This is a genomic window from Erythrobacter sp. Alg231-14 (assembly GCF_900149685.1).
Taxonomy (GTDB): Bacteria; Pseudomonadota; Alphaproteobacteria; order Sphingomonadales; family Sphingomonadaceae; genus Erythrobacter.
In genome coordinates this window covers 3044703-3101643 of sequence record NZ_LT702999.1, presented here as the reverse complement: position 1 = coordinate 3101643, position 56941 = coordinate 3044703, and the positions used below count along the sequence as shown (strand labels likewise).

Annotated in this window: 55 protein-coding genes and 3 tRNA genes (2 of these 58 only partly in view); 25 read left to right on the top strand and 33 right to left on the bottom strand. The window is 56.7% G+C overall.

Features of this window, described 5'->3' with window-relative positions:
* From BQ8290_RS14810 to BQ8290_RS14790, 6 genes are all read left to right on the top strand, one after another.
* Window positions 1-681 carry the 3' portion of an alpha/beta fold hydrolase gene (locus tag BQ8290_RS14810; RefSeq protein ID WP_108791573.1) on the top strand. It extends 183 nt beyond the left edge of the window, so only the last 681 of its 864 coding nucleotides appear in the window; its start codon lies off the left edge, out of view; it ends in the stop codon at window positions 679-681.
* Complete coding sequence (locus BQ8290_RS14805; RefSeq protein WP_108791571.1) at window positions 674-1804, top strand: glycosyltransferase; 1131 nt, start codon at window positions 674-676, stop codon at window positions 1802-1804. Before BQ8290_RS14810 ends, BQ8290_RS14805 begins: the two co-directional genes overlap by 8 nt.
* 103 nt (window positions 1805-1907) lie before the next feature.
* Complete coding sequence (locus BQ8290_RS15255) at window positions 1908-2078, top strand: hypothetical protein (protein WP_337661464.1); 171 nt, start codon at window positions 1908-1910, stop codon at window positions 2076-2078.
* A gap of 17 nt (window positions 2079-2095) precedes the next feature.
* Window positions 2096-2899: a tetratricopeptide repeat protein gene (locus BQ8290_RS14800; protein ID WP_337661463.1), complete on the top strand. Its 804-nt coding sequence runs from the start codon at window positions 2096-2098 to the stop codon at window positions 2897-2899.
* 5 nt (window positions 2900-2904) lie between these two features.
* Entirely contained in the window at window positions 2905-4269 is a 1365-nt protein-coding gene (locus BQ8290_RS14795) for a PQQ-binding-like beta-propeller repeat protein (protein WP_337661462.1), read from the top strand.
* Window positions 4270-4450: 181 nt separating this feature from the next.
* Window positions 4451-5887: a DUF1295 domain-containing protein gene (locus BQ8290_RS14790; RefSeq protein WP_108792489.1), complete on the top strand. Its 1437-nt coding sequence runs from the start codon at window positions 4451-4453 to the stop codon at window positions 5885-5887.
* A gap of 55 nt (window positions 5888-5942) precedes the next feature.
* Here the strand turns inward: BQ8290_RS14790 and BQ8290_RS14785 are convergent, their stop codons facing one another.
* The 5 genes from BQ8290_RS14785 to BQ8290_RS14765 form a co-directional block, all read right to left on the bottom strand.
* Window positions 5943-7055, bottom strand: coding sequence for a cytochrome-c peroxidase (locus tag BQ8290_RS14785; RefSeq protein WP_337661461.1), 1113 nt, complete (start codon window positions 7053-7055; stop codon window positions 5943-5945).
* Between the two features lie 233 nt (window positions 7056-7288).
* Window positions 7289-7591 (bottom strand): antibiotic biosynthesis monooxygenase, encoded by a 303-nt coding sequence (locus BQ8290_RS14780; RefSeq protein ID WP_108791567.1) that lies wholly within the window; start codon window positions 7589-7591, stop codon window positions 7289-7291.
* A 47-nt stretch (window positions 7592-7638) separates the two neighbouring features.
* Window positions 7639-7941, bottom strand: coding sequence for an antibiotic biosynthesis monooxygenase (locus BQ8290_RS14775; RefSeq protein ID WP_108791565.1), 303 nt, complete (start codon window positions 7939-7941; stop codon window positions 7639-7641).
* Between the two features lie 16 nt (window positions 7942-7957).
* Entirely contained in the window at window positions 7958-9328 is a 1371-nt protein-coding gene (locus tag BQ8290_RS14770) for a glutamate--cysteine ligase (RefSeq protein ID WP_108791563.1), read from the bottom strand.
* 90 nt (window positions 9329-9418) lie between these two features.
* The gene (locus BQ8290_RS14765; RefSeq protein ID WP_108791561.1) at window positions 9419-10210 is read right to left on the bottom strand and encodes a 16S rRNA (uracil(1498)-N(3))-methyltransferase; all 792 of its coding nucleotides are present in this window, start codon (window positions 10208-10210) and stop codon (window positions 9419-9421) included.
* Between the two features lie 39 nt (window positions 10211-10249).
* On the opposite strand from BQ8290_RS14765, the gene BQ8290_RS14760 reads away from it, so the two are divergent.
* From BQ8290_RS14760 to BQ8290_RS14750, 3 genes are read left to right on the top strand one after another with little or no spacing between them, the layout of a single operon-like run.
* Window positions 10250-10633: a hypothetical protein gene (locus BQ8290_RS14760; RefSeq protein ID WP_108791559.1), complete on the top strand. Its 384-nt coding sequence runs from the start codon at window positions 10250-10252 to the stop codon at window positions 10631-10633.
* Window positions 10630-11556 (top strand): 4-hydroxybenzoate octaprenyltransferase, encoded by a 927-nt coding sequence (gene ubiA / locus BQ8290_RS14755; protein ID WP_108792487.1) that lies wholly within the window; start codon window positions 10630-10632, stop codon window positions 11554-11556. The genes BQ8290_RS14760 and ubiA overlap by 4 nt, the downstream gene beginning before the upstream one ends.
* 18 nt (window positions 11557-11574) lie before the next feature.
* Window positions 11575-12267: an SOS response-associated peptidase family protein gene (locus BQ8290_RS14750; protein ID WP_108791557.1), complete on the top strand. Its 693-nt coding sequence runs from the start codon at window positions 11575-11577 to the stop codon at window positions 12265-12267.
* An 82-nt stretch (window positions 12268-12349) separates the two neighbouring features.
* Here BQ8290_RS14750 and BQ8290_RS14745 read toward each other — a convergent pair whose 3' ends face one another.
* Entirely contained in the window at window positions 12350-12763 is a 414-nt protein-coding gene (locus BQ8290_RS14745) for a VOC family protein (RefSeq protein WP_108791555.1), read from the bottom strand.
* Between the two features lie 122 nt (window positions 12764-12885).
* Here BQ8290_RS14745 and soxR point away from each other — a divergent pair, with 122 nt between their 5' ends.
* Window positions 12886-13341 carry a redox-sensitive transcriptional activator SoxR gene (gene soxR / locus BQ8290_RS14740; RefSeq protein WP_108791553.1) on the top strand — a complete coding sequence of 152 codons (456 nt, stop codon included), beginning with the start codon at window positions 12886-12888 and terminating at the stop codon, window positions 13339-13341.
* 27 nt (window positions 13342-13368) lie between these two features.
* On the opposite strand, the gene BQ8290_RS14735 is transcribed toward soxR, so the two are convergent.
* From BQ8290_RS14735 to BQ8290_RS14720, 4 genes are all read right to left on the bottom strand, one after another.
* Window positions 13369-13914, bottom strand: a complete 546-nt coding sequence (locus tag BQ8290_RS14735; RefSeq protein WP_108791551.1) for a histidine phosphatase family protein — start codon at window positions 13912-13914, stop codon at window positions 13369-13371.
* Window positions 13915-14157: 243 nt separating this feature from the next.
* Window positions 14158-15096: a sterol desaturase family protein gene (locus BQ8290_RS14730; protein ID WP_108791549.1), complete on the bottom strand. Its 939-nt coding sequence runs from the start codon at window positions 15094-15096 to the stop codon at window positions 14158-14160.
* A 109-nt stretch (window positions 15097-15205) separates the two neighbouring features.
* Window positions 15206-16294, bottom strand: coding sequence for a helix-turn-helix domain-containing protein (locus tag BQ8290_RS14725; protein WP_108791547.1), 1089 nt, complete (start codon window positions 16292-16294; stop codon window positions 15206-15208).
* The gene (locus tag BQ8290_RS14720) at window positions 16291-18945 is read right to left on the bottom strand and encodes an ATP-dependent DNA helicase (protein WP_337661460.1); all 2655 of its coding nucleotides are present in this window, start codon (window positions 18943-18945) and stop codon (window positions 16291-16293) included. The genes BQ8290_RS14725 and BQ8290_RS14720 overlap by 4 nt, the downstream gene beginning before the upstream one ends.
* Between BQ8290_RS14720 and BQ8290_RS15250 the strand changes: the two genes are divergently transcribed.
* From BQ8290_RS15250 to BQ8290_RS14695, 5 genes are all read left to right on the top strand, one after another.
* Window positions 18911-19207, top strand: a complete 297-nt coding sequence (locus BQ8290_RS15250; RefSeq protein WP_337661459.1) for a hypothetical protein — start codon at window positions 18911-18913, stop codon at window positions 19205-19207. The genes BQ8290_RS14720 and BQ8290_RS15250 overlap by 35 nt on opposite strands.
* Window positions 19208-19449: 242 nt before the next feature.
* Window positions 19450-20313, top strand: coding sequence for an NINE protein (locus tag BQ8290_RS14710; protein ID WP_108791543.1), 864 nt, complete (start codon window positions 19450-19452; stop codon window positions 20311-20313).
* 283 nt (window positions 20314-20596) lie between these two features.
* Window positions 20597-21742 (top strand): Acg family FMN-binding oxidoreductase, encoded by a 1146-nt coding sequence (locus BQ8290_RS14705; RefSeq protein WP_108791541.1) that lies wholly within the window; start codon window positions 20597-20599, stop codon window positions 21740-21742.
* Window positions 21735-22214 carry a MarR family winged helix-turn-helix transcriptional regulator gene (locus BQ8290_RS14700; protein WP_337661458.1) on the top strand — a complete coding sequence of 160 codons (480 nt, stop codon included), beginning with the start codon at window positions 21735-21737 and terminating at the stop codon, window positions 22212-22214. Before BQ8290_RS14705 ends, BQ8290_RS14700 begins: the two co-directional genes overlap by 8 nt.
* 201 nt (window positions 22215-22415) lie before the next feature.
* Entirely contained in the window at window positions 22416-24020 is a 1605-nt protein-coding gene (locus tag BQ8290_RS14695; protein ID WP_108791537.1) for a lysine--tRNA ligase, read from the top strand.
* 19 nt (window positions 24021-24039) lie between these two features.
* On the opposite strand, the gene BQ8290_RS14690 is transcribed toward BQ8290_RS14695, so the two are convergent.
* Both BQ8290_RS14690 and BQ8290_RS14685 read right to left on the bottom strand, forming a co-directional pair.
* Entirely contained in the window at window positions 24040-24708 is a 669-nt protein-coding gene (locus tag BQ8290_RS14690) for a 2OG-Fe(II) oxygenase (protein WP_108791535.1), read from the bottom strand.
* 178 nt (window positions 24709-24886) lie between these two features.
* Window positions 24887-25945, bottom strand: a complete 1059-nt coding sequence (locus tag BQ8290_RS14685) for an RcnB family protein (RefSeq protein WP_337661457.1) — start codon at window positions 25943-25945, stop codon at window positions 24887-24889.
* A 201-nt stretch (window positions 25946-26146) separates the two neighbouring features.
* Here BQ8290_RS14685 and BQ8290_RS14680 point away from each other — a divergent pair, with 201 nt between their 5' ends.
* Entirely contained in the window at window positions 26147-26734 is a 588-nt protein-coding gene (locus BQ8290_RS14680; protein ID WP_108791531.1) for a pyridoxamine 5'-phosphate oxidase family protein, read from the top strand.
* Here BQ8290_RS14680 and BQ8290_RS14675 read toward each other — a convergent pair.
* The 4 genes from BQ8290_RS14675 to ettA all read right to left on the bottom strand — a co-directional run bounded on the left by BQ8290_RS14675 (window position 26731) and on the right by ettA (window position 31616).
* A complete protein-coding gene (locus tag BQ8290_RS14675) occupies window positions 26731-27519 on the bottom strand; it encodes a diguanylate cyclase domain-containing protein (protein WP_108791529.1) in 789 nt (262 codons plus the stop codon). The two genes, BQ8290_RS14680 and BQ8290_RS14675, sit on opposite strands and share 4 nt — an antisense overlap.
* Window positions 27520-27607: 88 nt before the next feature.
* Window positions 27608-28852 carry a GGDEF domain-containing protein gene (locus BQ8290_RS14670; protein ID WP_337661456.1) on the bottom strand — a complete coding sequence of 415 codons (1245 nt, stop codon included), beginning with the start codon at window positions 28850-28852 and terminating at the stop codon, window positions 27608-27610.
* Window positions 28853-28921: 69 nt separating this feature from the next.
* On the bottom strand, window positions 28922-29938 hold the full coding sequence (locus BQ8290_RS14665) for a M20/M25/M40 family metallo-hydrolase (protein ID WP_108791525.1): 1017 nt from the start codon (window positions 29936-29938) through the stop codon (window positions 28922-28924).
* Between the two features lie 4 nt (window positions 29939-29942).
* A complete protein-coding gene (gene ettA, locus BQ8290_RS14660) occupies window positions 29943-31616 on the bottom strand; it encodes an energy-dependent translational throttle protein EttA (protein WP_108791523.1) in 1674 nt (557 codons plus the stop codon).
* Between the two features lie 200 nt (window positions 31617-31816).
* Between ettA and BQ8290_RS14655 the strand changes: the two genes are divergently transcribed.
* Window positions 31817-33031 carry a diguanylate cyclase gene (locus BQ8290_RS14655; RefSeq protein ID WP_108791521.1) on the top strand — a complete coding sequence of 405 codons (1215 nt, stop codon included), beginning with the start codon at window positions 31817-31819 and terminating at the stop codon, window positions 33029-33031.
* A gap of 59 nt (window positions 33032-33090) precedes the next feature.
* Complete coding sequence (locus BQ8290_RS14650; RefSeq protein WP_108791519.1) at window positions 33091-34527, top strand: M28 family peptidase; 1437 nt, start codon at window positions 33091-33093, stop codon at window positions 34525-34527.
* Between the two features lie 21 nt (window positions 34528-34548).
* Here the strand turns inward: BQ8290_RS14650 and BQ8290_RS14645 are convergent, their stop codons facing one another.
* From BQ8290_RS14645 to BQ8290_RS14620, 6 genes are all read right to left on the bottom strand, one after another.
* Window positions 34549-35757 (bottom strand): DUF1501 domain-containing protein, encoded by a 1209-nt coding sequence (locus BQ8290_RS14645; RefSeq protein ID WP_337661455.1) that lies wholly within the window; start codon window positions 35755-35757, stop codon window positions 34549-34551.
* A gap of 6 nt (window positions 35758-35763) precedes the next feature.
* On the bottom strand, window positions 35764-37275 hold the full coding sequence (locus BQ8290_RS14640; RefSeq protein WP_108791517.1) for a DUF1800 family protein: 1512 nt from the start codon (window positions 37273-37275) through the stop codon (window positions 35764-35766).
* Between the two features lie 351 nt (window positions 37276-37626).
* Window positions 37627-37703, bottom strand: a tRNA-Pro gene (locus tag BQ8290_RS14635).
* A 78-nt stretch (window positions 37704-37781) separates the two neighbouring features.
* Window positions 37782-37857: transfer RNA gene (locus BQ8290_RS14630), tRNA-Ile, on the bottom strand.
* Window positions 37858-37983: 126 nt separating this feature from the next.
* On the bottom strand, window positions 37984-38979 hold the full coding sequence (locus tag BQ8290_RS14625; RefSeq protein WP_108792481.1) for a polysaccharide deacetylase family protein: 996 nt from the start codon (window positions 38977-38979) through the stop codon (window positions 37984-37986).
* Between the two features lie 180 nt (window positions 38980-39159).
* Window positions 39160-41106, bottom strand: a complete 1947-nt coding sequence (locus BQ8290_RS14620; RefSeq protein ID WP_108791515.1) for a histidine kinase dimerization/phospho-acceptor domain-containing protein — start codon at window positions 41104-41106, stop codon at window positions 39160-39162.
* Window positions 41107-41456: 350 nt separating this feature from the next.
* Here BQ8290_RS14620 and BQ8290_RS14615 point away from each other — a divergent pair, with 350 nt between their 5' ends.
* The 3 genes from BQ8290_RS14615 to BQ8290_RS14605 all read left to right on the top strand — a co-directional run bounded on the left by BQ8290_RS14615 (window position 41457) and on the right by BQ8290_RS14605 (window position 43947).
* On the top strand, window positions 41457-41918 hold the full coding sequence (locus tag BQ8290_RS14615; protein WP_108792479.1) for an Lrp/AsnC ligand binding domain-containing protein: 462 nt from the start codon (window positions 41457-41459) through the stop codon (window positions 41916-41918).
* Between the two features lie 15 nt (window positions 41919-41933).
* Complete coding sequence (locus tag BQ8290_RS14610) at window positions 41934-42404, top strand: GFA family protein (protein ID WP_108791513.1); 471 nt, start codon at window positions 41934-41936, stop codon at window positions 42402-42404.
* 322 nt (window positions 42405-42726) lie between these two features.
* Window positions 42727-43947: an HWE histidine kinase domain-containing protein gene (locus BQ8290_RS14605; RefSeq protein ID WP_108791511.1), complete on the top strand. Its 1221-nt coding sequence runs from the start codon at window positions 42727-42729 to the stop codon at window positions 43945-43947.
* A gap of 34 nt (window positions 43948-43981) precedes the next feature.
* On the opposite strand, the gene accC is transcribed toward BQ8290_RS14605, so the two are convergent.
* The 8 genes from accC to BQ8290_RS14565 form a co-directional block, all read right to left on the bottom strand.
* Window positions 43982-45331: an acetyl-CoA carboxylase biotin carboxylase subunit gene (gene accC, locus BQ8290_RS14600; RefSeq protein ID WP_108791509.1), complete on the bottom strand. Its 1350-nt coding sequence runs from the start codon at window positions 45329-45331 to the stop codon at window positions 43982-43984.
* Between the two features lie 6 nt (window positions 45332-45337).
* Window positions 45338-45823: an acetyl-CoA carboxylase biotin carboxyl carrier protein gene (accB, locus tag BQ8290_RS14595; protein WP_108791507.1), complete on the bottom strand. Its 486-nt coding sequence runs from the start codon at window positions 45821-45823 to the stop codon at window positions 45338-45340.
* A gap of 124 nt (window positions 45824-45947) precedes the next feature.
* Window positions 45948-46388 (bottom strand): type II 3-dehydroquinate dehydratase, encoded by a 441-nt coding sequence (locus tag BQ8290_RS14590; protein WP_108791505.1) that lies wholly within the window; start codon window positions 46386-46388, stop codon window positions 45948-45950.
* A gap of 48 nt (window positions 46389-46436) precedes the next feature.
* A complete protein-coding gene (locus BQ8290_RS14585; protein WP_337661453.1) occupies window positions 46437-46742 on the bottom strand; it encodes a hypothetical protein in 306 nt (101 codons plus the stop codon).
* Window positions 46743-46942: 200 nt separating this feature from the next.
* Window positions 46943-47356: a 3TM-type holin gene (locus tag BQ8290_RS14580; RefSeq protein WP_108791501.1), complete on the bottom strand. Its 414-nt coding sequence runs from the start codon at window positions 47354-47356 to the stop codon at window positions 46943-46945.
* A 78-nt stretch (window positions 47357-47434) separates the two neighbouring features.
* Window positions 47435-48325 (bottom strand): HpcH/HpaI aldolase/citrate lyase family protein, encoded by an 891-nt coding sequence (locus tag BQ8290_RS14575; RefSeq protein WP_443112328.1) that lies wholly within the window; start codon window positions 48323-48325, stop codon window positions 47435-47437.
* A 67-nt stretch (window positions 48326-48392) separates the two neighbouring features.
* A complete protein-coding gene (locus BQ8290_RS14570; protein WP_108791499.1) occupies window positions 48393-50597 on the bottom strand; it encodes a TonB-dependent receptor plug domain-containing protein in 2205 nt (734 codons plus the stop codon).
* 124 nt (window positions 50598-50721) lie between these two features.
* Window positions 50722-50798 (bottom strand) — tRNA-Pro (locus BQ8290_RS14565).
* A 375-nt stretch (window positions 50799-51173) separates the two neighbouring features.
* Between BQ8290_RS14565 and yajC the strand changes: the two genes are divergently transcribed.
* The 3 genes from yajC (at window position 51174) to secF (ending at window position 54176) form a co-directional block, all read left to right on the top strand.
* Entirely contained in the window at window positions 51174-51500 is a 327-nt protein-coding gene (gene yajC / locus BQ8290_RS14560; protein ID WP_108791497.1) for a preprotein translocase subunit YajC, read from the top strand.
* Between the two features lie 89 nt (window positions 51501-51589).
* Complete coding sequence (gene secD / locus BQ8290_RS14555; protein WP_108791495.1) at window positions 51590-53182, top strand: protein translocase subunit SecD; 1593 nt, start codon at window positions 51590-51592, stop codon at window positions 53180-53182.
* 16 nt (window positions 53183-53198) lie between these two features.
* The gene (gene secF, locus BQ8290_RS14550) at window positions 53199-54176 is read left to right on the top strand and encodes a protein translocase subunit SecF (protein WP_108791493.1); all 978 of its coding nucleotides are present in this window, start codon (window positions 53199-53201) and stop codon (window positions 54174-54176) included.
* Between the two features lie 46 nt (window positions 54177-54222).
* Here secF and BQ8290_RS14545 read toward each other — a convergent pair whose 3' ends face one another.
* Both BQ8290_RS14545 and BQ8290_RS14540 read right to left on the bottom strand, forming a co-directional pair.
* Window positions 54223-55404, bottom strand: coding sequence for a glycosyltransferase (locus BQ8290_RS14545; protein WP_108791491.1), 1182 nt, complete (start codon window positions 55402-55404; stop codon window positions 54223-54225).
* 130 nt (window positions 55405-55534) lie between these two features.
* Window positions 55535-56116, bottom strand: a complete 582-nt coding sequence (locus tag BQ8290_RS14540) for a helix-turn-helix domain-containing protein (protein ID WP_108791489.1) — start codon at window positions 56114-56116, stop codon at window positions 55535-55537.
* Between the two features lie 120 nt (window positions 56117-56236).
* Between BQ8290_RS14540 and BQ8290_RS14535 the strand changes: the two genes are divergently transcribed.
* Window positions 56237-56710, top strand: a complete 474-nt coding sequence (locus BQ8290_RS14535; RefSeq protein WP_108791487.1) for a DUF6456 domain-containing protein — start codon at window positions 56237-56239, stop codon at window positions 56708-56710.
* A gap of 21 nt (window positions 56711-56731) precedes the next feature.
* Here BQ8290_RS14535 and BQ8290_RS14530 read toward each other — a convergent pair whose 3' ends face one another.
* A protein-coding gene (locus BQ8290_RS14530; protein WP_108791485.1) for a SnoaL-like domain-containing protein crosses the window boundary here: on the bottom strand, window positions 56732-56941 show its 3' portion. 150 nt of this gene lie beyond the right edge of the window; 210 of the gene's 360 nt are visible here — the last part of the coding sequence; its start codon lies off the right edge, out of view; its stop codon occupies window positions 56732-56734.

The window sequence follows — 56941 nt, the reverse complement described above, 5'->3', positions numbered from 1 at the left end:
GTCCCCGAAATGAGAGGGCGGGGGCAAAGCGATTATGCGCCCGATTCGTCCACCTACAACCCCATGCAATATGTCGCCGATGTCGAGGTGTTGTTGACCGAGCAAGGGATTGATCGCTTCATCTGTGTCGGCACATCCATGGGTGGTTTGATGACAATGTTGATGGCGGCGGCAAAACCAGGCCGGATCGCGGCCGTGGTGATGAACGATATTGGTCCGGAGATTAATCCGGCCGGGGTTGAACGCATCGCTGGCTACGTTGGTCAGGGGCGCAGTTATCCGACATGGATCCACGCCGCTCGTTCGATGAAGGGCGTTCATGAAAGCTCATTTCCCGATTATTCGCTCGAAGATTGGTTGGAGATGGCCAAACGGACTTTGGTGATCAGCCAAAATGGTCGGATCGGCTATGATTACGACATGGCCATCGCCGAACCTTTTAAAGAACCGGGTAACGCCGCGCCGCCCAATCTATGGCCCGCTTACGAAGCGCTGCGCGATGTTCCAATGGTTTTGGTGCGGGGGGAATTGTCCGATTTGTTGACGCCGGAAACAGTTGCCAAAATGGCTGAACGCAATCCGGCCATGTCGCTGGTGACGGTGCCGCGGGTTGGGCATGCGCCAACCTTGGACGAACCAGAGGCGCGCACCGCAATCGACGGACTGATTGCCAATGTCTAAGGGCGCAATTCCCAAGGTTCTGCATTGTCATTCGACCTTCGCAGCCGGGGGTAAGGAGTTGCGCGCGGTTCAATTGATGAACGCGTTTGGCGCTGAGCTTGATCACACGGTCATTTCGGGTTTGCCCGATCAAATGGGCGCGCAGGCGCATATTGCGCGCGGCATTCGCGCCCATTTTCCCGACGATTTCCCATCTCTGACCGGTTGGCCGACACCGGGACGATTGGTGGCAATCGCCAAGGCGATGAAACCGTATGATCTTGTGCTGACCTACAATTGGGGGGCGATGGATGTGGTCATGGCGCACCGGGTGTTTGGAGAGACATTTGGCCTGCCGCCGCTGATCCATCATGAGGACGGATTTAACGAAGACGAAGCCGGCGAACTCAAATCCAGCCGCAACTGGTTCCGACGCGTCGCATTGGAAAGCGCCCATGCTCTTGTCGTGCCCAGCCGGACTTTGGAAAATATCGGTCGCAATGTCTGGAAACAGCCGCCTGCTAAGGTGCAGCGCATTTCCAACGGAATAGACACGGCGAAATTTTCTGGGCCGCCCAAACCGGGATCGTTTCGAGTGGTGAAGCGCGACGGCGAACATTGGATCGGAACTTTGGCAGGGCTTCGCGCGGTCAAACAACTACCGATGCTGGTAAAGGCCTGTGCAGAATTGCCGAACAATTGGCATTTGGTGATCTTGGGTGACGGCCCGGAAAAAGACGCGATCCACACCGCGGCGGATGCGCTCGATATTAATGACCGGGTGCATTTGCCCGGCGCGGTGACCGATCCTGCCAGTCTGATCGGTTTGTTTGATATTTTCGCACTGTCTTCGAAAAGCGAACAGTTCCCGCTTTCCGTGGTAGAGGCGATGGCGGCTGGATTGCCAATTGCGGCACCCGATGTCGGGGATGTTAGAGCGATAGTGTCGGAACCCAATCGGCCGTTCATCGCCGTGCCCAACGATGCCGATGCCCTTGGCGTGATGTTGGCGGAATTGGTGGAAAACGCGCCCCTTCGAAAGCAATTGGGCGAAGCCAATCGGGAACGCGCACGCGCCCATTTTGATGAGGCGGATATGGTGAAGGCCTATCGCGCGCTCTATTGGGGCGCGATCGGGGGTTAGCCGCGCGCCCTTAATTGGGCGTTCAAGTTGGTGTCGTCATGTATATCTGTAACAGGGGCGGTCGTAGTCAAACAAAGGCATCTTATGCGTTGTGCGCCGTTCCATGATGGCTCAATTTCAGACCAATTACACCGCGATATTCGTGTCCGCTACGATGGCGCAAAACGCCATCACGCGCCCGCCCGTAAAGGACGGCAGTGGCCAACTGGGTTCAGCGCCATTGCGCGCAGCCCCCGCTCTGCTTAAAGAACCGGCCAAAGCTAACACATTGTAACGAGGAAAACCGGCCCCGTGGCGCGCAATCCAACTCAAACTCCTGGTCAAAATCCGCAAGACGATGCACCCACCGGCGGTCCTTCGCGCGAAGACGAAATTCTCATGCGCGAAATTGATGAGGCGGTGCGTCAGGATGATGCGACCCAATTCTTCAAAAATTACGGCGCACAATTGGCTGGCGCGTTCGCGCTCTTGGTCGTCGGCATGTTCGGATATTGGGCATGGGACAGCAGCAACGAGGCTGAGCTGGAATCGCAATCTGAGGCGATCATCAGCGCGCTTGATTCTGTCGATGCGCCCGATTTTGCCGGGGCCGAAGAGAAAGTCTCGGGCTTGATTGACGATGGATCGTCTGGCGCGAAAACGGTGGCTCAATTCATGCAAGCGTACAGCGCGATTGAATTGGAAGAACCGGACCGCGCGGTTGAATTATATGCCGCCATTGCGGCCGATCCCGAAGCGCCGCAACCGTTGCGCGATTTGGCATTGATCCGCGAGGTTTCGACCAATTTTGATGACCGCGAACCCGCCGATATCATCGCCAAATTGGAAGGTTTGGCTGTACCGGGAAATGACTTTTTCGGCAGCGCAGGTGAATTGGTGGCAATCGCGCATCTCGAAGCGGGCAACCGCGACGAAGCCGGCGTGATGTTCGCCGAAATCGCCAAAGACGAAGAATTGCCCGACACATTGCGCGAACGCGCGCGCCAGATGGCTGGTTTGTTGGGTGTCGACGTGATCGACGACGTGAACCAATTGCTTGCAGATCAAGGTGTTGGTCAGCCGGATGCGGACGCCGCCGGCGCACTGGGACAATAAATACAATGTTGAACGGACCAAAGATTATGCGATTGACGGGATTGAAAGGCGCGCTGACAGCGGGCTTGCTGGCTGCGACTTTGACGGGTTGCGGAGGCGGCGGCTTGTTCGGCGGTGGTGAGAAAACCACGCCAACCGTGGGCAACCGCACAGCCATTCTCACCATCATCGAAAGCGGTGCAAATGTTGATCCAACATTGGCGGGCGTTTCGGTCGTTCTGCCCCCGGCTGTTTCCAACCCGGAATGGGCGCAAGTCGGTGGTTCGGCGAGCAAGTCCTACGGTCATCTCGCCTTGCCACAATCTTTGACCAAATCGTGGACAGCGCGAGTTGAAGGATCGAGCGATCGCGCGCGTTTGGCGGCGGCCCCTGTTGTCGGCGGCGAAATGCTGTTCGCGTTGGGCACCGATGGCGTCATCCACGCTTTCAATAAAGAAACCGGAGCGCGTATTTGGTCGCTCGACGATTCCGATATGACCGACGACATGCGCCCATCGGCGTTTGGCGGCGGTGTTAGCTACGATGCCGGTCGCCTTTACGCGACCAACGGCGCGGGCGAAGCCAAAGCAATCGACGCGATGACGGGCGACATCATCTGGAATGTCAAACCCGCAGGCCCCCTGCGCGGATCACCCACCGTGGCCTTTGGCCAGGTGTATGTGATGTCACAAGACAACCAGATCATCGCGCTGGATACAGCGGACGGTTCGCTGTTGTGGAACGAATCTGGATCAAGCACCCAATCGGGCGTCTTTGGCGTTGCGGCCCCGGCTGCGGGCAACGGCACCGTCATTGCCGGTTATTCCAGTGGTGAATTGAACGCCTATCGCTATGAAAACGGTCGGACTTTGTGGGCTGATGCCTTGGCTCGGACCAACATTTCAACGCGTGTTAGCTCGCTAACCGATATTGATGCGGACCCGATCATCGATTCAGGCCGTGTCTATGCCTTGGGGCAAGGTGGCCGGATGGCCGCTTATGAGCTGACCACTGGCCAACGGATCTGGGAATTGAACCTCGCTGGAATTTCGACCCCTGCGATTGCGGGCGAGTGGATCTTTACCTTGACCGATGATGCGCGTTTGTTGGCTATTGCGCGGTCCACCGGGCGGGTCCGTTGGATCTCACAATTGCAACAATTCCGCGACGAAGAAGATCGCAAAGGTCCAATTTTCTGGACCGGACCTGTTCTTGCCGGCGGTCATTTGTGGGTGGCGAGTTCACGCGGTGAAGTTTGGAAAATTAGCACGGGTGAGGGATCATCGGAGATGTTTGCCGACATCGATCAACCGGTGAGTTTGCCTCCCATTGTTGCGGACAATCACCTCTATATTCTGGACGATAGCGGGATGGTTCACGCTTGGCGTTGATTGGACGTTGATAGGGCCGCTCTTTGACAATGTAGAGCGTTTCTATGATCGCCGCAGGCCAATGTCGCATCAGAACGCGGCGCTAACCACGTTAACCTTTACCGCGCCGGCGTCTCGCGTCGGAACGTGCCCGTTCATCTGAGCGGAGAATTAACCCTTTCACGCTATGCGGTTGTTCGTAATGAACGAGCAATCACCTTCCAACGCGGCGGCACAACCCGCCGACACCGTTTCCAGCCGACCATTGACGTTGCCGAAAAGCGACGTGTCATCGGGCGTAGGCCTTGCCGGATTGCTTGGCCTTTTCGTTTGGATCTTGTTCTGTCGGACCTTTCCTCTGGTCGCCGAAACTATCGGGTTGGAAGGGGAGTATGGGGTTTTATCGGGACCTTACGCCGCGTTGACCGCGATGGTATTTACCGCCGGACCTATGGCGGTATGGTCATTGTTGGTGGATCGTGTGCATCTGCGCCCTTCAACGGGCCTGAATTGGAACCTACGTCGCACCGTCAATGATGCTATGCCGACCGCAACCGTCAAGATTGCCGGATTGTGGGCCACATGGGCCATCATCGCGGCGTTGTATGCTTTGTGCCGGTGGTATTGGGACGGCCAATATCTGTTTGCGATGGAAGTTTTGGGCTTTGCGATTGTTCCGATGATCGTGCTGTCGGTGCCTTACATCATATGGCTTGATCGGTTCATGACCGAACCCAAGGACGCCACTTGGCATTTTGGCGCCTTGTTGCTGCGGCGCGGCGGATCGGACGCTGAGCTGGTCAAGAAACATTGGCGCGCATGGATCATCAAGGCGTTCTTTGGCGCCTTTATGATTTCAATTCTGCCGCCCGGATTCGCCATGATAGTCGAAGCCACACCGGGGGCGATTATCTCCAACCCGGTCGAATTTGGCATGTTGCTGATCACATTGCTGTTTGTGATTGACGTTCAAATTGGAACCGTCGGTTACCTGTTTACGTTGCGCCCGCTGGATGCGCATATCCGATCGGGCAATCCGTTTATCGCCGGCTGGTTGGCCGCCTTGTTGTGTTATCCGCCCTTCGTTTGGGGGATCATCGGTAACAACGGCCAAATCCTAAGCTATGAGGCAAGCACGGCGGGCTGGGGCTACTGGTTCGGCGGTAATACGGCGTTGTTGTGGGGCTGGGCCGTGTGGCTGATATTCCTGACGGCGATATACGCGTGGGCGACCGTCGTGTTCGGCATCCGCTTTTCCAACCTGACCTATCGCGGCGTTTTGACCAACGGTCCGTATCGTTTCACCCGTCATCCCGCCTATGTGTCGAAAAACCTGTTTTGGTGGTCGTCGGTCATGCCGTTCTTCGTGATGAATGGATCAACGGTCGAAGGCATTCGCAACACGTTCTTCTTGGCTGTGGTCAGCGGTATTTACTACTGGCGCGCGCGGACGGAGGAAAAGCACCTCTTGTCCGAAGACCCCAAATATCGCGAATATTACGATTGGATGGAGCACAACGGCGTTATCACCGCGCCGCTTGCATGGCTTAAGCGGGGGATCATCGGATGGTTCACCAAAGGGCCGACCGATCCTCAGGATACGCGCACAGCACACACAGCGCAGGAACCGGCGGAATAATAACACCGCCAATTCCATTGCTGTTGTGCTCAACGGCGCTGAGCGCATTCTTAGATCATGGTAGGAATGGGTCCGAGAATTTGGGATCATTCTCCAAGGTTTCATCCGTCAATGTCAGCATGAAATCGACCAATGCCTCTCGATCCGTTTCCGAAAGAGCGAGTTGTTGAGGCGCATTGCCTTGACGCAGTCGGTTGTCCAACGCCGGGCCGATCTGCACGCCATCAGAATAATGATCGACCACCTGACGCAAGGAGGTGAAGCGACCATCATGCATGAAGAACGTCGAACGCCCGACATTCTTGAGCGATGGTGATTTAAAGACCGTCCCTTCGCCTGCGTCCAACCCGTTCGACCGGCTGTTTGCATTCAGAGCAAAGGTGGGCGGGACGTGGCAAGCCAGACACCCAGCACCGCCATTGTTTTGTCCGGTCATAAACAATTCGCGACCGCGATTTTCGCTGACAGTGAAACCGGGCAGAGCAAGGTTCAGTGCGCGATTGGGGGCGCCTGGTCCAAACACCTGTGAATAGGCCTGATCCCAGCGGCTATCGGTGGACACCATGGCCCGCTGGAATTGGGCCAAGGCGCGCTCCATCCGATCTTCGGTGATGGCAGGATCACCATACACAAATTCGAACAAGGCAGGGTAGTAGGCCAACCCTTCCATTTTGGTCGTAAGCGCGGCAATTCCGCCATTGTTGACCCAACCCATTTCGGTTTCATCAAGAATAGGTTGAAGCGCCTGATCCTCAACATCGTCGGCGCGGCGGTTCCAGAACATCTCGCCCGGCTCGTAATATCGAATATTGCCAAGACGCATGGCGTGTTGGGTCGTTTGCCCACCATTCAATCCCGTCGACAATTGTTCATCGTCATCAAATCCGATGCTTTGTTGGTGACAGGTTGAACACGATGTCGTGTCGTTGAAACTCAATGCAGGGTCATAAAACAAGACCCGGCCCAACGTGGCGATGGCATCATTGACCGGATCGTTGCCCGGCGTGTTGTCGATCGCATCGACGGTGTTGTCATAATATGCCGGAAAAGTCGGATTGGCATAATTGTCGAGGGTTGCCAGATCGAGCGACAAAAATTGTTGCACAACCTGATTGGCGGCTGTTGCCGGGTCGGTCGGTGTTGGTGTTGGGGTAGGAGTGACCGACACGTCGGGTGCAGTGGGCGCCTCGTCGCCTCCCCCACAGCCGGTCAAAAGAGCGATGATTGCGGTCGCTGCAGTTATCTGCAGTCGTTTGTTGTTAAATGGTTTTTTAGGTGCCTGATGTGTCAAAAACTGTCCCGATCAATTTTGCTTGCGGCAGAGGCTGTCGCGAATGCGAACCCCTCGCAATTGACCGGGCGTTGTTCTGAGAAATCGGCTGTATGGAAGTTGAACGGCTCTTAAATGTAAAAGCCATCATCGGTTGTTTCAAACGCCGTCAACTCTCGCTCTGAAACGGCTAATGCGGAAACTTGTGCACGCCATTCAGCAATGTGGGTGGTGCGAAAATGCGTTTCCAACGCGGCGCGATCGCGCCAAACCTCGCTGACGCGGACCAATCCTTTGTCGAGCACATCAAGAGCATAGGCGTATTCAACGCAGCCTTGTTCGGCGCGGCTGGCGGCGATCATGGTCTCCATCGGACCACGCACCACCTCAATCATGCTGGGTGGAATTCTAAAACTCCCAACGACCACTATCATGTTCGACACTCCTCCCGAAGAATGCTTGGCATCGATCGGCGCTCACCTCACATCATTGGAGAGCCGTCATCCGCCTGATACTTTGCCAGCTCGGTGATTTTTACATCCACGCTGGCCAATGCGCCTTGAAAAGCGGCCATATGCGGTGTTTGAAAATGAAACGCGAGCGCGGCCTCATCCACCCATTTTTCCACGATATGCAGCTTTGATGGGTCAAGCACATCGATCGCATAGGCATAGCTGACGCAGCCTTCTTCGGCGCGCGATGCCTCTAGCATTGTCGCCATTGCGGCGCGCGTTTTATCCAGAGCGCCTTCGCCCATGGTCGCTTCGGCTAACACAATCAGCATTTCATCTCTCTCCGAATTAGAACGAGTATTTATACACTTTTGACACGTCTTCGCCCCATTCACCGGCATACGCATCCAACAATCGTTGTGCGGGGACTTTGCCGCTTTTTACGATCTCGTCCAGTGTTTCGAGATATCCGGTTTCATTGTCACCGCTTGCATTGAGGCGCGCACGCGATGCCAAACCTTGATGGGCAATGGCCAACGCTTCTTTGCCAAGGTCCTGCATGGTTCCGCCGCCGGGAAGCGGAGCGTTTAGGCCAAGGCGCGGCGCATCGTTGCGCAATTGTTCGCGTTCTTCCATCGACCAATCTTTGACCAAATCCCATGCAGCATCCAACGCTTGTTGATCGTACAAGAGACCAACCCACAAGGCGGGAAGGGCGCAGATACGGCTCCACGGGCCACCATCGGCGCCACGCATTTCCAAAAAGCTCTTGAGGCGGACTTCGGGGAACGCGGTCGAAAGGTGGTCCCACCAATCGCTTGCCGTCGGACGTTCGCCGGGCAGGACGGACAATTTGCCATCTAGAAAATCGCGGAACGATAGGCCGGCCGCATCGATATATTTGCCGTCGCGGAACACGAAATACATCGGCACGTCGAGCATATATTGCGCCCAACGTTCATACCCAAAACCGTCTTCGAACACGAAAGGCAGCATGCCGGTCCGTTGCGGATCGGTGTCTGACCAGATGTGACTGCGATAGGAAAGATAGCCGTTCGGTTTGCCTTCGGTGAAGGGTGAATTGGCAAACAATGCGGTGGCCAAGGGTTGCAGAGCAAGGCCGACGCGGAATTTCTGCGCCATGTCCGCTTCGGTTTGGTAATCCAGATTGACCTGAATGGTGCACGTGCGCAGCATCATGTCCAACCCAAGATCGCCGACGCGCGGCATATGGCGCATCATTATCTCGTAACGACCTTTCGGCATCACGGGCAATTCGGCGCGGGTTTTATCCGGCCACATGCCAAGGCCAAGATACCCGACTCCGCGGCGTTCACCGATGGTTTTAACCTGTTCCAAATGCCGCCCGGTTTCGGCGCAAGTTTCATGCAGGGTTTCAAGCGGTGCGCCCGACAATTCCAATTGACCGGCGGGTTCCAAGCTGACCGTACCATCGGCACCGCGCATTGCGATAACGTGGCCGTTTTCCTCCACTGGCTCCCACCCAAATTCCCTGAGATCCATCAGGATATCGCGAATGCCAGCCTCTTCGTTATAGGACGGGGCGTGTCGGTCGCTCTTATGATACACGAACTTTTCGTGCTCGGTCCCGATGCGCCAATCGGCCTTTGGTTTTTCACCGCCGCGCATGGGTTCAATAAGCTGGTCGAGCGTTTCGATAATTGGCTCGTCCGCGGCGGACGCTTCTCTGGTGCTCATGCTGCTTCCTTTGGCGGAGCCTTGTTGGTCCGTTGCCCTATAAAACCGATTCCATCGTGGGAAGCGCAAAATGGCTTTGCATCCACGAAATCATTCTTGTTTGGAGGCTGTGTCGCCCCAATCGCCGGCCTGACCCATCCACACAGAAAGCGCCGCAATCGCCGCCGTTTCACCGCGCAATATGCGGGGGCCCAATGAAATCGGACGAGCATTGGGATGCGCGCGAATGGCGGCGCGTTCGGCTTTGTCAAAACCGCCCTCTGGCCCAATTACAATTGCAGTAGGGCCAGTGTGATGGCCAAACGCAACGGAGGCGGGCTGTGCCGGTGATCCGTCGCCCAAATCGCTGCTTTCCTCGTCCGCAAAGAACAAGATGCGGGTTTCGGGCCAATCGTTCAATAATGTATCGAGCGATGTGGGAGCTACAACTTGAGGCAAAGCGGTGCGCGCGCATTGTTCTGCGGCTTCGGTCGTGATGGTCGTTGCGCGGTCGATATTCAATTTGTCCGCAACGCATCGCCTTGTGATGATGGGTTGAATGCGCGCCACGCCCAATTCGGTGGCCTTTTCCAGCACCAGATCAAATCGGTCTTTCTTCAAAAGAGCGGGGCACAACCAAATGTCCGGAACCGCTTCGCGTGTGCGCAAATGATCGACAACAGTCACCTCTATTCGGCGTTTGTCTACCGTATCGACGCGCGCCGCCCATTCGCCGGTAACATTATCGCACAAGATGACGGCATCACCTGCGCGCACTCGCATGACTTTACCCAGATAATGGGCCTGCGTTCCGTCTAGCGTGATGATTGCATTGAGGTTGATCGTATCGCCTACAAAGAGGCGCGGTGCGCTTTTCGGCGGCCAAGATGGAGTGGACGGCATGTCTTCCCCCTAGGCGTGCGGGGCGCTAAGGAGCAAGGGATGAACCCAAGAATCCCTCAATCCCTGATTGCATTTGTGTTCTTAGCACTGGGTGGATGGGCCTTGTTCGCCCCGGGCAATGTGATCGATCTTGCGGTGAGCGAGGCGTATCGGGAAAACACGTTCTTAACCCGATTTATCATGGCCTGTTTCGGGTCTCAGGCGGTTCTTTTCGGGATCATGGCTCTGATCGTTCCATGGTCATCGAGGGCGTTTGCGGTTTTCGCTGTACTCTTGATCCCGTTTTTCGTGTTCAATTACTATTTTCATTACGAAATCCCCGTTCTTACCACGATCGGAATGCTCGATTTTGCGGGCAACGCGTTCATGTTTGCGCTCGCCATCTCGGGGTGGCGCGCAGCGCGATCGATCGAAGCGGCATGACCAATTCCCCTGCGCCAGACGATGGCATTGTCCCTGACACTGAGCATCGTGGATTGATCGAGCGTTTGCCGCAATTCCCGCGTGATTTGGCCCAATTGGCACGATTTGATCGACCCATTGGATGGTGGCTGTTGTTTTGGCCGTGTGTTTTTGGCGTTTGGCTGGCCGGGGCCGGTGTTCAATGGCAATTGCTCGTTTGGCTGTTGGTGGGCGCGATTGCGATGCGCGGAGCCGGCTGCGTTTACAACGATATTGTTGACGCCAATCTGGATAAGAAAGTGGCCCGCACCGCCGCGCGTCCGGTCGCCAGCGGCCGGATCAGCAAAAAAGCCGCATGGATATGGTTGTTATCGCTCTGCATGGTCGGCTTGATCGTCCTGTTGCAATTGCGGTTTGAGGCGCAATTGGTGGCTTTGGGCAGTCTGGCGTTGGTGGCTGCCTATCCCTTTATGAAACGGATCACATGGTGGCCCCAGGCATGGTTGGGCATGGTGTTCAATTGGGGCGTGTTGGTGGGTTGGACCGAGCTGCGTTTTGACAATTGGGATGCGATCGCATGCCTGTATGCCGGGAGTGTATGTTGGGTCATCGGATTTGACACGATCTACGCCCTTCAAGACCGCGAAGACGATGCTTTGGTCGGGATCAAATCATCGGCGCTTAGAATGGGCGCGCGCGTCCATGTAGGGATCGGCGTGTTTTACGCTGCGACTATCGCGTTGTGGGCGGCGGGGATTTGGCTTTACCGCCCCGATGCCATCGCTGTGCTCGCGCTGGCTCCGGTTGCGGTGCACCTCTTGTGGCAAATCGCGACGTTGGATCCGGCCGATCCTGACAATCCTTTGGCGCGGTTCCGATCCAACCGTTGGGCTGGCGCATTGGTGGCGGCGGCGTGTTTCGTCGTTGGGAATGCGGGCGCGTAAGAGAGGATCGGTTCGGCCATGTGCAACCTGTATCGCATGACGAAAAACACCGATGAGGTGGCCAAATGGTTCGATGCCGTTGCTGCGTCAGGCGGCGCAAATTTCGGGGCGGAGGTCTATCCCGGCTATCCCGGATTGGTGATCGCAGGCGGCACAATTCAATCGATGTCTTGGGGCTTTCCCTTGGTGATGAAGGGGAAAAGCGGTCAGCCGCTGAAGCCAAAGCCCGTCAACAATGCCCGCACCGATAAATTGGACAGCTTTTTCTGGCGTCACTCATTTCAAGAACGCCGGTGCCTTGTCCCCGTCACCGGTTGGGCCGAAGCGCAGGGCCCCAAAGGGCGCATGACTCGCACATGGATGTCACTTCCTTCCGACCCGGCGGACAATGTATCGGACAATTTGCCAGACGACGCGCCGCTTTTCGCATGCGCTGGCGTGTGGCGGGACAGTGACGAATTCGGCACGTGTTTTTCGATGGTGATGACCGACAGCGCGGGTTCAGCCGCAGCGGATGTGCACAGCCGGATGCCGGTCATCTTGAAGGCGGATGATTACAACGGCTGGCTGTCTGGTTCCGCCGAAGACGCCAAAGCTTTGTGCACACCTTGGTTGGACGAGTTGGTCATCGACCATACGAACCAACCGTGGGTGCGAAACGCCGTTAGCCGCGAAGTTAAAGCGGACCAGGCCCAAAAGAGCCTGTTTTGAACCCATTGATTTTGGGCCCGGTATGCCTTGCCCGACCGTGTATCGGTTGGAGAGAACATGGGTTCGCGTAGGATAGGCTCGTTCATGCGTTCTCTCCTGCAGTGTGGGCGTAGCTGACGATTTCGAATTCAATCCCATCCCAATCAAAGAAATAGAACCTCCGGCCCGGTTCATAATCATCGTGGCCAAAGGGGGAGAGGCCGGCGGCGTTCACTATTTTTTCCGCGCCATCTAAGTCATCGACCAACAATCCAACATGGTTCAGCGGCTGCCCCTTTGCGTAACGCCTGCCCTTATCGGCGCGCACGTCATCATTGGTGTACAGCGCGATGTACGCGGCACCATTGCCCGGCAAACCAATATGAACCGTGTCACCGCCCAAGGCCGATTGCCCGCGCCAGCGCTCTTCCCAACCCAACATTCGCTTAAGCAATTCGGCGCTGCGTTCGGGATTCGTCACAGTAAGGTTGGCGTGTTCGATCGTTCCGTTTGGCATGATGCCTCTCCTATTTAGGGGATGCGCCGGGGAGTTAGGACGCATCCGAATCAAGTTGTGGCATCATCATGCAACCTCAACCTAACTTGAGATCAAGCTATTTTTCAGATAGAGCGATTTGCATGGGCAAAACTCTCACATCGCGCGACCTCATCCCCATCGGTGAAATGGCGCGCCGCACCGGCCTTTCAGTCTCGGCCATTCGGTTTTATGAGGACAAGGGTTTGATCGAACCTATTAGAACCGGTGGCAATCAAAGGCGGTTCTTGCGGTCGGATCTTCGCCGCGTCAGCTTCATCCTGATCGCTCAGCAATTGGGTCTTTCTTTGGGAGAGATTGATGATGCGATGCGCACGTTGCCCCATGGCCGCACACCGACGGCTCGCGATTGGCGCGTTATCAGCGCTTCAATCCGCGATCGGATCGAATCTCGTATTCAAGAGTTAGAACGAATGCGCGACCGGTTGGACGGGTGCATTGGATGTGGCTGTTTGAGCCTTGATAAATGCGCGATCTACAATCCCGATGATCGTTTAGCGAGCGAAGGGCCGGGGCCCCGGCAAATTCTATCCAATTGACTATGCGCCGAGCATGGTTGGCGATTTTTAGAATTCCGGGCCAAGTCCCGGATCAAGGTCGCGCGGCCGCGCAAAGTGCACCAATTTTGCGCAATGATTTCGCATGTCGGCCCAACTTTCCACATTGCATTCCAAGACCGCAAATGTTGCGGTTGGGAACTTGACGCAGGCCTCTTTGAAAAGATCGTTTTCGTGGCTGGGCGAAACCAGTTCAAGCACCACTTCCTGTAATCCGGGGTTGTGGCCCGACATTAGGATTGCATCGGCTTCACCGGAGCCATCGGGCATTTCGCAATGCGCCTGAGCGGCTTCGACAATGGTGTCGGCGCTGGCTAGGTACAGCTTGTCTTCGTATGTCGGTGTGATGTTGGGCAAGGCGTCTTGCAATGTTTCTTTCACGCGCACCGCTGGGCTGGCGATGACGCGATCCCATTGGATGCCGTGCGAACGAATATGATTGCCCATCAATTGCGCGCCGCGCAGCCCTCGATCGTTCAAACCGCGATCAAAATCACGCTTTGCCAAATCATCCCATTCGGATTTGGCGTGGCGAAAGAGACCCAGAATTTTCACGAAAATACATTCCCCACCGCGTCGATATCGGCATCATGCCACGCGCGTCTTTAAAAAGCGACCGGTACGAATGCAAATGCGCGCAGCCTTGCGAGACGTTAGGTGCAAATATGGCATGGATGGCCCATTGCAATACCCCTGGGGAGGATACCGATACGTCTCGATCAAAAGCTGCGCGCGCTCGCGTATCGGCATGAGGAGTTCACCGATAGCGATTAACAAATTGCGGTTAGGTCAACGCGATTACACCAGAGCGGATTGAGCCGGGAAAAACAACGCATTCACAGTCACGGCCGCCGCCAACAACACCGCCAAAAACACACTGATCCGTTCGGCAGCTCGTGGGCCGAAACTGGGCAGACGCAACGGTTTTGCATTCTTGCGAAATTCCTCGGCGTAACGCGGATGTTCTGTGCCCATCCATTTGTCCCACCAAGTGAAATAGAACCCATAATTGTGGCCCGACGAATGGTGCAGGTCGTGATGCGTCGTCGTGCTGATCCAACTGGTCAATGGATTGTCGACCCAACCGGCGGGGAAGATTTCATGGCCGGTATGCGCCATCACATTGCGGATGATCATGTGCCAGAGGAACAGGAACATCGCGAACCCGGCATAGGCAAGGCCCAATGTGCTGGTCAGCAACAAGAACAACGGCACAAAAGCGGCTTCGGCTGCGGCCTCCCAGCTTGAAAAACTGTAGGATGTCCATGGGGTGGGAGTGCGCGATTTGTGATGATGCAGATGGGTGGCGTTGAACAAACGCTTGGTATGCATCGCGCGGTGGATCCAATAGAAATAGGCATCGTGCAGGACCACGATCAACGCAAATTGCCAAGCAACGGTTAGCAATGGTGCGCTGTCGATGTTGAGATTGATGACGCCCATTTCGCGGCCGATCAATGTGGCCAATGTCGTCACGCCAAACACGATGACCGTTCTAAGCGACGAAAGAACTTCGCGCGTGTAATCTTTACGACTGGCGGACCGGGTTTGGATCCGGCGGGCCTTTGCCCATCCGCGAAACACAAGCAGCAATATTGTCATTGCGCCGGCCGCGATCACATACCGACCCAGATCAAAATACAGGACATTGGCAAAATGCGCGCCAACGCGCTCCGCGATATAGGGCAGCGTGTATGCGGGTTCTGATGCGAGTGCGGACGGGGATATCGCGGTCATCGTTGAAAGCTCCTGTGGCATGTGATGACACAGCTTATGACGCGGCGCACGCGATCATTCTCTTCATTGACGAAAAATGACGATCAATTTCGAAATCGCCCATGGTTTTTCAGTTTTGACCGGTCTCTTGTCCGGCCAATTGAGCCGCGTCACTACCGCCTTGAGTTATCGCCAAGCGCCTGAATTCACTAGGGGTTGTGCCCGTTTGACTGCGGAACGCGCGATTGAATGTTGGTAGGGAATTGTATCCCAAATCCATAGCGATCGTGAGGACCGGCAAATCAACATCTTCGCGCGTGGAAAGCTTTTCGCACGCTTCTGCGATGCGGTGGCGGTTTAGGAACGCGCTAAAATTGCGATAGCCGAGGCGGCCATTGATCAAAGAGCGCAACCGATGTTCGGGCGTGTCCAGCGTGTCGGCGAGCGCGGCAATCGTTAGGCCGGGCTCTTTGTAAACACCGTCATCCATAACAGCGGTGAGTTTTTCGTGCAGAACCGTTTCAACCGGGGAAAGGTCAAGTTCTTCAGCGTCTTCCTCCGGTTGAATTTCGGCAAGCAAAATCGGATCTGTTCGAAGCAATGCGAGTCCCGAAAACAAGATCAGCAACAAAATGATGCACGAATTTATGACGCTAATCAGCGGCAGTTGACCTTCCAACCCGGTGGCAAGTTCGAACAATTCAAACATAAGAATGCTGGCCGCCTGAGCGCCCACTAAAAGCGGCAGCCATAGACGAATGACGCGGCGTTGTTCGACCAAATCATCATCTCTTTCAAACACACCAACCCGGATCAAATCGCCAATCAACGCCAAGGCAGTGAAGTGCAGCAACAAGAATCCAGCGGGCCAAGTTGAAGGGAGAAAGTTGCCGACAAACCAACCCGTGGCGAGCAAGCCGAAAGCAATATACAGCATCCGAACGGGGGGTTCGCGTTCAAACAGTCTTCGGGCAAAAAGCCAAATCCAAAAGGGTGTCGAAATCGCTACCAGATCAATAATCGGGTCGACCGGCGTGGTGGCCATCATCAACGGCGTCGCATTCATAAGATAGCCAGCCACGCCCACAATCATCCCGATCAGCGGGATTTTGATAGTCGCGCGCACATGATTGGCGACAATCATAGCCAGCAACATAATGGCCGCGCCGACCGCAATCATCCTAACTAGAAAATCGACGTTCTGAATCATCGCGCTCATTCTGGGCTATCATCCGCCAAGATTCCAGCCACTTCGTCGTTTGACACGGCATCTTCGCCGATCATTCCGCCGCTAATCCGGGCTAAGGCTTCGTCCAGTGTTACGCGGCGCACGGCGGTTCCTTCGGGAAACGCGGTCAACAATCGCGATGGGAAAGCGGATGACAGCACCACGAAGTGACCCGCATCCTCTTTGTTGCGGATCAACCGGCCAAACCCCTGTGCAATCCGCGCGCGGATCAGGCGATCGTCATGCGCGCTTCCGCCATTGGCGGCGCGCCGGGCTTTGTGCAGAATGTTGGGGCGGGGCCACGGCACGGCTTCCAACACCACGCATCGCAGCGAACGCCCCGGCACATCAACGCCATCGCGCAATGCATCGGTGCCCAACAAGCTGGCCCTGGGATCGTCGCGAAAGATGTCTACGAGCGTCCCGGTGTCGATGGGGTCCACATGTTGCGCATAAAGCGGCAATCCTTCGCGGGCGAGGCGATCGGCGATCCGCCCATGCACCGCGCGCATCCGACGGATCGCGGTGAAAAGGCCAAGAACGCCGCCGCCGCTGGCCTCAATCAAACGTGCATAGGCCCCTGCAAGGCCGGGTAAATCGCCCTTTTTAACATCAGTGACGATCAACACTTCGGCGCGCGCAGCGTAGTCAAACGGACTGTCGGCGGCGGACAGCAATGGCTGGCTTTCGACATGCGCTGCACCTGAGCGTTGAATGGCCGATTCCCAAGGGTCGCCTGCCTGCGCACCAATTCGGTCGGTCAATGTGGCGCTGGTCAACATCACGCCATGCGCTGGTTCCAGCACGGTTTTGGCAAATGGCTTCATAGGATCGAGCCACCGCCGATGGATCGCTACGTCAAATTCGCGCGCGTCGGAGCGATCCACCGCAAGCCAATCGACAAATTCCGGGTCGGCCGGCCCACCCAACCGGACCAGCAAACTTTCCCACGCGGTTAAAAGGTCAACGCGCCATTGGAGCGAGAATCGAGCCCCTTCGATCCGAGCGCGCCCTTGTCCATCCAACCAATCGGGCGGGTCGGTCATGATCGCTTCCAATCTGCCGCCCAATTGAATGAGCGGTGTGCGGATCGCGGCAAGCGCCAGCGCGGCATTGCCGGCCGCCTCGATCACATCGCCGGGCAATCCGCTTGCTTCGGTCTCGATCCCATAGCCAGCTTCTTGTCCGCCGGATTCGTCCCGTGCGTAGGTTGCCGTGCGGACTGTTGAAAGGAGCGTTTCGATTGGCCCAGCCGGCTCCCCTTCGTGCAATCGCTGCAACCAGCTTTCTGCGGGTAGAGCTTTGCCCGCTTCGCAGGCGGCTTCGATGGCGTCGCCGCCTTCATCATCGTAGCTGGCGACATCGGCGAGGCGCGCAGCAAGCCCGCGGCGTCGACCTCGGTTTTTGCGCTCCGGCCCCATGATCCAACGGCGCAATTCGATGGCCTCTTGCCCCGATAGCGTCGCTGCAAAGGTGCTGTCGGCGGCCTCAAATACGTGATGCCCTTCGTCAAAGATCACGCGAGTGGGCCGCTGCGCATGATCGCGCCCGCGCGCTGCGTTGACCATGACCAATGCGTGATTGGCTATCACCAAATCGGCCTGTGCGCTGTCGCGAGCTGCGCGTTCGATGAAGCATTTGCGGTAATGCGGGCACCCGGCATAGATGCATTCACCGCGTTGATCGGTCAGCGCGGCAATGCCTCGTTTGCGGAACAATGTACCCAACCAGCCAGGCAAATCCCCACCAATCATATCGCCGTCGCGAGTAAAGGTGGCCCACCGCGCAACCAATTGCGCCAAGATTGCTGGGCGCCCGGCAAAACCACCTTGCAACGCGTCTTCGAGGTTGAGCAAGCACAGGTAGTTTTCGCGGCCTTTGCGCACCACAACAGGCGGCGTGCCATCGGGGCGCTTGATCGGCCAAGCACGTCGGCTTTCGCTGCGCAATTGGCGCTGGAGGTTCTTTGTAAAGGTCGAAACCCACACCGTTCCGCCCGACGCGCCCGCCCATAAAGATGACGGGGCGAGATAACCCAGCGTTTTGCCAATGCCGGTTCCCGCCTGTGCCAATGCGATATGCGGGACATCGCGGGCGCCGCGCGGTGCAAACATCCGCGCCACATTGGTCGCATAATCGCGCTGTCCCGTGCGTTTTTCGGCGCCGTCTCCGGTTAAAGCGTCCAGTTGATCGAGGATCGCCTGATCCGGCAATTCCACCTGACGGGGCGGGGCGCGCTCGCCTGTCTCCTCCCATTCGGGGAGTGAAGAGAACAGCCATTTTTCCGCTTTTTCTGGGCGTGTAATATGCGGCTTGATCACTTGGGCCCAAGGCCAACGCAGACGTTCCAAAGATTGCAGGGCGCTCCAGGCACCAGCCCGCTCAAACCACTCTGGGTCTTCGCACGCGGCGATAATCACCCCGGCGGCGTTCTGAAGAAAGGCGGGTATGTGTTCGTCGCCTGGAGGCTCATCCAAATCCAACGCCTGGGCCAGGCCACGCGCGGTAGGAACGCAAAACCGCGCCGGGTGAACAAACGCAAACAATTCTAACAGATCAAGGCCCGACAAATCGGGATAGCCCAGCCGGTTCGCGACCAAAGGAGCGTTGAGCAAGAGGATCGGCGTGTCGGCGGCGGCCATTATCGCCTCACCTTTAGACACGGCGCTTGTCTCTCCATTGGCGGGCCGCAGCCAATTGCCACCATGGCTGGCATGCAATGCGGGCAAGGGCACAGCCGTCGCCGGAACGGCAGGCGGCGGTGCAGAAGAGGGAGAGGGCGGCGGTGAAGAGGTCACGCAGGCGATGATGCGGTGGCGCAGTCGATATGTAAACGCGCTGGGTCCATACTTCTGTGGCTTTCGGCCAAGATTTGGCACGGGACTTGACGATATTTCCGAATAGCCGTTTCAAGATCGGCCTCACCAGCGATCGCGTTACTCTGAGCGTTGGGTGCCCGTTCGATCACCGCGAAGTGATGCGTTGGTCCTGCGTCTGAATTGGCGGTTCGTTCGGAAAGATCGCTAACTTCGAAAGCCGCATATAAGGGCGCGTTTTCAGTGACCTCCACTAAGTCTGTGTTAACCCCCTGCTTGTAATGCCCGAGACAACGGAACCGAATTAGAAAACGGGTAAGAGGGTTCGCAATGAGCTTTGGAAGGAAAGGGCTGCCTACTGGGCACGTTGCGCCATCGGCTGGCGCGAACGGCATTGGTGGAGCGTCCAACGCTTTGGAAGGCTTCGCAGGGTCTTCATTGCACCAAGGAGGGCAAGGCGGACCGCCGCCGCCCGCAGAAAGAGCCTCCGCACCGAAATCCACCTCTTCCGGCTCTGCCGAAAAACCGATCAACCCGGATGAAATGGCTGCACGCAGGCAAGCGTTCATTGCGTCAGAACGAGCCCGCCGGGCCGAAGCCGAAGCAATCCCAACCAAGGCTCCAAAACCCGCGGCGGTCGTCCCGATCGACGATGATCCATTGATCAATCTGCGCAATATGTCGCGCCCAGAACCGCGCCCCGCACGACCAATGGGAGACGGCGTCAACACCCAAGGGGCCGGTGGCTCCAACGAAATGAGTGCCCAGCAAGAGGCGGAAATTCGCTCTTCCGCGCGCGGCATGGCCCGCAACCAATCCATGCGTTACGGCGCGGATGCTATAGGCTCTGGTGTTGGCGGCGGTGGGAGGGGCCTAAGTTCAGGCGGCGGTGCCAAAGCCGGATCGGGCTACATCTTTGGCGATCCCGCGACCAGAAATGTCGGGCTCGCATATGTTTTGTGGTTCGTATTGGGCCAGTTTTCAGTCCATCGTTTTTACTGCGGACAAAAAGACAGCGCGATCATGCAAGTCGGCCTTTGGTTCGGCAGCCTAGTGATGATTTTCATCTTTATGCCGATGGGATTAGTCGGGGTCTTGTTCTGGATGTGTTGGATCGTCGGTGATTTGTTCATGATCCCTGGGATGTTGGCCAAATTCAAAGCGGAACACGATTATCGCGGCGTCTTCGCCTAAACCCCGCTCATATAGAAAAAGGGACGACCGGGCCAAAGCCAAGCCGTCCCCCTCTTGCGACCCTAGGGGCACGGGCCCCGGGCTAGCTTTAAATCCATCGTGGTGCCTGCAGATTGCCCGTTTTGATTGGGCGATTGTGGGCGGTTTGTGATTTCAACGATCGGGACCCTACCTTCGATCCCAATTCTTCGATGTTTTAGGAAAAGCACGACGGTCGGCATCGTCTTGACACTTCGAGGAATATAGTTAGGACGCTAACTAAATATATTTCGGGAGTCTCAACATGCCTGTCAACCGCCGCAAAATCCTTATGTTCGGGGGCGCCGCCGCCGCTGTGACTGTCGCTGGGGGGTGGAGCATGTTGGCCACGCCATCCTTGTCGCGCGCATCCGCGCCATGGGTGGCGGCCGGGAAAGGCTTTGCCGATCCGCGCCTTAACGCTTTGTCTTATGCCATCCTCGCGCCGAATCCTCACAACCGTCAGCCGTGGCAATTCACGTTGGTGGGAGACGATATCATCGACATAACTTGTGATCTGGATCGGCGATTGCCCGATACCGATCCATTTGATCGACAGATCACGATTGGCTTTGGCTGTATGGTGGAGTTGCTGCGTCAGGCAGCGGCCGAACTGGGCTATTCCGCTCAGATCGATCTGTTTCCCGATGGCCCGGCACAACCGCGTATAAATTCTGGGCGCATTGCGCGCGTTCGCTTTGTCGATGACCGGCCGCAGCGCGATCCGCAATTCGCCCATGCGATTGACCGGCGATCCACCAAAGAGGCCTTTGACGGACGCCCTGTGCCTATGGATCAGCTGCGCGGGCTGGGCGATGCCGTGCCAGCCGGGTTGATCTATGGCCATTCCGCCAATCCTGATCAACACGCCTTGCTAAGCGATAATGCGTGGCGCGGTTGGGTGATGGAGCAAGAGACCCCTGCAACCCGCCGCGAAAGCATAGATTTGATGCGGTTCGGCAATGAAGCAGTCATCGCCGAACCCGACGGTATCGATATGGGAGGTGCGTTCTTAAGCGCCGGCAATGCGGCGGGTATCGTGACCGCGCAAACGCTCGATGATCCTGCGTCTTACGCATACAAAAGCGGCGGCGACATGTACCGCGCAATGGTCGACAGCACTCCGCATTGGGCGTGGATCATGACGCCTACAAACACGCGCGAAGAACAATTCAACGCCGGGATCGGTTGGATACGGCTAAACTTGGCGGCGCAACGAATGGGCCTATCGGTCCATCCATGGAGTCATTGCCTTCAAGAATTCCCTGAAATGGCCGATCTCTTCAACGAATTGCGCCAACACCTTGCGCCCGATGGCGAGACGATACAGATGTTCGCAAGGGTCGGTTATGGTCCCAAAGTGCCCGCCAGTCCGCGATGGCCGTTGGAAGCGAAGTTGGTTGATGTCTGAAACTAAAAAGACGCCCCCTAAAGGTGGCCTCGATGATCCGGTCGCGTATCGTTTGTTCAACGAGATCGGGATCATTCATCAATTCTCTCAGGCGGCATTCCGTGAGGTTTTGCCCAAACCATTGAACACGGCGATGTTTGGGGTGCTGAACCATTTTGTCCGCATGGGTGACGGCAAAACGCCCAGCCACCTGGCGACTTTGTTCCAAGTGGCCCGGCCCAGCATGACCGCGACATTGGCCAAACTGGAACGAGCTGGTTTCGTTCAGATAAAGCCGGGCGAGGGTGATGGGCGGACCAAACGTGTGTGGATCACATCAGACGGGCGCGCGGCGCGAACGCTAGCGGTGGAAGCATCGCAAGGCCTAATGGAACGGATTGACCCGCTGCTGTCGCAGTTGGACCTTGATAGATTGGTCGGTGAATTGGGACAGATCCGCGAAACATTGGACCGTGACCGCGACAGCCATTGATGGCGAAAACGTTGGCGGGGATGCACAACCAACTCAACAACAGAGTGCCCCCAGAATTGGCCGCGTTTGCATCCCTTTGGGACCGCGTTATCGCTAAGGACGGTCCTCAAGAGGCGCAGCATTGGGAACCAAGGAGACGCTTTCGCGCTTGCAACATAGCGCGCCTTCCATAAAAGCGCGGCATCAACAAATTTGGACATCATGACAGACACAACTCTCAGCGAAACCGCACGCAATTCCAAAGCCTGGCCCTTTCAAGAGGCTCAGCGCCTTGCAAAACGGTTGCGCAATGGAAAACCGAACGGTGAGCCTGTTCTGTTTGAAACCGGCTATGGCCCCTCAGGATTGCCGCATATCGGCACGTTCCAAGAGGTGCTGCGCACCACTTTTGTCCGCCGCGCCTATGAGGCGTTGACCGGTCAGGCGACGCGGCTGGTCGCGTTCAGCGATGATATGGATGGCCTGCGAAAAGTGCCGGATAATTTGCCCAATCAGGCAATGTTGACCGAAAATTTGGGCAAGCCGCTTTCGCGCATTCCCGATCCGTTCGAGAAATATGAAAGTTTCGCCCATCACAACAATGCGATGCTGCGCGAATTTCTCGACCGGTTTGGTTTTGACTACGAATTCGTAGCCGCATCGGATCGTTACAATTCGGGCACGTTTGATGATGCGTTGAAGAATGTGTTGGCTCACAATCAAGACATTCTCGACATCATGCTGCCAACCCTGCGGGCGGAACGCGCGGCGACCTATTCACCGATCATGCCGATCAGTCCAACGACCGGCGTGGTCTTGCAAGTGCCCGTCGAAGTCGTCGATGCGAGCGCAGGATTGATCCGGTTCACCGATGAAGACGGCAGCGTGATTGAACAAAGCGCGCTGGGCGGACAGGCCAAGCTGCAATGGAAAGTCGACTTTGCAATGCGCTGGGTCGCGCAAGGCGTCGATTATGAAATGTACGGTAAAGATTTGACCGATACTGGCGTGCAATCGGGCAAGATTGCGCGCGTGTTGGGTGGGAACAAGCCAGAGGGCCTGATCTATGAGCTGTTTCTTGATGAGAACGGCGAAAAGATCAGCAAGTCCAAAGGCAACGGCCTGACCATTGAACAATGGTTGGAATATGGAACGGATGAGAGCCTCGGTTTCTACATCTTCCCCAATCCCAAAAGCGCAAAGCAATTGCATGCGGGCGTGATCCCGAAAGCAATCGACGATTATTGGAGCTTTCGCCAAAGGTTGGCCGAACAACCGCTCGACAAGCAGATGGGCAACCCTGTCTGGCATTTGGCGCGCGCCAATGAAAGTTTGGCCGGTCCCGATGCGCCGGGCGCGGGCGACACCCTATCGGTACCATACAGCTTGCTGCTCAATCTTGTCAGCGTGCTCGGCCTAGAGGCGACGCCAGAAAACCTTTCCGAATATGTCGCCAGTTACACTGGCACCCCGGTTGAAGATCCTGCGCTTATTCGGTTGATCGAATGCGCGGTGAACTACAACCGTGATTTTGTCGCGCCGACTTTGGCGAAGCGCGCGCCGCAAGGCACTGAAGTGGCGGCTTTGACCGCGCTCGATGCACGATTGGCGGCGGCTCCTGCGGATGCCGATTCCGAGGTTTTGCAGACCATGGTCTATGAAATCGGAAAGAGCGAAGAATACGGGTTTGAAAACCTGCGTGATTGGTTCCGGGCTCTGTACGAAACCCTTTTGGGCAGCGAACAGGGGCCGCGTATGGGCAGCTTTATCGCCTTGTACGGTGTGGAACCAACGCGGAAATTGATTGCCGAGGCGTTGGCCCGTTAAACGGCAACGTCCCGCTTTCCTATTTCCAGGTCCGCGTCCGATACCATTTGGTGATGACGTATTTTGAACCCGCAATGACGGGCGTACCCGCGTGCATGGTTCCTTCATTCGGGACGCCATCAGGTGATGCGTTGTTCCAAATGAGGAGGACGCCCGGTTTTGGCTCAATCTTGATGCCGATTTCGGTGAAATGGGTTTCACCACCTTCTTCGACATTGTTGAGGAACGCCATGGTCGTCCAACTGCGTTGACCACCGCGTTTGCGTTCGTGCTGCCAATATTTCTCCGTGGTGTAGAACCAGTCATTGTGCGGCTTAAACTGTTGACCGGGCAGGTATCTCTGACCCTGAATGGCTTCGCCAACGACCGGGTTTAGACCCAACAAATCGTCAATCCGTCGCCCGATCCCTTTGACAAAACTGTCATGCGGATCGAGGTCGCCAGAATAGGATGTTCGAAAGCCGCTTTCATAGCCGATTTCGTGCAAGGATGATGGGCGCGCTGTGTGGTCCACCATCAAACACAACCGTTCGCATTCCGCCGCGCTCAGGAAATCTCCAACTGCGAACAATTCAGCTTTGTCAGTCTCAATTTTGTACACGCCGGGATCGCCGGCCAGCCGTTCGCGAACGGTTTTGCCCACGCGGCGCAAAGCATCTTGATCGGGAACGGCCTGTGTCTTTGTCATCGACCCGGTCTAGCAATCGCAGCGGCCCATGCAAGGGTGGTGGAGGGCGGTTTTGGTGAGGAATGCGATCACCATTGCGGCGACCACTGGGACGGCCATGAGGATCACGACGAGGCAATGCAAAACCCCCGCCGGATCGCTCCGACGGGGGTTTGCAAAGGTACCTTGTGTTCCAACTTCACCAGAAGAAGTCGTGGATCACATCAACCACTTCACCGGTATAAACATCGACAAGAACGACATCGTCATAATACCTGACCCAACGATAAGGGCCGTAAACCTGTGGCAGGCGGTATGACCATGGATCGTTGATGTAATAGCGCGACGTGAAGAACAGGCTGTCGAGGAAAAATCCAACACTCAATCGGTTGTAACGGTGCGCGCGATACGGGGCGTAATACCGACCTAGGCGAAAGATGCTGCGATTGGTCCGACGATAATTGCGCCAGCCATAGCGGCGATCTGCGCGCCAGCCCTGGCGGTTCCACCGGCGGAAATCGCGGCGGCGATCCGCCCGACGATCTGCCCGACGTTCTGAGCGGCGACCATCACGGACACCGGCACGGTATCCATCGCGCCGCACCCGGCGATCATCGCGGCGATCAAATCTACGGTCCGCTCTGCGATCCGCCCGACGATCAGAACGACGATCCGTTCTGCGATCACCGCGACGTTCGATCCGATCCGCCCTGCGATCACCGCGACGCTCTACCCGGTCAGACCGGCGATCGGTGCGACGATCAACGCGATCGGCGGCGCCGTTGCGGCCATTGCGGTTCAACCGATCCGAACGGCGATCCCCACGGCGCTCTACCCGATCAGCGCGGCGTTCGCTGCGGCGATCAACCGAATCTGCTCTACGCTCGGTTCTGCGTTCGGTTCTGCGTTCACCGCGACGTTCGCCGCGACGGACTTCGCTATCGGCGCGTTGACTGCGTCGGTCGCTTTGTGTGTCCCGCCGCGATTGACGGCGCTCTGTGCGTTGTGCGGGGCGCGAATCTTGTCGACTGGCCCGACGCTCTGCGCGTTGTTGACCGCGATTGGCGCGCCTTTCGGTCCGGCGCTCACCGCGACGCTGTGCGCGATCTTGGCGTGATTGCTCGGCCGTTGCGCTGGCGTCAGCTGTTGCTGCGCTGGTTGAATTGGCCGCCTCAGCTGCCTCAGGAGATGCCGCAAACGCCAATGCAAGCGCCATGGCGGAAAGTGCACTGCCCTTCAAAAACCAAGAAATGTCCATGATATGCCCTTCAGTGTTGCCGCCCCACCACTTACGGCTTGATTGATACTTATTATTACGTCTCGTTACTTGCCCTTTCTAGAGCCGAGTCGCTGACCCCACCCTTAACACGTCGTTTAGGCTTACGTTAATGTTCGCACTCACTTTTCTTAACGGCGAATTCCCTTGACCGAACCTCGGCAAAGCTTGAATTGCCGAGACATGATTGAAACTCTTGATGATGTTCGTCGTGATCTTGCCGATCGTTTGGAACGCGCGGCGAATGACCGCAATTCCGCAATGCATGTGCCCACAATTGTAACGAGCGATGTTGATGCGCGTGTTATGGTCTTGCGCGATTTTGACACGGATGCGTGGACGTTGCGTTTCCACACAGACACGCGCGCGCCCAAAGTTTCGGTGATCGAACACGATCCGCGCATCGCCGTCTTGTTTTACGACAAAAGCGCCAAGACTCAGATTCGCGCACGCGGCACTGGGCGTATTGTGCGCAATGATCCAATCGCTCAACGCGCCTGGGAAAACAGCGACAATTTCGCACGCCGATGTTATTTGGGGGAGGGGCCAGGGACAATCAGCGAAGGTCCGACATCGGGCCTACCGGCCGAGTTCGAAGGGATTGAGCCAACAGATGCGCAATTGGTTCCTGCGCGCGCCAATTTCTCCGTCCTGTTGATTGAATTGGAACAATTGGATTGGTTCTATCTCGCGCATACCGGCCACATGCGCGCGCAGTTTGAACGCGCAGGGCCGGGGAGCGATTGGAGCGGGCGTTGGGTTTCGCCTTAGGCTGCCTGAACCGCGCCGTTCCCATCGCCTGATCCATCTTGCGATGAACCTTTAGGGGAAGGCGCGGGTAACAAATGCACCTCTTCCCAATCGCTTGCGACGATAATGTGATCGTCGCCGCGGCCGCTGGCTGCGTCCATGGCCGATGCGGCCCGCGCCTGAACATCGGCGTCGCTTTCGCCGGCCCGGCGCTGTGCCACGCCAAAACTTGTTCTAAATCGCATCGCACCGCGTGCATGCCGGCCATGGGTATCAAAACGCGTTTCGGCGATCGTATCCAACAAACGTTTGGCTATGCCGCTGGCTTGGGCTTCACTGGCGCCGGGGGCGATGATGACAAAGGAACCGTCACCGTCTGGTCCCTGAAGGCCGCTAACGACATCGCCATCGCGCACGCCTGCCCGCATCACTTGTGCGACATGGGCGATCGCGCGATCCCGTGTTTCGGAATCCCATAATGCGCGAACCTTTGGCGATTCATCGATCCGACCGTGCAACACCGCTGCGTCGTGTGGATTCGCATAGGCGGCGGACCTGCGGTTGGGTTGATGAATAGGGCGGGGGGCAGAGCGGCGACGATCCATCGCTTCGGCTTGGGCTTCGAAATTTTCGGGTTTGAATAGACCGTTCAGCGGATCTTTCGCCTTGGCACGTTTTTTGGTGAGGATCGCATGCCCCGCCAAGATCGTGACAAAGACCGCGAATGCGATCAGCCAGAAATCTGGCGCCCAAAGATCTGGCCCAAAGACCAGCTCGCTCCATTGAGCATCTGCAAACCTCTTCACGATGGCGGCCCCTTCGTTCCCCTGTTCATAAGGGGAATGCCCGAGGCGTGGTTAAAGCGGCGTAAAGGGCGTGCCCAATTCCGTTTGTTTATGCGGCGATGTGGCCAGGTTTTGACACGATTGTGTTGTTTTGGAGCGCTTGGGGACTGGCGTCCGAATGGTTGCCAGTTGCGGCTTCTGCACCGCTGCTGGTCGCCTGCTTTACGCAATTTCGGCCGCTTTGTTTCGCGTTGTACATCGCCTTGTCTGCGCGCGCGAACAGCGATCGGTAGCTTTCTCCCGCGGCGCGTTCCGCGACACCAAAGCTTGCGGAGAGGCGCACGTCCAATGCACCTTCGCTAATGTCCAAATCCAATGTGCGTTGGCGCAAACGTTCCGATAGGCCCGCTGCGTTGTCTTCGGTGGCATTCCAAACAAGGATGCAGAATTCTTCGCCGCCCACGCGGCCCGCAAGATCGGCCTCGCGCACGGTGTTGCCGATCATAGATCCAAATCCGGCAATCGCGCGATCGCCGACCTGATGGCCCCAAATGTCGTTCACTTGTTTAAAGTGATCGAGATCGCAAACGACCAATGCGACGCTCAAACCCTTGCTCGATGCTTTGGCAAAGGCTTCTTTCACTTGGTGTTCGAATTCGCCGCGCGCCAAAAGGCCCGAAAGATCATCGATCGAGGTGCGCGATTTCAACGCGTCCATATGGTCTTTCATACTGACAGTCAGTTGGACGATGCCAAACAGGACAGATCCAAATCCAAAAAGCCATGCCAGCGCCATGTAGTAATAGGATTCGCGATATTGCATTGGGTCGATCGTCCCATCGAACATGAACGACATGACCGGTCGGATAAAGAATTGCGCCGACACAAAGATCAACGTGATCAACATCAACCGTTCGAACCCGTCTCGTTTTGCCGTCATCGCAAATGTTTGCGTGGCAAGGAGCATGATCACCCCACTGCTGACATTGGTGATGAACAAATCGGCTTTGATGCTGTCGCCGATCGCTTGGGAAAACGCCATCATAAGGCCGCCAACAACACCGATGCTAAGATACAATCGGACAGGCGGCGCGGCGTTTACCCGCAACAAAATCCCTGCCGCAATACAAACGCCAGATAAGGTGTAGGGCACGTGGGTGATCGCGACCAAGCTTCGTCCAAGCGACGATGGACTAAGTTGGGAAACCAGCATGGCGATGGCTAGAAACAGCCAGCCCATGCCCAGTGCAAGGTTTTCAACGCGCGCGCGATCCCTTTGCCAGATGACGCCAAACGTCACCGTAAATATCAACGTCACCATCGGCGTTGACAGCAAGAGCAAGAAGTCGCGCAATTTTTTCCCCGTTGCAGAGAGGGCAGGGTGTAGCGCGATAGAGTTAAGGGGGTGTTAGAATCTGCACGATCAATCGTGAGACAGTGCGCGTGCTTTCAACGTCTTGGCCAAAGCTTCGACAACCAAGGCCAATCCTTCGTAATCCAATGTGTCAGGCGTATCGGTTTTGCGGTGGTAGTGCGGGTTTCGAAATGGGGCGGTGTCGGTTACCATGAAGGCCGGGATGCCGCGTTGCGAATATCCCCAATGGTCCGACCAATCGATCCCTTGGACTACAGTGGGGGCCGTGCCCCCGACCGATGGAATGCGGGCGTGCAATCTAAACTCTTCAATCGTCTCACGCAGGAATGGCCGGGCCGATGTATCGCCGACAAAGGCGATGAAATTGCCCGTTTGCGGATATCGCAGGGACAGGGGGAATGGATAATTCTGACTGCCCGGTGCATCTGTGAAATACCCCATTGTTTCCAATGAGATCATTCCGGCCACACGATCTGGGTCGGCGATGGATTGTGCGTGAGTGAAACTGCCCATGGCGCCCGTTTTGAAATAGGGCGGTTCTTCATTGGCAAAAAACACCATCTGAATCTCAATTGAGGTGCGTTCGCGCAGCGGGCGCAATGCGCGCGCCAATTCCAACAACGCCGCAACGCCGCTGGCGTTGTCATCGGCACCGGGCGACCCGCGAACGGTGTCATAATGCGCGCCAAGGATAAGGACCGGTGCGTCATCGGCAGCACCCGGGATGGTGATGATGAGATTGTCGGCGGGGGCTAGAACTTCCTGACGTTCCACGGTGTAACCCAACGCTTGGGTGTTTTCGGTCAGGTATTTCAGCGTCGAGAAAACCGTGGTTACGCTTTCCAAATTGCGTTCGGTTTCTGACAAAGCCCGGACATGCCGTTCCAACCGCGTGGATAGAGCCGCGTCATCGGGTGATGGTCGTTGACCTTGATACGATGATCCCGGCGTTGCCGTGGCCCAGAAAAAGCCGGCGACCAAAAAGACAAACAACGCCACAAGAGCGAACGCCAGACCGCGAAAGAAGATCCGGCCTCGACGCTCGCTTTTTGTGGCAAAATTCAACGAATCAACGCGTCAGTTTCTTATACGCCAAACGCGTTGGCCGATCCGCCGCATCGCCCAAACGACGGCGTTTATCTTCTTCATAGGCTTCGAAGTTACCCTCGAACCATTCGACATGGCTGTTGCCTTCAAATGCCAGAATGTGGGTCGCGAGGCGATCGAGGAAGAAGCGATCGTGCGAAATCACCACGGCGCACCCGGCGAAATTCTCAATCGCATCTTCAAGCGCGGCGAGTGTTTCCACATCGAGATCGTTGGTCGGCTCATCGAGCAGCAGCACATTGCCGCCTTGTTTCAGCATTTTGGCCATGTGCACGCGGTTGCGTTCACCGCCTGACAATTTGCCGACGTTCTTTTGTTGATCGCTGCCTTTGAAATTGAACGCACCGACATATGCGCGGGTTGAGGCATCGTGGCCATTGACCTGCATATAATCGAGACCGTCCGAAATCTCCTCCCACACATTGTTGGTCGGGGTCAGATCATCGCGCGATTGGTCAACATAGCCAAGATGCACGGTGTCGCCGATCTCGATTGTCCCGGTGTCCGGCGTTTCTTGACCTGTGATCATTTTGAACAAAGTCGATTTGCCCGCACCGTTTGGCCCGATGACGCCCACAATGCCGCCAGGAGGCAGCATGAAAGAGAGGTCTTCAAACAACAATTTATCGCCGTAAGCCTTGGAAATTCCTTTGGCTTCGATGACTTTGCCGCCCAGCCGTTCTGGCACTTGGATGACGATTTGCGCCTTACCGGGCGCGCGGCCCGATTGCGCGTCTTGCAGTTCTTCAAACTTGCGGACACGCGCCTTTGATTTGGTTTGGCGCGCAGCGGGTGTTTGCCGGATCCATTCAAGCTCGCGCTGAAGCGCTTTTTGCTTGCCGGATTCTTCGCGGCTTTCCTGTTCCAGACGTTTGGCTTTCTTCTCCAAATAGGTCGAATAATTGCCTTCGTATGGGTAATACGTGCCGCGATCGAGTTCCAAAATCCATTCAACGACATTGTCGAGGAAGTAGCGATCGTGGGTGATCATCAACACTGCGCCGGCATATTCTTTGAGGTGGTTTTCAAGCCACTCCACCGATTCAGCATCCAAGTGGTTGGTCGGTTCGTCGAGCAGCAAGATCGATGGTTTTTGGATCAACAACCGGGTCAAAGCGACGCGGCGTTTTTCACCGCCGGAAAGGCTTTCAACGCCCATATCCGATGGCGGACACCGCAATGCTTCCATCGCGATTTCCAATTGGTTGTCCAACGTCCAGCCATCGACCGCATCAATTTTGGTCTGAAGCTCGGCCATCTGGTCGCCCAAGGCTTCGAAATCGGCATCGGGTTCGGCCATTTGCGCCGAAACGGCGTTGAATTGTTCAACTAAATCGGCGGTTTCGCGCGCGCCGTCTTTGACATTTTCAAGGACGGTTTTTGTTTCGTCCAACTCGGGTTCCTGAGGCAGATAGCCCACAGTGATGTTTTCGCCCGGCCATGCTTCGCCCGCGAAATCGGTGTCCATCCCTGCCATGATTTTGATCAGGGTGGATTTGCCCGCGCCGTTTGGCCCGACAATGCCAATTTTAGCGCCTTGATAAAATTGCAGATTGATGTCGGAAAGCACCGGTTTTGGAGCACCGGGGAAAGTCTTGGTCATGCCCTTCATAACAAAGGCGTATTGCGCGGCCATTGGGGTCGTCCTTTGGATCGAGAAAATTTACGTGAAACGCTTGCGGCCCAGATAGAGGCATGCGTGCGCAGGGGCAAGGTGGGTTCGCAGTAAACCAAGGTCGCCCGAAAGGAATACAATGACCCGTGCTTATGGGGTTCCCCTAAAGGTGGCGTTAACCTTATTGACCTAGCCCGGTCGAACGGGAGCACGTCGAGTTAATGCAAACTCAGATTCTAGGATTGGTCACGCCGCTTATGGCGCTGTTTTTTGCAGCGACCTTTGTGGTGATCTGGCGGGCGGGGCGCATGAAACGATATGTGCTCGGTTTCGGCGTGGCGTTTGCGTTCTCAGCGACCGGGTTTTTGATCACTCATTTTCTGCCGTTGGATGGTGTCTACCTGTTTCACACGACCCAGGTGTTCTACAGCCTAGGCTCTATCATCATGATTGCGTCGGTGTGCGAACGCGCCGGACAACGCCTTCATTTGTGGAGCGTGGCGTTTGTCTATGTCACCGCTGCATCCGTTTTGGCGGTCGCCGTCACGTTGACCAACGATGTTGGGCCGCGATTGATCATCGTGAATATGGGTTACGGGGTCATGTTCGTTATCGGCGCGATGGCGCTGCTGACATCGCGGCGCCGCGATGCGATCGATTTGGCAATCATCGCGGTCATGGTTTTTCAGGCGGTCGATTTTCTCGCCCGGCCAAGTTTGACCCTTTTGTTCGAGAAAACGATCCCTGCTGAGGTCTATCGCGATTCTATCTATTATTCTCTCATTGGTTTGGTCTTGGGCATCAAAGGGGTGACGACGGCCGTCGTGTTGATTGGCGCCACCATCGTCGATTGGACCAAGTCGTTGCGCGAAAGCAGCGAGCGCGATCTTTTGACCGGTTTGTTGAACCGGGGCGCGTTCGAACAATCCATGCGCACATTGCTGCCGCGCGCTCAAACAGAAGGGCGCCCGCTTACTCTGGTTGTGGCCGATATTGATCACTTCAAACAGGTGAACGATATTTGGGGACACCAATCGGGTGATCGCGCCATTTCCAGCTTTGGTTCATTGATCCAAGAAACGGTGCGCGGATGCGACACCGCCGGGCGCATTGGCGGTGAAGAATTCTGCATCGCGGTTTGGAACTGCGAAAATGAACCCGCCGAACGTTTGGCCGAACGGATTAGGAAAGCGTTTGCGAGCCTAGAGCATTCGGGCCTTAACAAGGGCATCCGCCTTACCGCGAGTTTTGGCGTCGCGACGGCGCGCGTTGGCGAAACCTATGAACGCCTATTCTCGCGGGCCGATGCCGCGCTGTACCAAGCGAAATCGGGCGGCCGCGATTGTGTGAAGAATGCCGAAAGACGCGCCGCTGATTCCGCTGTACCTGTTGTGGGCGCAGAAGAGCCCAAACTTAAGCGGGCCGTCGCGGAATAACATCCGACACGACACCCTCCACTGGACTTAGGCCAGCGGCGCGACTAGCAATTTGCGCCATGAAAAAGACACTCCTCATCTCCGCCGCTTCCCTGTTTACTTTGGGATTTTCCGCTCCGCTTTTGGCGGATGCGCATGTTGAACAATCCGCCGACACGTCCTTGGATGAGGTCGCGAATGCAGCGTTGGAGAACGACGCCTATGCGTGGGAATTCGTCGAAGGGGTGACCACAGAAGTGGGCCCACGCCAAGCCGGCACCGAAGCAGAAGCACGCGGGCGCGCATGGGCGGTCCAATGGCTAACCGATCACGGTTTTGACAATGTTGCGGATGAACCGTTTGAGATGACCACTTGGGTGCCCGGCGATATTGCCCGCGCCCGCGTTACGGCTCCTTTCGCTCAGGATATGGTGATTTTGCCACTGGGCAATTCGGTCGCAACACCCATCGGCGGGATGGAGGCCGAAGTCGTATTTTTCCGCACTGTCGATGAATTGCGCGCCGCGCCCGATGGGTCGCTGGATGGAAAGATCGCCTATATTAGCCATCAAATGCGCCGTTCTATGGACGGATCGCATTATGGATTTGCCGGCCCGGCCCGTTGGGTCGCATCGGGGATCGCATCCAGCAAAGGCGCGGTTGCCACGGTGATCAAATCGGTCGGAACCGATCATCATCGCAATCCCCATGTGGGCGGCACCGGTTGGCCCGAAGGCGTGACCCCAACACCGGCGGGCGCGTTGTCTTTGCCGGATGCAGAAAATCTGGAGCGTATGTTTGAGCGGGCCGATGGCCGGGCGATCACCATGCGGATCGAACTGAACCCTGAAAGCATCGGCACCACGATGAGCGGCAATGTTGTTGGCGAAATTGTTGGCCGCAACCCCTCTTTGCCGCCGGTTTTGCTAGCTTGCCATTTGGACAGTTGGTGGAACGCCCCCGGCGCTTTTGATGATGGCGCGGGTTGCGGCATTGCTGCCGCGGCTGCTTTGAATGTGCAAAAGACCGGGCAACCGCTGCGCACCATTCGTGTGCTTTTCGCTGGTGCAGAGGAGGTCGGATTGTTCGGATCGACCGCTTACAGCGCGGCGCATATTGATGAACCTATCGGTGTCGGATTGGAAAGCGATTTTGGCGCGGATCGAGTCTGGCGGTTTGAAAGCAATTTTAGAGAGACCAATCCCGATCTGCACGCCAGACTGGCTGGTGCGATTGCGCAATTTGGCGTGGCCAATTCGACCATCCGCGCAAGCGGTGGGGCGGATCTAAACATCCTGCGCGATCAAGGCGGTGCGATCATAGATCTGCAACAGGATGGGACGCGGTATTTCGACCTGCACCACACGCCGGATGACACATTGGACAAAATCGATCCGGTGCAATTGCGTCAGAACGTGGCCGTTTGGACAATGGTCGCGGGTATCCTGGCCAATGAAAGCGGTTCGATTCAAACCGGCGGACCCATTCCCAGCGCGCCAGCAACCGCAGGGGAATAAGCCCGCTTCTAGCGGCTGAAATTACGCCTTGATAATCCCGCCCAAGGCCGTGTCCGTGCGGCCGGGGAACAAACGCGCCATCGTGCGCGCGGGGTCCATGCGCAGATGTTCGGCCACTGACCCTGCTATCACGCTTTCCAAAGCAAGGGTGGGACGCAGATCGCGGTTTTCGTAGAGGTCGTTTTCGCGCAGGCCCGGCCAATCGGCGATCACTCTGCCGCCGCGCACCGTGCCGCCCATCAATAGGGTCGCCGATGCGGTGCCGTGATCGGTGCCGTTCGTGCCGTTGTAACGGGCGGTCCTGCCAAATTCAGTCGCGACCACAACCAAGGTGTTGTCCCACGCGCTGCCCATGCCGGTGCGATACGATCCCAGCAACGCGTCAAGTTGGCTGACGACGCGGCGAAACGCGCCGGATTGATTGGCGTGTGTGTCCCATCCGCCCAATTCCATCATCGCAATACGCGCGCCATCGGTATCACGCATAAGCGAAGCCGCAAGCTCACCCGCCGCCTGTGCATCGCGCAAATTGCGCAACCCATCATCGCCGGCCATCGCTTGTGTCTCCAACGCCCGGCTCCACAAACCGCCCAATTGGGGGTCTTCGCGGTACAGCAATCCGACGCGGTCCATAAACGCGTCGCTGGCTTGGGGAAGCGAGCTTGGCGCGTAGCTTGACGCCGGGGCATCACCGCGCAGAGCCAAAGGCATGGTCGGGGCAATGGCCAATGCGCTGGGAGGGGGCGCGCCGGCATCTTCGGCCATCATGGCGATCAATCTGTTCATCCAGCCATCGCGCACTGCATAAGGTTGCGCAGCACCGGTTTCCAAAAGGTTTTGACCATCAAAATGGGACCGTTCGCGATAGGATGTCGCCGCGGCATGGGCGAAGACGGCTTCCCCTGCGTCAAACGCGGCACCAACCTGATCCAAGGCCGGGTGAATGGCGAACAAGCCGCCTGTACGCCGTGCCCCATCATAATCGTCCATCGCGGATCCGCGCAGCGCGGCAAATCCGGGGTCATCCACGGGGGCAACCATCGCCATGCCATCGGCGGCCCCGCGCAACAGGACGAACAACAGGTTGTTGTGCCCAACCCCTTGGGCAAAGGCCATTCGCGGCAACGCCATGCCGGCGGTGCCTAGAATGATGGATCCGCCCAATCCCTTGGTCAGCAATGACCGGCGGTTGAGTGCCATTTGGCCGTGCGCAGTTTTCTCTTGGGTCATGTCAGATTACCTCCGCATCATTTCGGGTGAGACCAACAGCAAGGCGAGCGCCTGTGATCCGCTTTCAGCACGAGAGAGCCATGTGCGGGTGTGATCGGTTAAAGCGCCGGGGAATGCGGCCTGCGCGCGTGCCAACACGTCGTCGGCGGGTACGTTCTGTGCGATCCGCTCCGCCAATTCGACCCGCCTGAACAACGCGTCTGGTCCGGCCCAACTGCCTTCGAGGTCATCGTATCCAGCGGGGGAGGGCGCGCGCCACGGCATTTGCCCTATTTCATTGAGCGCCCCGGCAATCCGGCGACTGCTCAACGAATCTACCCCAGTGATGCGCATCACCGCGACAAACCATTCAAACGGTTGGCGAAATTTGACAGGATCGGCAGCCCAAACTTCGGGCGCATTGATCAATGTTTGGGTTAAGCTTTTCAGATCGCCATCGGTACGTAGAAAGTCCGTCTCCAGCGCGCGCACCAATCCTTCTGGTGGGGTGTCACCAGCAAAATGTCGTGCCATTTTCGTAGCGATAAAGCGGGCCGTTGATGGATGGCTGGCGAGATCTGATAGGATCGCTTCGGCTTGACCCGATCCACCGTTTGGACCGGTGTCGCGATAGGTCCGGCCCAACACGCGCCGTTCGCCCGGCTCATGCGCAAATTCGACAAAGGCCGCTCCACCGGGGCGGGGTTCGCTAAATCGTCGGACTTGGCGCAATCCGTCCACAGTCCATCCGGTCAACGCCCGCGCAAATTCGGTGACGTCGGTTTGAGAATAGCCGCCATCGACGCCAACTGTGTGCAGTTCGAGAATTTCGCGTGCGAGGTTTTCATTGAGACCGCGCGGAGCCTGACCATTTTCTCGCCGGCGCCTCTCGCGTCGTTGTTGAAAGGGGGAGTTTGGCCCGACCGATCGAAATTGATCGAGGTAAAGCAGCATGGCGGGATGCAGCACAGCGGCTTTTAATAGGTCGGAAAACTTGCCCAATACATGGCCGCGAATCGCAGAGAATTCGTGATTGGCGACTTGGTAATGTGTGCCCGGCTTTTGGGCTGACACGCTAAAATGATTGGACCAAAAATGGACCAGCCGTTCCACCATTGGAGTTTCAGAAGCGACCGCGACTTTCGTGCGCAATCCAATGTCTTGGCGCAGTGTTTGGCCTGCATTGCGATAGGATGCGCGCACTTCGTCTGGGATGCCGTTGCCCGCATTCCCGCCTTCGGTCATTTGATTCCTGCGATTCCTTCGATTTCGGGGACTCCCGCGCTCCATTTCCGCACCATCGGACATGGTTTCGCCCGATGCGGCGGCCTGTGCCTGACGTTGACGGCGGGCTCCTCGCAGCATTTCCAAGATTTCGCCCGCTTTGCCCGACGTGTCCTCACGCCCGGCCAACAATGGCGGATTGGGATCGAACGTATCCAATTGTGCCAACAAATATTGTTTGGGATCGGATGGCGGCGCGTCGCCCTTTCGCAATCCATAACCGAACCGATTGAGAGCAATATGCGGTTGGTCCATGGTTTAAACTCCTGAAACAAGGCGTGTTAAACAAGGGGGCAATGGCGCTTGAACTGCGATGGCCAAACCTTGGGAAACGGGTGCGGTGTTGCGAATAAACTGACGCGCTTGCCCAACTAAGTCACGCATTTGTCGGTCGCGTTTTGTCGCGAAATGTCTTCGAACCTGCAAAAATTACGGGGAATCAGGGGTATGCGATGATGATTTGGGGTGAAACTGGCAACGGACGAAGGCGTTTGCCACAATTGCACATGGGATAAGCCTGTGACGCGAATCCGCGTGACGAAGCGTCCAAACCCGGCCGGGTCTGAATCTGCGTCGTCTATCCATCATTTTGCAGAACTATTGAAATGGTCGGGGAGACAAGATTTGAACTTGCGACCCCCTGTACCCAAAACAGGTGCGCTACCAGGCTGCGCCACTCCCCGACTACATTTCAATTGCTTTGTCACCAAAACCACCAACCGGATCTGCCTACAGGCAGGAACCGTGCTCTATAAAGAACATGGTGGGCCCGGCAGGATTCGAACCCGCGACCTAGCCGTTATGAGCGGCCAGCTCTAACCACTGAGCTACAGGCCCACAGCAGTCCGAAAACGCCTCGGTGACGAAAGCAGCCACGCCCCTACAGCGGGTTTATCCAAGAAACAAGCGGGTATTGCACATTTGTAAATTGATATGGATTGAACACCCGATTTGGGACGGGTTTTAGCGTTCAACCGCATCAATCAGTTGGGCGACATTCGCGCTGTTGACGCCGCGTAGCGACAAATAGCCATAGATTTGGCGCAACCACTCATACAACGCCTCTACATCCTCATCGGATTGCGAATAGGGCGTGTATCCGGGGGCGAGACTGGGGCTATGAAGTGAGAGCACAAGTACCGGCAGGCGTTCATCGAGCGCAATATCGATCCCGCGAAGGGCTTCCTCGGCGGTTACGCCCTCTGGTGTGAGCGCGATCCGTTCGAGCAATTTGAATTTTGAGAAGCCCGCAAAAAGGGTGGGGAAAAATCGCTGAATGCGATGAATGCTTTTGCCCATTTGCCTCAAAAGGCCCCAATAAACGGTCGTAACCGGCAATTCGAGCAACGCATGATCATCGCCGACCCAATAGGGGGCGACCGGATGGTCGGAATAATCGGGGCCATCTTGATCGCTGTAATCGAAAAGCGAGCGTACGGATGTGTCGATTGCAATCCCGTTCGCTTTCAAAAGCTCCGATGTGTTCGGGCCAAGTCCATATCGACCCGCTCGATATATGCGTGGGGGCACGCCAAATGCCTGCTCAATTTGGTCGCGCAATGCGACGAATTTGCGCGCTTCCAATCCGCGCGGCAGATTGCCTGAGAATGAATGGTGTGTGGAAACTTCTTCCTCAAACGGGGGATTGACCCAAGGGTGCAATTGCACGCCAATATCGGCAGCCCCACGGCGAACGGCGTCGCCGATGATTTCGATTGCGCGGGGGTCATTGGCGATCGGCCAATCGACCAAATAAACCGGATGGGCCCCGATTCCTTCGCAGAATTGTTGGAACCGGGGCAGGGCTTCGACGTGCTTCAACCCGTGTGCATCGCGCGAAAACGGTCGATTCCAATCGAATTCCTCTTCGGTATCGACGGTAAGCAGGACGCGCGCTGAAGATGGGTCTTTAAACGCGGCGCGCACGCCGGGATCGTTCAGCCGCGGTGGATCGACCATGGACACGGTTTCACGACCAAGCGCGGTCGCGCTTTGGGCAGGTGCAGGCGTCTGAAGCCCGCCTTCAAGAGTCCCATTTGAGGCCATGATGGGAACGCCATACACCAAACTGGTAAGCGATGCCTTACCACCGGCTCGTGCTTTATTGGGCGAAACCCTAAGGTTTGGCGCTTTCGCGGCTTAGGCGTCGGTTGACGCTTCGCAATCAGAGGCGGTGTCATCCGCATCAATATACGGCAATGTCAGGGCAATCGTGTCGCCGTTGCGGACCAATCCGCCGCCGGCGGCACGCGCTTCGGCTCTGGCCAAACGCAACGCGAAACCCGCGCCGAACAAACCGGCGTTAATTGCCGTGCCGATCGGCTTAACCTCGGCGGTGAATATGTCCTCTTCCGCCAACAATTGCGCGGGGAGGTCACAGATCAATTGGGCCATGCCGCCTTCATCATAAAGCGTGGCCTCCAACATTTCGCCGGCCGAACACCCGCCGCCGATTGTCGCCATCAACCGCCAAATCAACGAATCGGCTTCGTCTGTATCAAGCGCGACGATGTACGGAACATCATCCGTTTTTAGAGTGATACCGGCCATGCGCGGTTGCAGAACTTGATCCAATTGACGGTTGGTGCGTGCGATCAACGCGCCCAGATCGGTCGACCCGGTTTCGACATCCACCGATCCGGTTTCCAACCGCGCCAGCCGGTCCAATTCCTCAAAACCCGACAAGATGCGCGCTGCATCCGCTGCAATTGCCGCGGCTAACGCACGATATTCATGCGGGGCGCTGCCAAACAATTGTTGCTGAATAACTTCGGCATAGCCTTGGACGGCGGTGATGGGGGTGCGCAATTCGTGCAGCAATTGACGAATGCGATCGGCTTCGCGTTGCACGGCGCTGGGCATGGATGGGTCTTCGCCCATTGGGCGTCGAAAGCGGCCCACATAGCCGGAAAAATTGCCATCATCGGTGAAACGCGGTTGGGCATCGAGGGACCATTCCCCGGCAATCGCCTGTGCTCCGTACAATGTTATATCGCTACCCGAGATTGGTTGTCTGCGCGCAAAGGCGCGTTCGACCGGTGTCTCGCGATCCGCGTTGCCAAGACGGGGCGGGGCGACCAATCGCGTTCCGATCACCATCGCGGCCACATCGCCATCGGCCCATTCGATCCGTCCGCCGGCATCTGCGGCAAAGCCAAACGCGCCGACCAATTTTTCGCCGCGCGGTTGATCTTCGCCTAGTGGCAGACGCGGCTCGCTGCCATCCAATTCGCCGCCGCTTTCGCGTGTGCGCTTGAACTGTGCGATCCGTTCGACCAACGCGGAAATCTCGCTGCGCCCCTCGTGGGCCGGGTCAAATGCCGCCGGCAGGGGCGAATCATCGGGCGTCGGTTTGGCTTCTACCCCCGCATCCGCATCCGCATCGGCACTGCCATCTGATTCTTCATCTAGGATGGCCGCAATATCATGGGGCGGGGCGGCGTTGTCGTCGATGCCAACGGTTTGATCCGGCAGAACGAGGTAATCCTCGTCCGACCCGATGTCGTCGTTGAGGGAAATAACCGGTTCGTTTGGATCCGTTTCTCCTGCAGTCGGTTCAATCGGTGGCGGTGATCCAACGCTGTAAGGCGCCGTCCCTTCTCGCTCTATTCCCTCTGGAGAGGGCAATCCGCGATCGCTCACGCCCAGCCGGTCCAATGTGGTTTCCGCATCCAGAGGCAGATCGCGCCGCAACCGCAAGAACCCGCGCGCCCTAATGGGGAGTCGAGGAATAAGCGCGGACCAATCCTGTTCCGTCAATTGCGCGCGGTTCAGAGCAGCCGATGCAACATCGGGCTCGAAATCCGCCAGATGCGCGGCCAATTCTGGGTTTTGAAACCGCCAACCGCGCTCTCGGATCATTTTCGCCCGGTCTGCAGCCGGAATTTCTTGGGCCAAGGCGTCCATCCTCAACCACGCAGAGGCGATCAAAGACCGATCGGAGCCGCCCTTTGCATCACCCGCTCCGCCGCCGCCGGGTTGGGCCGCGCCAAGAATGTCGAGCAATTGCCGATATTGCGTGCGCAAGCCGACGTCGCTCGATGCGCGCTGACGCAGCACAGTCGCAAGGCGATCATCGAAAAACATTCACGCTCCTTACTTGAGCACTGCCCCAACATGAGCATCGGCGAACCAGAGGAAATGGCGCATATCCCAATGCGCGCGCCGAACCCATTCTGGCATTGGGTACGGATCAACATCGTGTACCTAGCACCGGAAATGATTTGTCACAGGCGTCAGTCGAGCGCGTTGCAAAGCGGGACAATTGCTGGCACACATAATTAAATTAGGTTTCATTGCTCAATGCGGTGCATAGTCTTGCACACAATTGTTAGCCTATGAGCCAATCTGCCGCGCCCACGCAATTCAAACAGCTTGGGGCAACCAACGCCGCGCAATGCGTGGTCAGCAACACTTTCGGGGGAGCCCAACGAGAAATGGCGAATCTTGACGAGATCGATAAACGCCTACTCAGCGAACTTCAGGCCGAGGGCCGCGTGACGAATGTCGAATTGGCCCAACGTGTTGGATTGACCGCGCCGCCATGTTTGCGGCGTGTTCGCGGCCTTGAAGAAGACGGCGTTATCCGCGGATATCACGCCGATTTGGACCCGTCGAAATTGGGTTTCGCAATCACCGTTTTTGCAATGGTTAGCCTAAAGAGTCAGGCCGAAAGCGAGCTGCGGGAATTCGAAGATCACATGGCGGATCTTCCCGAAGTGCGCGAATGCCATATGCTCAATGGCGAGATTGATTTCATTCTCAAGATTGTCAGCCAAGACCTTCAAAGTTTTCAAGAATTCCTGACCAGTAAGCTGACGCCGGCACCCAATGTTGCCAGCGTGAAGACGTCCCTGACGATCCGTACAGCCAAGCATGAGCCCGGCGTTCCACTATAAGAAACGGGCACAGGCATGACCGACATTTTTGGAGACGATGAAGCGGGCGAAGAACGCCTATCCGATCCAATTCACGGTCGATGCCTATGCGGCGCGGTTTCCATCACTTTGGAAGGGACGCTTCCCAAGGTTGATATTTGTCATTGTGAAATGTGCGTGCGGTGGTCCGGCACGTTTTTGGGCGGATTGAGCGGCACAAGTGCCACGATAACCGGCGAAGAATCGGTTTCGATTTACCAATCCAGCGATTGGGCCCAACGCGCCTTTTGCAAAAATTGCGGCACCAAGCTTTGGTATTGTTTCACGCCCAACGGCCACACCAGCTATCTGGCTGGCCTGTTTGATGTGCCCGATGGATTGGGCATTCTTCAACAGATTTTCGTAGACGAAAAACCCGATTGGTACGATTTGGTGCAAAAAAGCCCGATGAAAACGGGCCCAGAAATCATCGCAGAAGCCGAAGCAGCGGGTTTTACCTTCGATTGATGCCTGTCTGCGGTTGAATGCCGGGTGATGGATCTGGTTGATCCACTCCACAATTCCCGACCAAGCCCCAGCCGCGGACCTTCTTAATCCGGATGCATCGGTATTTGGGCGCGATGCGACGGCTTCTTCATCCAACGCGGTGGTTTCTGAAAACCCTCTTTGCCTCGTGTCCGATGGCTCGCATGGGCTGGTACGTCCGTTTCGGTGCAACTCTAGGCAGTCTTACGGAGGGTTTGGCGATGCCCGCTGGGATAGGGGTTGATGGCTAAGTGATTGCCCGCGCTCCAACCGGTGCAGTTCCCCGACATTTGAAAGGTCGCAGATGAATGCACTGATCGAATATGAGAAATATATGCCGCACGGGATGTGCCTGCTTTGGGAGCCGTGGTTGGTCATTTTGTGGTCCGGTTCCGACTTGCTCATATTCGCCGCCTATATGGCCATTCCGATGGCCATTTGGCTCGTGCTGAAACGGCGGCCGGACCTCGGGCATCGCGGTCTGGTGTCGTTGTTTGCGGCGTTCATCTTGCTGTGTGGCATCACCCACGCGCTTTCAATCGTGACACTTTGGTACGCGATCTATCCCTTCATGGGCGTGGTCAAATTGGCGACGGCTGCCGTTTCGCTGGTGACGGCGGTGGTCCTGTTCCGACTAATCCCGACATTCATCCGCATTCCGACGCCCCAAAAACACGAAGAGGTCATTGCGCAATTGGAAGTGACCTTGGCCGATCTTGCCATGGCCAGAGATCAATTGGAGCGCACGGTAGCCCACCATGCACTGGCGTTGGAGGCGGCCAATACTATGATCGCGCAAAACGCGCGCAACGATGTGCAGCGCAGCCGCAATCTCATCCAATTGTTATCAATGTTGACCCGGCCTGGCGTGTATTTGAGCGACCGTCCAGAAGTGTTCATGCGCGAATTGCGCGGACGCGTGAACGCTCTGTCCATCGCGACATCCAATGTGATGGAGCATGGCGACGGTGCCTCTTGCGATATTGAACACATTATCCGCCGACAGGTCGAACCGCATTTCGCCCATCCCGATGAAAAACTATCCGTCAAAGGGGACGTCGTGCTGGTCGGAATGCAAGGTGCACAGCAGATCAGTCTGGTCGCATGGGAATTGGCGGGACGGTTGGCCCAGATGAACCGATGGGACCGAGCAGATGCAAAGGTTGCGGTCGAATGGAGGGTCGAGCCATCGACGCCGACGGACTCAGGTCAGAATGATCGGGGCCCCACTTGCTCAATCGAATGGCGCGAAACCAAGCAGTCCAATCCTGAGGCATCCCATGGCTTGGAGGACATTCAAAACGACCCAATTCCGGTAACGCCCGCACCGTTGGATGGTTTTAGCGAGGTGTTGTTGACGCAGATCATACCGCGCCTTCTGCATGGTAAAGCGCGCATCGACATCGAACAATCGACGTTCATCTACCGGCTGACCTGTCCGCTTTCATCGCTTCAAAACACGCCAACAGCGGATGCATGTCCAACCAGCACGATGAACGATGATGTCACACCGCTTCCGTCATGACATGGCATTGTGAGTGGGCGCGATTAGGGCGACGTTAGACTTCGCGTTCTTCCAACCAATCTTCGAGCCATTTGATCGAGTAATCGCCGTGCAATACGTCGTTTTGACGCAGCAATTCTTGATGCAATGGGATGTTTGTTTTCACCCCTTCGACGACCATCTCTTCCAACGCCCGACGCAGGCGCATGATGCACCCTTCGCGATTGCGACCATAGACGATCAGCTTGGCGATCATGCTGTCGTAATAAGGCGGAATAGAATAGCCGGCATACAATCCGCTATCGACCCGCACGTGCATACCACCAGCCGGGTGGTAATAGGTGACTTTGCCCGGTGACGGGGCAAAGGTGAATGGGTCTTCGGCGTTGATCCGGCATTCAATGGCGTGGCCGCTAAATTCCAAATCTTCTTGAGCAACCGACAACGGTTTGCCCGCCGCAATGCGGATCTGTTCGCGGACTAGATCGACGCCGGTGATGGCCTCGGTAACAGGGTGTTCAACCTGAAGCCGGGTGTTCATTTCGATGAAGTAGAACTCGCCGTCTTCCCAAAGGAATTCGATCGTGCCGGCACCGCGGTAACCCATGTCGCGCATCGCTTTAGAGCAGACTTCGCCCATGCGCATGCGTTCATCATGGCTGATGACCGGGGAAGGGGCCTCCTCGAGCACTTTTTGGTGGCGGCGTTGCAGTGAACAATCGCGTTCGCCCAAGTGGATCGCATTGCCTTTGCCGTCGCCGAACACCTGAAATTCGATGTGGCGCGGATTGCCGAGATACTTCTCAATATAAACGGTCGCATCGCCAAAGGCGGCTTTCGCCTCTGATCCAGCTTGTTTCATCAGAGTTTCAAGCTGATCTTCGCTTTCGCAAACCTTCATGCCGCGACCGCCGCCGCCGCTGGCGGCTTTGATGATCACGGGATAGCCGACTTCCTTGGCGACTCGCTTACCCTCTTCGGGATCGTCGATTGCGCCATCGGAGCCGGGAACAAGCGGCAGGCCCAACGCGCCAGCCGATCGCTTCGCTTCGACTTTGTCGCCCATGGTGCGGATATGTTCAGGCTTTGGCCCGATCCATGCCAGGTCATGCGCCTCTACGATGTCTGCGAATTTGGCGTTTTCGGAGAGAAATCCGTAGCCTGGGTGCACAGCATCGCATTCTGCGATCTCTGCCGCAGAAATGATGTTGGCCACATTCAAGTAACTGTCAGTGGCTGAAGGCGGGCCGATGCAAACGGCGTGATCGGCCAACCGCACATGCATCGCGTCGGCATCCGCGGTGGAATGCACCGCGACCGTTTCAATGCCCATTTCGTGAGCTGCGCGGTGGATGCGCAGCGCGATTTCACCGCGATTGGCGATCAGGATGCGGGTGATGCTCATGCTGGTTTACGCAATCACGACAAGCGGTTGATCAAATTCAACCGGCTGCGCGTTCTCAACCAAGATGGCTTGGACGGTACCAGCTTTGTCGGCGGCAATTGGGTTCATGACTTTCATCGCTTCGACGATCAACAACGTGTCGCCTTCGCTAACGGTGTCTCCGACTTTGATAAAGTTGGCAGCCCCCGGCTCCGCTGCAAGGTAGACTGTGCCCACCATCGGCGATTTAAAGGCGTTGGCATTGGCCGCTTCGGGTGCCGCTTCGGGTGCAGGGGCCGTTGCAGTAGGCGCCGCAGCAGCAGGTGCAGCGGAAACAGGTGCAGGCGCTGCGAAGGGCACGGATGCAACGCCACCATTGCGCGACACGCGGATTTTGCGGTCGTTATCTTCAACTTCGATTTCGGAAAGACCGGTTTCATCGAGCAGCTCGGCCAGTTCGCGAACGAGCGCTGAGTCGATATTCATGCCGGAATTTGGCTTTTTGTCAGCCATACGTACCCCTTGTTTGGTTGCGCCACATGGATTGCCATGGGCGGCGATTGACGCGGTGACTATTCACCCCAATTGCGGCTGGCAAGTGGCAATTGGTGCAATTTGTCGAAATGTGACCCAGTTTCTAAAGGTCACCTGACGCTACGGCTTCCAATGCGATGCGGTAGCTGTCGGCTCCGTGCCCTTCGACCGTTTTGGCCGCTGCCATCCCAACATAAGAGAGATGTCGAAAATCCTCACGGGTTTTCGGGTCGGACAAATGCACTTCGATAACAGGGGTTTGGATTGCTTTGATCGCATCTAGAATGGCAATGGAAGTGTGCGTGTACGCGGCCGCATTCAACAACACGGCGCGCGCGCCTTGTGCTTGCGCTTCGTGGAGCCAATCGACGAGCATCCCTTCATGATTGGTTTGCCGCATATCGATCGTCAAACCGAGTTCTAGGGCGCGATCCTCCAACATACCCGCGATTTCATCGAGGGTGGTGGATCCGTAGATTTCTGGTTCGCGCAGTCCAAGAAGGTTCAAATTCGGACCGTTGAGAACGTAAATTGTGTCAGACATGCCGCCCAATTAGCGGCAGAGAGCCCGCATAGGAAGGGGGCGGTTCCCCTATGCCGCAATATCGGGCGAAGCCGCAGACAGTTGGGATCGAAGACGTTTGAGCGCGGCGTGTTCGATTGAACCGTTTGAACCGTCTGTATCAATCGCGTCGGTCGGCCCTTGATCCAACATTGCGGACAGTTGGAACAATGTTTGGCCAAACACGTCGAGCCGCTGCAATTGCAACAGATGGCCGTCCAGCACCTGAGGGTTTTCGGAAAGAGCATCCCCCAATTCCCCTGCACTTTGGGCCAATTCCAACAAGATTTCGGAAATGGAGTGCAGGAGAACCGGGGGGAGGGGATGATCTTTCACAGCGGTGCGCCCATCGCGGAGAGGACAGGCGGCATCGCAATGTTTCCACCGGAGGTGACGGTGGAGAGGGTTGGATAAGAGGGCGCGGCGAATCTCGTCATGATTGTCTCTCTCATGACTATCGCCAATTCAACACCGCCGACTTTCCTAGGGGGCACGGGGTTTTGCGGAGAAAGATGCAATCCTCGGTAAGGATCGATTTATTGATCGACCCCTTTGACCTTTCCCCATTGCCGGGCGGCCGTGTAACCAAGATACCCCGTCCCAAACAACGCGTAGAGCGGATCAGGAAGCCCGCCGAGATAGGCGTTCATCCCCTGCGCAATATCCATTGCCGCGGCGGGGTTGAACGCGCTGAGCAGGCCCATCGGCAGCGCGGTCAGGATCAAAATATACATGACATACAGAAAGCTGGGCCGGGCCCGGCTGGTCCATGGATCTTTCGATTGTGCCTCTGCCACGATGGCTTGCAAGCGGGCTTCGATCAAAGCCATCTCCTGCGTCCCTTCGAGTTTGAGCAATTCAAACTGCGCTTTGGCGCGGGCCTCTTTGTCGGGAATGATTTTGTCTAGGATAGATGTGATCGGGCCGATCAGGGATTCGAGTAAGGCCATGGCAACGCTCCTTTGGATGAGTTGCGGCCATTGATAACCAAATTGGTTCGTGTAGGAAAGTTCGCTAACCTAAGGCAGCTATTGCGTTTCGGCCAGCAAACGCTCTGCAAGCGCTAAATGAGGCCGGTCCAACATGTTGCCATTCATTGCCACTGTGCCCGATCCGGGATTGTCCGCAAATGCCTGCACTACAGCCCTTGCATGAGCGATCTCTTCTTCGCTGGGTGTGAAGGCGGCGTTGATTGGGGCGATTTGCGCCGGGTGAATGGCCAACATGCCGCGATAACCCGATGCGCGCACACTGCGCGCGCGGGTTTCCAACGCTTCTAGATCGCGGAATTCGGGTTGAACGGTTTCGATCGGTGCAACGCCCGCTTTGACCGCTCCCAAAAGGCATAGGCTACGCGCCAATTGATAGACATGGGTGTACTCGCCATCTGCGCTGCGTTGCTCGCTCGCGCCCAACTCGCTGGATAGATCTTCCGCGCCCCAGCTCATAGCAACCAACCGCGCTTGCCCTTTGCTCGCCGCGTCATAGGTGCCGGTTGTAAACATGGCAGCGGCCGTTTCCGTGACCAAGGCGGCGACTTTCGTCGTGCCGGGCGTGATCCCTGCCGCCGTTTCGCGCGCGGTTAACATTGCGTCCAAAACTTCGACATCGTGGCCGCCTTCGGCTTTGGGCAGAAACACACCGCCGGGACCCGATGCCAACACGACATCCAAATCCGCTTCGGTCAGGCCGCTGGACAGGGGATTAATCCGCACCCAAATCCGCGCTGTGTTGTCGGAACCTGCGATAGCGGCCGCGACCATATGGCGTGCCTCGGCCTTGCGGTCGGGGACAACGGAATCTTCGAGATCCAACAAAGCGATATCAGCGTCGCTGGCGATGGCCTTGCCCATTTTCTTGTCGCTGTCGCCCGGTGCGAAAAGCCAACTGCGCATGCGGAGGGTGGTGCTTAGGGTCATCGACATATCCTTTGGGTTGGCGCGCTATCGTTCGGCAAGCCGGTCACAAAGGGAGCGATTAGAACGCTCAGAACGATCCTTCAATCGTGAGCGAGAAAATCCTACCAAAGGTTCGATCGCGATCTTCGACGAAATCGACAATTCCCGCCGCCCGGTCCACAAAAACGGTGCGATCAAAACGGTCGGCGCGATTGGTTAGGTTGGCGACGCTGGCCCGCACGGTAAGACCGGCGAAATCTTTGTTTTCAACAAACGCGCCAATGAAACCGAATTGTTCGGTGCGCACCGCAACTTCGTCCAGTCGCACTTGGGGTGCTTGATCTTCCCAACGCGCCGATCCGCCGATTGCCCAAACAGAGTTCACGAAGTCGTGACGCAATTCAAAATCGATCTCGGCCAATGTGTTGCCCGACAATTTGCGCGGTGTGCCCAACAACGGATCGAGCACCGAGGAATCGGTTAGATCCAATTCAAAATCGATCCGCGTGCCTCGCCACCCGATGCCCTCTGACAAAAGCGTCAAGGTGCTGCTCAGCCCGTAAAATTCGGCAGATGGCAGATTGCCCGGTGCCTGACCACCGCCCTCAATCGGGATTTGATCGACGATATCGGTGATATCTTCGTAGAAAAGGCGCAGGTTCAACGATCCCAGCACGCCGAGACCGGCGGTCGCTTCGACCTCATAAACCCAGCTTTGTTGCGGCACGAGGGACGAATTGGTCACGTCTTCGCGTTCTTGGTTGAGATCCACCGTGCTCAGAAAATCAAAGAAGTCGAGTTGACCCACAACACGTTCGGCGCGGCCGGAAATGTTGATCGTTTCGCTGGCGGCCCAATCGAGGGAGACGAACCCTTTTGGGCGATAGAATGTGCGGGTTTGTCCCAACGCGCCCGATTGGCTTAGCTTCGAATATTCGCCGCCGATCGACGATTGGAACTGCAACCCTTCTGCTAAAGGGCGGCTGTAAGTCACGCTAATATCGGCGCGATCTTCATCCACCCGCGCGGTTGCCCCTTCCAGAACAACCGGCTGAAGAATGCCGGCCGCATCGCGTTGTTCAAAGGATGAATCAATATCGAGGATGTTGCGCACACCCTCCACCGCAAACAGCAAATTTCCACCCAGTCCGCCAACATTGTATTCGGCGCGGGCGATGGATTCATATTCGTCCGCCACGCGATCAAAAACCGATCCCTCCAACGGGCTGTTGTCGGAGAACTCAGTAAGGGATTCGGATACGGTCGGACTGTTTTCGAAGCGGTGCAATCCGATCAATTTGAGTTGACCGGGCCCGAATGCGAATTGGTAATCCAAACCGAATTCGAAGCTGAACTCGTCTTCTTGGCGGGTGAATTTCCGGCTGCGATCGGAGAGTGAGATCAGACCACTGCGTTCGGATGTTTCGGTTTCTCTGAAGAAAAATCCTTGCACTTCGCCCGTGGCGTTCAACACATTGCCATTGTCGGCAATGCGCGTGAAGGATCCGGAGATATTGGGCCGATCAATGTTGAAATTGGCTTGTTCGATCCGCGTATCGATCAACGCGCCGGATGCATCAAACACCCGTTCAATGCCTTCATTGCCACGGCGGTTGGATTGGTTTTCCAATGCCAACGTCCATTCGGTTTTCGCCCCGCCACCGGCAAACGAAACGGACCCTTCGAAAATGCGGGCTGGCGTCCCTTTGCTGCGAAAGCGCGGGGCGTATCGGAATTGCCCGGTGATCCCGCCGCTGTTGCTGGTGACAACGTTCAAGACTTGGCCCGATAGGCCCCCAATATCCAAGCTGGCGCCGTCGACCAATTCCAGTCGCACGACCTCTTCGGCTGGGATGCGCTCCAAAGCTTCGACCGGGCCGTTTGATTTTCCCGAAATGCGTCGACCATTGACGATGACGTTGGTGTCCGCTTGCCCCAAACCGCGCGCGCCATCGCCGCTGCGGATGGAAAAACCGGGAATTTGCCGCGCCATGTCCAGCGCGCTGCGCGGGGCGAAGCGAACGAAATCTTCGGGGGTAAAGGTGCGCCGTGTGTTGGTTTCTGTCGACGCCGTGCCGGTTTCATCCATCGCGGCCGTGTCCGTCGCCGTTCCATCGGTCGACCCGGCGGCCAACCCCGCGGGCGACCCAATTGAAGCGACGTTTTGGACGGAGACCCGTTCATCACTGGCCACAGCCATTGCGGGGCAGACCACGCCAAGCGCGGTGCCCATAATCGGGATATAAAGGGGGCGTTGCATCAACATTGAGCGAGTTAAGCGGTTAGGGCGCATGAAAGTTCCTTGCGCGCCGCTGTCACAATTAAACAGAGCCAAGAGACAAACGGGTGTCTCAGTTCGATGAAACTCATGGAATGGCTGATTGCAATTTGGGGATCACGTCGTGTGCGTGCTCCACTGGTCGGGAAGACAGGATTCGAACCTGCGACCCCCACACCCCCAGTGTGATGCGCTACCAGGCTGCGCTACTTCCCGTATCCAGTGGAGGCGGGCGCTATAGGGCGGCGATTGTAATGTGGCAAGCGGATAGGGTGACAAATAATTCGAAGGTTTTGGCGGTGGCCTGAAACGGGTTGCACCGCTGCTTTGGTGGGTACGGGCTCGTATGGTTGGCTCGTCTCATTGGGCTAACGTCTAAGGGACCGCCATGGAGTGATGGCAAGGGGATTTGGTCTGGATAACCGGCATTGCGGTGATGCAGTCATGCATCACCAATTCGCTCGGTGAATTGCGGCATGCTTGCATTGCTGCTACGCGCGCCCACTTATCTGAAAGCACGGGGCGTGGTTCGGCAACAGACGGTTGGTCGATGCCATAGATGTTCCGCCAATTTTATGGGTTTGATGACTTATGTTTGAATTACTCGCCGCCGCTGGTGCAGGCGCCGCAGAACAACCACCGGCATGGTTCACGTGGCTGCCGATTGTCGGGATGGTCGTGATCTTTTGGTTCTTGATCATTCGCCCACAAATGAAGCGGCAAAAAGAACATCAAGAAAAGGTCGGCGGCCTGAAAAAGGGCGATAAGGTCATCACACAGGGCGGCCTTGTGGGTAAGGTCATCAAAGTGGATGACACTTATGCTGAAATCGAATTGGCCAAAGACGTCCGCGTCAAAGCGGTCAAACACACCATCGCTGATTTGATCGAACCCGGTGGCAAACCCGCCAACGATTGATCTTTCTGGCCTAATCCCTGGTTCGATCTATCCCAAGATTGATGACGCCAATTCCATGACACACGACATAAGGTTCAAACTGGGCTGCAATGCTTGAAACTCCCCTTTGGAAGAAGATTTCGCTTTGGGTGTTTACCCTCGCGATAGCGGCTGCGGCGGTCCCATCGTTGATGTCCGCCGCTGGCGTGGATCTTGGCGAAGATGCGCCACAGATTAATCTTGGTTTGGACCTTGCTGGTGGCTCGCACCTCTTGCTTGAGGGCGATGTGGAATATGTTCACAGCCAACGGCTCGAAAACATGGAAGAATCGGTTCGGCGCGCATTGGGCGATGCCAATCCGAGCATCGAGTTTGGCGATGTTTCTCGATCCGACGAGAGATTGTCGTTTATGTTGGACAGCGCGTCCGACATTGATCGCGTGCGCGGCCTGCTCGAACCCCTGATGATGGGCAACGGGTTGCAGCGCGAATGGGATTTTGAGGTCGCCGATGGACAGCGCATTGTCCTTGCCCAGACGGAAAACGGTAAAGCCGCAGCCCTAAGCACTGCGATGGACGGCGCGGTCGAAGTTGTCCGCCGCCGGATCGATTTGTTGGGCACACGCGAACCGACCATCATCCGGCAAGGCGATGAGCGCATTGTTGTTCAAGTGCCCGGTCTGGCCGATCCTCAACAATTGAAAGATCAATTGGGCCAAACGGCGGAATTGCAATTCAAACTGGTCGATCAGGCCGCGTTGCTCACCGAAACCGAAGCGGGCATCGCCAAGCCCGGCAGCCAGATTTTCCCTTACGCTGAAGACAGCGGATCTCTGCAAAGATTTCTCGCAGTCAAACGGCTCGGCGGGATCCGCGGGGATAGCCTGATCGAAGCGGGTGCGGGGGTTAATCCCCAAACCAACGAGAATGTCGTGAACATCAAGTTCGACATTCAAGGCGGTCAACGTTTCGCGGTGCTCAGCACGGAAAATGTGGGCGAACGCTTTGCTATCATCCTTGACGGCGAAGTGATTTCGGCTCCGAATTTCAACGAACCGATTTTGGGCGGATCAGCGCAAATCTCTGGCAACTTCACAGCCGAGAGCGCCCAGCAATTGGCGATTTCTTTGCAATCGGGCGCTTTGCCGGTCCCATTGACCGTCATCGAAGAACGCACAGTCAGCGCGGAATTGGGCGAACAATCCATCCGCAGCGGTATGTTGGCGATGATCATCGGCAGCCTCGCTGTGGTCGCCCTGATGGTGGCCACGTACGGCCGGTTTGGCGTGTACGCGACCATCGCTTTGGGCTTCAACGTCCTAATCCTATTGGGTGCGATGGCGATCGGTAACTTCACGCTGACCTTGCCGGGTATTGCCGGGTTTGTTCTGACGGCGGGTGCCGCGGTCGATGCAAACGTCCTGATCAATGAACGCATTCGCGAAGAGCGAAAGCGAGGGAAGAAGGTCATCACGGCGGTCGAGAATGGCTACAAAGAGGCCAGCCGCGCGATTTACGATGCGAACATCACAAACTTCATCGCCGGTGCGTTGTTGTTTGGGTTTGGCTCAGGACCGATCCGAGGGTTCGCCGTGGTGTTGGTCATCGGCCTTGCCACGTCGGTCTTTACGGCCCTGACGCTGACGAAAATGTGGGTTTCGGGCTATCTCGCCGCGAAACGTCCTAAAGATATCACGATTTAAGAAAGGGAGACGAGAGATGAAACTTTTGAAACTCGTACCCCAGGACACGAACATTAAGTTCCTGAAACTGCGCGTTCCGTTTTTTGCGTTCAGCATATTGTTGATGATCGCCAGTTGGACCTTGGTTGCGGTCAACGGTCTTAATCTTGGCATCGATTTTGTCGGCGGTCAGAAGATTGAGCTGACGTTTGAAGAGCAAGAACAGGCCCCAGTCGCGGAGCTGCGCGATCTGGTCGAAGGGCTTGGCTATGGCACGCCTGTCGTGCAAGAATTTGGCGCGCCAAACGTTGTCTCAATCCGCGTGCCGCTTCCCGAGAATGTCGATGAAACACCGGGCGCCGCAAACGAAATCGGCAATCAGGTGATTGCGACGATTTCTGAACAGTATGACGGTGTTCGTACCGACGGGAACGACACCGTTTCGGGCAAAGTCGCCGAGGAATTCAGCCAAGATGCGGGCCTCGCCCTGCTCGCCGCGATGTTGATGGTGGCGTTGTACATTTGGATCCGGTTTGAATGGCAATTTGGCGTCGGAGCGTTGTTCGCCTTGTTCCACGACGTCTCGCTGACTTTGGGCATGTTCTCCCTGTTCCAAATGGAGTTCAGCCTTCAGATTATCGCTGCCATTTTGGCCATCATTGGGTATTCGTTGAACGACACGATTGTTGTCTATGACCGCATTAGGGAAAACCTGAAAAAGTATCGCAAGATGCCGCTCCCTGAGCTGCTCGACCTGTCCGTGAACGAAACATTGGCGCGGACGGTTATGACCTCGCTGACCTTGCTGGTGGCGCTGCTGCCGCTGTTGCTGTTTGGTCCGGCCAGCCTGTTCGGATTGGTCGCGGCAATCACGGCCGGCTTGTTTATCGGCACCTATTCCAGCGTCTATCTCGCCGCACCGATCCTTATCTGGTTGGGCGTGACATCCGACAGCTTTATCCCGCAAGAAACCGAAGCGGATAAGCAGGAAAAGAAGGTCTTAGGTCAGCTTTGATGATGGCCGCATTGTTGCGGCCCTCATTACTGGCAAATCGGCTCGCTTAACCGGCCACCAACGCATCGTAATGCGCGGCCAGTTCAATCGCGTTCGTGTCCCAACTGAACCGTTCGACCATCGCGGCGACCGCTTGGCGCATGGGTGGGTTGTTGAGGATCGCATTCACCCCGGATGCGACGCTTTCTGGCGTGCGTTCGACCAGCCTTCCGGCGGTGTTGTTGGTGATCAATTCCCGCGCGCCGCCGACATCGCACGTCACGACCGGCGTGCCACAGGCGAGTGCTTCGACCCATGCATTGGCCAACCCTTCGTTCATCGTGGGCAACACCATAACATCGGCGGCGGAGAGAATTATCGGCAGCAAATCGTGATCGAGGGATCCGGCAAAATGGACCCGATCGGCAAGACCAAGATCGCGCGCCAATTGCCTCAAATGCGTTTCATCATCGCCTTTCCCAACAAGGATCAACCGCGCGCCTTCAATATTGGCGAGGGCGGCAATAGCAATATCCTGCCCTTTTCTTTCAATCAGTGCCCCAACACAGGCAAGCAGCGGGGCATTGGTGGGCAGATCAAAGCCCAATTCCGATCCAAGCTGCGCGCGCAATTGTGTGTGTTCCAACGGGCGAAACCGATCGCGATCTAGGCCGGTGTAATGCACCCTGATCTTGTCGCGAGTCATGCCGATATCGGCCATCTGTCCAGCCAAAGCTTCGCTTACGGCTAGGATGCCGTTGGCCTGCTGCGCGGCTTCCAACATTTGGTCGCGAGCAAAATCAATCTCACCCCAATAGGTGATGTCGCTGCCTCGGGCTTTTAACGAAAGCGGCACGCCAATTTGTCGTGCGATCCATGCCGCCGCCGGGCCATCGGGAAAGAAGAATTGTGCATCGATCACGTCTATCGGATCGTCGGCATGCAATTGTTTGATCAGGGGGAGGGCGGCTTTCGCAATAGCGGATGCATTGCGGCGCGCGCCCACCGCCGGGATCAATGTAAAGCGTGGCCGGTGCACCGTTACCCCGGCCTCTACGCCAACATCGTCCAAGGCGGACAACGCCCGGTACCGACCCAATGCGATGGGCGGCAATCCAATGGGGTTCACGACGGTCACTTTCCAATCGTTGCGTTTGGCAAAAGCTTCCAACGAACGGGCGACAAACGTGCCAAACCGCGGATTGACCGAATTGGGGTACAGCGTGCTGAGGACGACGACATGTTTCACGTGCGGGGACCCCGTTCGTGCGTGTGCGCCTGGTTCACTGTGCCTCCTCCAACATTTCGGATCGACGATACAAGCAGAGCGTTAACACGCGTTAATTCAGCGGCCATATTCTGCACGTCGATCGCGCCGATCATAGGGGCCGCACCAACATCGTCGCGACCGCAATCCACGGCGGGTTATCGACGACTTGTTGCTTGTTTCCCGCTTGTGAAGGGAGGATTCCGACCAATGTGCCCCGCCGATCGATCAGCCGCCCAAATGTGAACCGGCCACCCGTGCGCGGGATAAGGCAATCTCTGTTCATGGCCGATGCTGCATCATCGGGTTGAATTTGTTTCAGCCACACCATGTCACCGGGACGATATTCACCGACAGATGCCGTCACTTCCAACACCAGCATCGGGCCATCATCGCTCTGCGCTGCCATCTCTGTGGGTAGGATCGCTTCGCGCGGCGCGCTTAATGCCTCCGGATCGGACAATCCCAATTCTGCGACGACTTGCGCGCGCGGTTGTTCGTCGGAGCGAACCAAAATTTCGGGGTCCACGCCCAACGCTGTGCCAATCCGGTCCATCCAATTGATGGAAAGATTGCGCATACCCGTTTCCAATCGACCGATTGTCTGCGCCGTGGTCGGCGGATCGCACGCTTCGGCAAGGTCGGCGAGGGTGAGCCCTTTGGCTTTGCGAATTTCGCGGATCCTGTTGATCATCTGTGCGGTCCCATGGGTTAAAACTGTAATTGAACGCAGTTTGTCCTTTCCTACAGAATTGCGAATTTGGCAATAGAGAGCCTTGGAAATAACCAAAACGGCAAATCAGGAGAATCGGACATGAAGCGGCAATTGGTGGAACGCGAATTGACTTCGGAAGGTCCAAAACAAACCGGCGGCGTTGGGGCGAAAAGACGCAGCGTAACGGTCAATCTTGGCGAATCGCCGTTGGCTTGGCTGCATTCTCGCGGCCACATTGATGCGCGTTTGTATGAAGCCGGTGAGGCGCTGCGTCGGGATTATGAACGGGCGCAATTGTCTGCAAATGTAACGATGCGCTGGGATGCGGTGCGCATCCGTTCCACCGGGGAAAGGGGCCTTTCCGGCACGGAGAAGCAGATCGCCGCGAAACATCGGTTTGATGGCGCGCTAACGGCGGCAGGAAAAGGGTTGGAGGATATATTGTGGAGGGTTGTTTGCGCAGGCGAAGGGTTGCCCGACGCGGAAAAGACATTGGGTTGGCCCGCCCGCAGCGGTAAATTGGTGCTAAAATTGGCCTTGGATCGGGTTGCGGATTTTTACCGCATTTCGTGAACCAAAATGGTTATTTCGCGATCACCAATCATCCTGTGGGGAAAAGAACCGTTCTTCAATGATTTTGCCGTCTTTCAACGTGTAGAGGCCGATTTCGGACGATTTCGACCTTTCCCCCTGAAACGTCACGTCCATTGCAAAGCGGATGGCAAATTGATCGCCGTATACATACGGCCCCTCCATCGTCACCTCGTGCATTTCGGCGTTGTTGTCCCACCATGCGTGTTTAGC

Coding starts and splice junctions, on each gene's coding strand:
- soxR (WP_108791553.1), top strand. CDS start 12,886: ATGGGCAAAACTCTCACATCGCGCGACCTCATCCCCATCGGTGAAATG.
- BQ8290_RS14790 (WP_108792489.1), top strand. CDS start 4,451: ATGAACGAGCAATCACCTTCCAACGCGGCGGCACAACCCGCCGACACC.
- BQ8290_RS14730 (WP_108791549.1), bottom strand. CDS start 15,096: ATGACCGCGATATCCCCGTCCGCACTCGCATCAGAACCCGCATACACG.
- BQ8290_RS14775 (WP_108791565.1), bottom strand. CDS start 7,941: ATGCTGATTGTGTTAGCCGAAGCGACCATGGGCGAAGGCGCTCTGGAT.
- accB (WP_108791507.1), bottom strand. CDS start 45,823: ATGGCTGACAAAAAGCCAAATTCCGGCATGAATATCGACTCAGCGCTC.
- accC (WP_108791509.1), bottom strand. CDS start 45,331: ATGAGCATCACCCGCATCCTGATCGCCAATCGCGGTGAAATCGCGCTG.
- BQ8290_RS14690 (WP_108791535.1), bottom strand. CDS start 24,708: ATGACAAAGACACAGGCCGTTCCCGATCAAGATGCTTTGCGCCGCGTG.
- BQ8290_RS14805 (WP_108791571.1), top strand. CDS start 674: ATGTCTAAGGGCGCAATTCCCAAGGTTCTGCATTGTCATTCGACCTTC.
- BQ8290_RS14625 (WP_108792481.1), bottom strand. CDS start 38,979: ATGGTCGATCCACCGCGGCTGAACGATCCCGGCGTGCGCGCCGCGTTT.
- BQ8290_RS14705 (WP_108791541.1), top strand. CDS start 20,597: ATGCCTGTCAACCGCCGCAAAATCCTTATGTTCGGGGGCGCCGCCGCC.
- yajC (WP_108791497.1), top strand. CDS start 51,174: ATGTTTGAATTACTCGCCGCCGCTGGTGCAGGCGCCGCAGAACAACCA.
- ubiA (WP_108792487.1), top strand. CDS start 10,630: ATGACCAATTCCCCTGCGCCAGACGATGGCATTGTCCCTGACACTGAG.
- secD (WP_108791495.1), top strand. CDS start 51,590: ATGCTTGAAACTCCCCTTTGGAAGAAGATTTCGCTTTGGGTGTTTACC.
- BQ8290_RS14750 (WP_108791557.1), top strand. CDS start 11,575: ATGTGCAACCTGTATCGCATGACGAAAAACACCGATGAGGTGGCCAAA.
- BQ8290_RS14720 (WP_337661460.1), bottom strand. CDS start 18,945: ATGGCCGCCGCCGACACGCCGATCCTCTTGCTCAACGCTCCTTTGGTC.
- BQ8290_RS14650 (WP_108791519.1), top strand. CDS start 33,091: ATGAAAAAGACACTCCTCATCTCCGCCGCTTCCCTGTTTACTTTGGGA.
- BQ8290_RS14590 (WP_108791505.1), bottom strand. CDS start 46,388: ATGTCTGACACAATTTACGTTCTCAACGGTCCGAATTTGAACCTTCTT.
- BQ8290_RS14640 (WP_108791517.1), bottom strand. CDS start 37,275: ATGGACCAACCGCATATTGCTCTCAATCGGTTCGGTTATGGATTGCGA.
- BQ8290_RS14725 (WP_108791547.1), bottom strand. CDS start 16,294: ATGAGCGCGATGATTCAGAACGTCGATTTTCTAGTTAGGATGATTGCG.
- BQ8290_RS14685 (WP_337661457.1), bottom strand. CDS start 25,945: ATGGACATTTCTTGGTTTTTGAAGGGCAGTGCACTTTCCGCCATGGCG.
- BQ8290_RS14610 (WP_108791513.1), top strand. CDS start 41,934: ATGACCGACATTTTTGGAGACGATGAAGCGGGCGAAGAACGCCTATCC.
- BQ8290_RS14570 (WP_108791499.1), bottom strand. CDS start 50,597: ATGCGCCCTAACCGCTTAACTCGCTCAATGTTGATGCAACGCCCCCTT.
- secF (WP_108791493.1), top strand. CDS start 53,199: ATGAAACTTTTGAAACTCGTACCCCAGGACACGAACATTAAGTTCCTG.
- BQ8290_RS14760 (WP_108791559.1), top strand. CDS start 10,250: ATGAACCCAAGAATCCCTCAATCCCTGATTGCATTTGTGTTCTTAGCA.
- BQ8290_RS14745 (WP_108791555.1), bottom strand. CDS start 12,763: ATGCCAAACGGAACGATCGAACACGCCAACCTTACTGTGACGAATCCC.
- BQ8290_RS14580 (WP_108791501.1), bottom strand. CDS start 47,356: ATGGCCTTACTCGAATCCCTGATCGGCCCGATCACATCTATCCTAGAC.
- BQ8290_RS14605 (WP_108791511.1), top strand. CDS start 42,727: ATGAATGCACTGATCGAATATGAGAAATATATGCCGCACGGGATGTGC.
- BQ8290_RS14645 (WP_337661455.1), bottom strand. CDS start 35,757: ATGACCCAAGAGAAAACTGCGCACGGCCAAATGGCACTCAACCGCCGG.
- ettA (WP_108791523.1), bottom strand. CDS start 31,616: ATGGCCGCGCAATACGCCTTTGTTATGAAGGGCATGACCAAGACTTTC.
- BQ8290_RS14620 (WP_108791515.1), bottom strand. CDS start 41,106: ATGTTTTTCGATGATCGCCTTGCGACTGTGCTGCGTCAGCGCGCATCG.
- BQ8290_RS14710 (WP_108791543.1), top strand. CDS start 19,450: ATGAGCTTTGGAAGGAAAGGGCTGCCTACTGGGCACGTTGCGCCATCG.
- BQ8290_RS14575 (WP_443112328.1), bottom strand. CDS start 48,325: ATGACCCTAAGCACCACCCTCCGCATGCGCAGTTGGCTTTTCGCACCG.
- BQ8290_RS15255 (WP_337661464.1), top strand. CDS start 1,908: ATGATGGCTCAATTTCAGACCAATTACACCGCGATATTCGTGTCCGCT.
- BQ8290_RS14700 (WP_337661458.1), top strand. CDS start 21,735: ATGTCTGAAACTAAAAAGACGCCCCCTAAAGGTGGCCTCGATGATCCG.
- BQ8290_RS14540 (WP_108791489.1), bottom strand. CDS start 56,116: ATGATCAACAGGATCCGCGAAATTCGCAAAGCCAAAGGGCTCACCCTC.
- BQ8290_RS14765 (WP_108791561.1), bottom strand. CDS start 10,210: ATGCCGTCCACTCCATCTTGGCCGCCGAAAAGCGCACCGCGCCTCTTT.
- BQ8290_RS14795 (WP_337661462.1), top strand. CDS start 2,905: ATGTTGAACGGACCAAAGATTATGCGATTGACGGGATTGAAAGGCGCG.
- BQ8290_RS14780 (WP_108791567.1), bottom strand. CDS start 7,591: ATGATAGTGGTCGTTGGGAGTTTTAGAATTCCACCCAGCATGATTGAG.
- BQ8290_RS14695 (WP_108791537.1), top strand. CDS start 22,416: ATGACAGACACAACTCTCAGCGAAACCGCACGCAATTCCAAAGCCTGG.
- BQ8290_RS14615 (WP_108792479.1), top strand. CDS start 41,457: ATGGCGAATCTTGACGAGATCGATAAACGCCTACTCAGCGAACTTCAG.
- BQ8290_RS14770 (WP_108791563.1), bottom strand. CDS start 9,328: ATGAGCACCAGAGAAGCGTCCGCCGCGGACGAGCCAATTATCGAAACG.
- BQ8290_RS14535 (WP_108791487.1), top strand. CDS start 56,237: ATGAAGCGGCAATTGGTGGAACGCGAATTGACTTCGGAAGGTCCAAAA.
- BQ8290_RS14680 (WP_108791531.1), top strand. CDS start 26,147: ATGATTGAAACTCTTGATGATGTTCGTCGTGATCTTGCCGATCGTTTG.
- BQ8290_RS14655 (WP_108791521.1), top strand. CDS start 31,817: ATGCAAACTCAGATTCTAGGATTGGTCACGCCGCTTATGGCGCTGTTT.